We start from the raw sequence: 57,671 nt of genomic DNA on the forward strand, positions 1-57,671 counted from the left end.
TCTCCTTCATAGTGTGGTGAAGTATTCGCATTGCTATCGCACAAGAAGATCGCACTAGAGATCGCAGTGGAGATTGCTGAATTTTGCTCACTATGTGAAGAAAAAGCTAGTCTCAGCAGCGCTAGCTGCAAAGTAAGGTACCATAATGCCCATGGCTCAACACTCTACTTTTACTATTCACCGTTCTCCCCATCCGCATAGCGATGAGGAACGTGCAGCAATTCTTGCCAATCCTGGCTTCGGCTCTCATTTCACTGACCACATGGTGGTTATTGATTATGAGGAGGGTAAAGGCTGGCACAATCACCGTGTCGTCCCCTATGCTCCCTTCTCTGTGGAACCCGCCTCCATGGTGTTGCACTATGGACAAGCCATTTTCGAGGGGCTGAAGGCGTACCGTCATGCTGATGGCGAAATTGTCACGTTCCGTCCCACCGCTAACGCCGCCCGTTTCCAGTCCTCTGCTGACCGTATGGCCATGCCAAGACTCTCCGAAGAAGATTTCATCGATTCCATCAAGGAACTTGTCACTATCGACCAGGAATGGGTTCCGCAGCCGGGTGGCGAGGAATGCCTCTACCTGCGTCCCTTCATGTTTGCTACAGAGAATGGACTGGGAGTTCATCCTGCGAAGAAGTTCACCTATGTTCTTATTGCGTCTCCAGCTGGCGCATATTTCTCCGAGGGAGGCATAAAGCCGGTAACGGTGTGGGTTTCCCACGAGTATGTGCGTGCCTGCCCGGGGGGTACCGGTGCTGCTAAATTCGCCGGTAACTATGCTGCTTCATTGGCTGCGCAGGATGCCGCATCCAAACAAGGCTGTGATCAAGTTTTGTGGCTGGATGCTATTAAGCGCGAAAATATTGAAGAGATGGGCGGTATGAACGCTATGTTCGTGGCCCAGGACGGTGATGATGTTACCGTCATTACGCCTGCTCTATCAGGTTCTCTTCTTCCCGGTATTACGCGAGATTCATTGAAGACTGTGGTCAGCGATTTGGGCTACACCATGGAAGAACGCGTTATTACGTTCACCGAACTCACTGATCGAGTAGCAAAGGGAGAAATTACGGAGGCCTTTGCCTGTGGAACAGCCGCCGTTATTAACCCCATTGGTTCCTTCAAATCCCGCGATGGTGAATTTACTGTTAATGACGGTCAGTCCGGTGCTATTACCATGCAGCTGCGCGAAACTCTCACAGGTATTCAGCGTGGTGAACGTCCCGATAGCCATCACTGGTTGTACAAATTGGTCTAGTGACGGACCACAACAATTACACATGCAATAAATTATTGTGACGAGCCATAAGCACTGTTACGAGAATATTATCGCCCCCGCTATACCCAGCGGGGGCGATAATTATTGTGTGCGAAGTAATCTAGAGAAGCGCCGTTACTGCACAAACTGCCATAACAGCACCGCAGGACTGGAGCAACTCTACATTTGCCCCAAGCACATCGCCGTCTACACACCCAAGTATGCGGACGCACTGCTGGCGGTAGAATACCGTGACACCCACTGCTATGGCGCTATACAGTAGCGCGATGACGACGGATACATCCGGCATCTGTCCACACAGTGCTGACGTTACTGCTGCTGCCCCGGTAAACAGTAAAGCTCCCATGCTAGACATTATCCAGCCGAAAAGGGGGCGCTGTGTGCTCACCATGAGGAAGCCGAAACCGTCACGCGGTACTGGTGAAGCCCCCGACGCACACATAAGTGGTGTACTCCATTGGGCCACGGCAATAACGGTACCCGTCATAATATGACCGTTATGGATACTCAATAAGCCAAATGCAAGGCTTTCCGCAATAAGAGCTAAGACAACGGCGGTTAGGCCAGGAGATCCCACTTGCCCATCATGCATAATTCGACGGGCTTCTTTCGGCTCCCGGTAGGACGTCAATCCATCAAAAGTGTTGGCTAAACCGTCCACATGTATACCGCGGGTAAGAATAACGAGCAGTACGGTAAGAATGATGCCGGTAATGGGCCATGGTATAGCAGCGGCGGAGAGTCCCCACGATACCAGTCCGCACAGTAACCCCAGTACAACACCAACCAGGGGAGTGGCTTTCACAACACGAGCTCCTACGTGTCGGTTAACGTCGTCCGGGGCCTTCACTGGGAAGATAGTCAACCATGAGAGAGCTGTACGGAATCCAATCATTACCGCCATACCTCCGAACTCGTATCGATACACTTAGCCATGCTGGGAAATATGTTCCAGTGGAGTACAAGTAGGTACTCGTTAAACGTGAGTGTATCTTTTTTACAGCTCCGTCCGAAGGATTTTCGCTCGTTAACTAGTCAGTATTCTTCTTCCGTGAGGGTTTTTCTTCTTCAGATGCAGGAGCGGAAGTATCAGTTTCTTCCCCGTCAGTGGACTTTGACCAGGGAAAAACGGGTGCAGTTTGCGGAACTGGATTACGCCAATGGCGTGGCTGAGTAGCACGCATGAAGGCATACCATCCCAGACGGAACCCGGTTTCTTTCTTCCCCTTATTCGGAAACTCCTTCTCTGCCCGGTGGGAAACCGTAATGCAAATGCGGAATGTTTCCACAAGAAGCACAATGAAGCAGAAATACATAAGGTATTGCACAAAGCGCTGAATCGAATAATTCGGAATCATTGTGAAAATAAGCAGGAAAAGAACGACGGGGAACAGCCACGAAATAGGCGTCCAGTTGGAGTCCACCCAGTCGCGTGCAAACCGGCGAACAGGGCCTTTATCGCGTGGCAGAACGTAATCGTCGTCACCAGCAGCCATCCGCTCACGACGATATTCCTGTTGCATACGGCGCTCTTCGCGTTCGCGTGCCTTGGCGGCTTTTTTCTCTTCTTTCGTCATGCCGGCGTAGCGGGCATCTTCGCGTGCGCGAGCTTCTTTACGCGTCATAGGAGCCGGGGCGACGGGTCCACGCTGAATACCGCGAGCACGTTCAACATCACGGCGGCGGGGGGTAGCGTAACCCTTCTTCGGAGTGTAAGCAGAGTTCTTCTTCGGAGGAGCTACTGGCTCAGTCTTTTCCTCAACTGAGGGTTCCACTTCTGGCGAAACAGCGTTGTTAGAGTCACAGTTTTTAGAGTCACGACGAAAGAGTTTCACCCCCTTAGGCTAAAGGAAAAAGTGTGTTGAATCTAACTCATGCTGCAGAGGTGGCATAGAGCTGGTGGGGTAGCTGCCGCTATAAACGGTGGAAGGAATGGTGTCGTTGAAGGTGTGGTGGGAATAGTTTCTTGGGTGGAATCGTTCTACACTCGTAGAGATTAAGTGGATCGTAACTAATCGTTTGTGAGGAGTAGTTCATGGCTGACACTAAGGATTTTCTTGCCGGTGTAACCCTAACCGACGCAGCCGCCGCTAAAGCTAAAGCCCTTATCGATGCGGAAGGCCGGGATGACCTTGTATTGCGTCTAGCCGTTGCCCCCGGCGGGTGTGCTGGCCTGCGCTATCAGCTTTTCTTTGATGACCGTGAACTTGATGGGGATGTCCGCAACGAGTTCGGTGGCGTCACCCTCGTCGTGGATCGTCTCTCTATGCCCTACCTGATGGGTGCCACTATTGATTATGCGGATACTATTCAGAAGCAGGGCTTCACGATTGATAATCCCAATGCTAAGGGAACGTGCGCGTGTGGAGATTCCTTCAACTAACAAGGATGTTCAACCACTAAGAGCGTCATAGTTCACTAAACGGTGCTGCTATCGAGAAAATAGCAGCACCGTTGTGTATCTATATAACAGTTTCTACACAGTAACTGGGTAGTGTGGCTCAGGGATCTCCGGGTGGATGCGGTCTTCAACGAAAATACCGTGCCAAATAATGAAGCAGAGTATCGTCCAGATTCTGCGGGAATGGTCCATCACACCGTTCTTATGTTCATCGAGCATGGTGAGCGTGGCGCTCTTGTCGAAGAGAGCATCGGCTTCGGACTCGAGAATGAGCGACCGGGCCCAGTCATACATTTCTGGTCCTGCCAGCCAGTGGCGGATGGGGACAGGGAATCCAAGCTTCCGGCGGTGGAGGACATGCTCGGGAACAATTGTTTTGAGTGCTTCTCGTAGTGCCCACTTAGAAGTGCCGTGGGCGATCTTCATATCGTAGGGGAGCTTCTGCGCTGCATCCCATACCACTTTGTCCAGGAAGGGGACGCGCAGCTCAAGAGAATTCGCCATGGTGATACGGTCGGCTTTTACCAAAATATCGCCACGCAGCCAGGTGAACATGTCAATATGCTGCATACGGGCCACCGGATCCCAGCCTTGCGACTTGGCGTAAATACTATCGGTGACATCTTGGTGATCCCACTCCGGGGTGGTCCACGGCATAAGGTTATGCATCTGCTCAAAAGTGAACGAACGAGCATTACCGTAGTAGCGGTCTTCTAGAGTCATGGAACCGCGTTTCAGTAAACTCTTCCCGCGCATACCCTCCGGGAGAATATCGGAGAAAGCTCCTAGGCCGCGCCGCAGTGGTCCCGGAATCTTCTCAAAGGGGGCAAGAGAAAGCGGTTCTTTGTAGATGGTGTAGCCGCCGAAAAGTTCATCAGCGCCCTCACCGGAGAGAACAACCTTGACATGCTTGCGAGCCTCACGAGCCACAAAATAGAGGGGGACGAGTGCCGGATCGGCAACGGGGTCGTCAAGGTACCAGATAATGCGGGGGACGGCCTCAATAAATTCTTCCGGTGTTACCGGTTTAACAATGTGTTCTACCCCAATGGCTTTAGCGGACCCGGCAGCAACATCAATCTCGGAGTAACCCGCGCGGTGAAAACCAGTGGTGAAGGTCAGCAGATTATCATTGTGCCGCTTCGCAAGTGCGGCAATAGCAGTGGAGTCAATTCCACCAGAGAGGAAAGAGCCCACAGTAACATCGGCACGCATGTGCTTAGCAACGGAGTCTTCCAGCGCTGCCGTAATACCGTCGATAAGAGCCTGCTCATGGTCGTGGGCACTTTTATCAACAGGGAAGGTGGGGTCAAAGTAGCGGCGGATATGAAGTTCTCCACCAGGGGTTAGCGTGGCGCAGCAACCGGATTCAAGACGTCTAATAGCAGTGTGAAGACTCTCCGGCTCGGGAACATACTGGAAGGCCACATAGTGTTCAAGGGCTCGTTTATCGAGGTCAAGGGGAAGACCAATAGTATCGGCAAGAGAAAGCAGACACTTCTTCTCCGAACCGAAAACTGCTCCCTTATCTGTCTGGCAGTAATAGAGAGGCTTAATGCCGAAGGGATCTCGACCCATAAAAAGTGTGTGGGTTTTGGTGTCCCAAATGAGGAACGCGAACATGCCGCGCAGACGTGTAATAACGTCTTCACCCCAGTAGTGGAAGCCCACGACGATGGGTTCACCGTCACCCGTGGTATGAAATTCTGCGTTGAACTCGCGCTGTAGTTCTTCCCGCAGTTCAACATAGTTATAGATTTCACCGTTGAACGCCAGAATGTAACGATCGGGGTCCTCTGCTGGTCCCCACGCCATTGGCTGGTGAGCATTTTCAATATCAATGATGGAAAGACGCGTGAAACCAAAGACAACATCATCATTGTGCCAGGTGAGGTGTTCATCGGGACCGCGGTGACGCATATAGGGAAGAGCTGCAGTTACCGTATCCGCGTATTGGGCAGCGGTGCCGTCTGCCGACAGGAATCCGAGAAGGCCACACATAACTATTTCGTCCTTCCTAAAAACTAGGAGTATTCCTAGCCGAGAAGTGAAGTATTGTTCCCTCGATAAGTGAGGTAAAGGGTTCGCTTAAGTATGCCACTAAATAGGCAATGACTGACATAGCCCATGATCAAAAGCATGATCAAACGCATGATGACGGCGTTCGTACGTCAGCGTCCTACTCTTTAGGGAGACGCGCACGCTCCGCCCAGTCAAGATAGCGTCCGGCGGAGGTCAGATCTTCTGCCCACGGGAAATACATACTGACAAGCCGCACATGCCCGCTACTGAGATAGCGGTAAAGAAGGTGGCGCTCTTCAAGAGAATCCACCAGCGGCGTTTCCTCCGCCGGGAGGATAGTTTGTGCACTGGCATGCAAATGGTCAATAGCGGTGCGGTAGTTTTCCCCGCGAAGGCAGTGCACTGTTCCGGCAAACACACCATAGCGAATGGCTGTAAAAAACCAGCCGCCGCGGCCATCAGATTCCGCCACAATAATTTCGTCCTGTTGGCGTAACTGTTGGCACTGGTAGAGGGACGTGAGTGCGGGGATAGCTGTGGCAGTAATGTCACGGAGGACAGCTGCCTGTTCGTAAAGGTGCTGTTGAGAAAACTCTTCTAGGCGATGCAGAGACCTTTCTATAAGAGGTGTAGAAATTCCCTGTGACAGTTCCGCTATAGCGTGTACGCAGGCCTCCTTTTCGCTATCGGTAAGAGGCTCAGTGGGAGCAATACCGGAGCGTATGTCATTGTGAATAAGCTGGCCGATGGCAGTGGCCGTGGAACGCTTACGGAATGGCCCCAGCGCGGGGGAACCAGTGGACGGGGCAGTGCGCGTACACGAATACAGAGTGGATGCTGAAGAACGGGGAGGAATAAGCCACCAATGCCCTTTTTGGTCCCGGGAACGACGATTATAAGGGGGCTGATGGGCATGAATAAGGCGAAGTTCACGAATACTGGCCTCACAGGGCGTAAGGCACTCAACATAATCAATATGGTCAGCTAGAAGCACCATCTCCGACATGCGGCGTCGAGTCTCCGAACCATTGAAGTAGCTCATAACGCGGCGATGTAAATCAGTCGCAGTTCCCACATAAAGGGGAACGTTATGGGAATCCTTGAAAATATAGACACCCGGAAGATGAGGAAGATCAGTAGCCATAGTGCGCTTGGCATAAACAGCAGCATTGTGGATACCGCGATAATTGTGAAGATCCGTAATCGTCGTAATATCTTGGCTACCAACACGATCAATAAGCCCATGCAGTACCTCAACTGTGGTACGAGCATCGTCAAGTGCACGGTGCGTTGGACGTGTTGTGGTGTGAAAAAGATGAGCTAAAGCGGAGAGTTTGACGGACGGGGCCTCATTTCTGTCAAGGACGCGCCGGGCTAATTTAACGGTGCAAAGGGAGGGATTATCTGGCCAGCAGTAGTCCAATTGTTGGGCTGTTGCTTTCAGGAAAGAGAGGTCAAAGGACGCGTTGTGGGCAACGAGCGTGCTGCCGTAAATAAACTCAAGCAGTGCGGGGAATACAGCGTCAATAGTGGGGGCGTCGCGCACATCCTGGTTAGTGATGCCAGTGAGGTTTTCAATAAAGGGGGGAATGGGGCGTTGAGGGTTAACGAGGGTGGAAAATTCCTTGTCAACAACTCCGCCAGTGACACGGACGGCTCCTATTTCGGTAATGGCATCTATCCCGGGAGTCATACCGGTGGTTTCCAGGTCAAGAACGACGAAGGTGACATCACATAAGGGAGTTGTGTCAATGTAGTGTCGAGTATTTTTGTGCGCGGGATCGGATGCGGACCACGGTGCCGACCATGGTGCTGACCACAGTGGGGTAGGGGCGGGTGAAGGTAGGGTTTGGCGGGCCGGTTTTTGTGGTGGATACGCGCGTTCAGTAGTCACGCTATATACGATAACGATTCGGTGTAAGAGAACCCGAGTGGATCGGATTTATGCAGGCAAGAACGATCCAGAAGCGATTATTTTTAAATTTTTTTAAAAAATATTTTTAATTGTGTTCAGATAGTCTTTAACCTGCTGTTTTAACGAAGTTTGTAGAAAATTTATGGATTTTATCGACGTATTTTGGTGTCTATACGGTAATGAAAAGTGGACAAATACGGTTATCTTTTCGTAATCTTTTTGAGACCAAAGCGAATTCTGTCGGGATTCATCCGTACTGCGATTTACACAGTGATCCACGCTGCAATTCACACAATGGTTTGCATAGCGGCTCGTGTGAGTGGCTTATGCGTCGGTTCGTAGTACGGACAGTCTAACTAGTGACGTTGAGAAAGTTGTTCACTAGGCAGAAATGATGAATGGAGAAAGCTCATGGCAAAGCACCGTGCGGTGGCAAAGAATGCGTCGGCCCCACAGGCCCTCGCAGCTAGCGTTGTATCCGCTGGCATCCTGGGGGGCATTGCAGGACCTGCTATGGCGGCTGAGCTTGGTACTCCGGTAGTTCCGCAGGTCTCAATTGAAATTCCGGAGCTTACACAGGTAAAGCGTGCTCATGCAGATGCTACTGCTGCCCGGAATGCGAAAGTTGAGAAGACTGCGCACGAAGTTTCAGAAAAAGCTCTTCCTACTGCTGAAAAGATCAATAAGAAGTACGCTCCCAAAACTCGGAAAATCCGCGAGGATGCTAAGCCTGTTACGTCGCAGCTAGAAAAGAAAGCGGAGCCGTTTGCCGAGGAATTAAAGCCTGTTAAAAAGGCAGTTCAGCCGTATATCGATAAAATTCTTGAAGATAAAACTGTAGCAACCTTAGTCGACACAGTTATCCCTGTGGAGAAGCTTGTTACGCCTAAACCTGCTCCTCAGCCCAAGCCGAAGCCAAAGAGCAAGGCGGATATTAAGCGGGAACGCGGCGCTAAAATCGTTCGTGCCGCACGTAGTAGGATCGGAGATCCCTATGTGTGGGGTGGCACCGGTCCGCACTCTTTCGACTGCTCCGGTCTTGTCGTATGGGCACACCAGCAGCTTGGTATTAACATTCCGAGGACGTCCCAGGATCAGATTGCGGGTGGACATGCTGTTGCTCGTAAGAATCTGCAGCCGGGAGATATTGTTGCTTTCTATGGTGACGCTAGCCATGTTGGTGTCTATTCTGGCCATAACAAGGTGATACACGCACCGTATGAGGGACAGACTGTACGCGAGGTTGCTCTTAGTTCCATGCCGTATTATGGAGCTACTCGCTACTACTAAACAATGGCCTGATAAGTGCTATATGAGCCTCGCCTGGTCGGTGTGACGTACTGGGCGAGGCTTTTAATATGTAACTCTTGTTACTGATGTTATTAGAGTGAATAAATGCCTGATAATCAGCATTTTCATAGCAGAATCAGATGGACAAGAATCTATCGTGGACGTAAATTGGAAACCGAAACGAGACGTAACTGAGATCAAGTAGAGATTTACTGGTAACGATTAGTTAGCCCACTTGTTCCTGGAAAGATAGGTAAAGATGCGTAACATGCATGGATCACGTCCTGTACGGGCGACGGCAGCACTTGTGATGTCTACTGCCCTCATGACGGGTCTTGGAACAGTCTCCAATGCTGCTCCCGCTCCTTTAAATCAGTTACGCAAATTAGCTCGTGAAGCAGAGCGCACATCAGAAAAAATTCATCACGCTAACGACGATCTTCAAAAAGCAAAGCGGGATGAAGCTGCTGCGAAAAAAGCTATCGCGAAAGCAAGCAAAGACGCTGCTATTGCTGAGCACAAACGAGAGGGTATGCAAGAACCCCTCAACAAGATTGCCTCTATTAATCTTCGTAATGGCCAAACTGCGGGGGTAGTGCGAGTTCTTATGGCGGATTCTCCGCAGGAGATCCTTGACCAGTCTCGCAGCGAAGCCGCGATGACGCAGACCACCCTTAATATCCTGGTTGATTACGAAAAAGTAGTAAATTCAGCACATCAGGCACAACGGACTGCTGCGGAAAACCGCGAGAAAGCTGTCAAAGCGCAAGCACAGGCACGCAAAGCTCAACGGGACCTCAACAAAGAACGCATTACCATGCGCAAGCGTATCGCAGCTGTGCGCAGTGAATTCGCATCGCTACCACCTAGCCAGCGAGATTCTTGGAAGAGGGTTAAACTTCCGGCTGGATTCGATCCCAAGATCGCTTTCGGTAATAACATTCTTGGTAATAAAGCCTTACAGATCGCGATGACGCGTATCGGCTCACCGTATGTATGGGGAGCAACTGGACCAAATGCTTTTGACTGCTCCGGTCTTGTTTACTGGGCGTACCGTCAGCTTGGCGTCACCTTGCCACGGTCTAGCCAGGGTATGGCAGTTGGTGGACTTGCCGTTCCCGCAAAGGATATCCAGCCTGGAGATCTCGTTATCTACTACTCCGATGCTAGCCATGTCGGTCTTTATGCAGGTAATGGGCAGGTGCTGCACGCTCCTACGTTTGGGCAGACTGTTCAACTTGCACCGCTTCACCACGCACCTATTAAAACGATTCGTCGTTACTAGGCGCTGTGCGGATCACTGATACTGGTGTTCTTTAGTGCTGTTCTCTACCCCAAAATACGAGGTAGAGAACAGTATCAGTTGCTATTGTTACCCACCTGTACAGTAGGGTAAAAATATGCGAAAAACGCTCCTTGTAACAAATGACTATCCACCGCGACCAGGTGGAATCCAGTCATATCTCTACAGATTTGTACAGGAGCTTCCCGCAGAGGATATTGCCGTCTACTGCTCCACGTGGCATCCTGCGCGATGCGCCGAGTTTGACGCTGCACAGCCCTACCGCATTATTCGTAACCCCACGAAAGTATTACTTCCCACACTGCGAGTACGCCGTGAAGTAGCAAGCATAATACGCCAAGGCGATTATGAAACTGTATGGTTCGGAGCTGCTGCTCCGCTTGCTCTAATGTCCCACTATTTGCGGCGGCACACTAATGTACAGCGCATAGTGGCATCAACGCATGGGCATGAAGTGGGGTGGGCCATGTTACCTTGCACACATGCCGCGCTGCGGATTATTGGGAATGGGTGCGATGTTATCACCTATGTTTCCCATTACACGCAGCATCGTATTGGTCGGGCTCTCGGTTCACATCCGCAATTGCAGTGGCTACCATCGGGTGTCGATACTGCCCGTTTCCATCCTGATAAAGGTGGTCGACAGCGTATTCGGCAGCGTCATCATATTGCTTCCGATACTCCTGTCATAGTGTGTATTTCTCGTTTAGTGCCGCGTAAAGGACAGGACACACTTATCAAAGCTCTTCCGCGCGTTCTCCGAGATATTCCCGATGCACTTCTTGTTATTGTCGGTGGCGGTCCCAGTGCAAAGCGGCTTCATACATTAGCGCACCGCTATGGAGTGAGTGATCATGTCCTCTTCACGCATCTTGTTCCCGATGATGATTTGCCGCTTTACTACGCGGCCGCAGACGTTTTTGCAATGCCATGTCGTACAAGAGGTCAGGGGCTAGATGTAGAAGGCCTGGGAATTGTCTTTCTCGAGGCAAGCGCAACCGGTATTCCTGTCATAGCAGGTAATTCCGGAGGTGCTCCAGAAACTGTCGACAATGGCGTTACTGGTGTTGTGGTAGACGGCCGCGATAGTAATGCGGTGGCTACCGAGCTTCTCCGATTTTTGTCATCAGAACGGCGTCGTACTAGTTTTGGGAGCAATGGCCGCGAGTGGATGCTGTCGCAGTGGCAGTGGAGTACTCTTGGTCAGAAACTGTCCCACGTCCTCAATGGTGCTGATAGTGATGCAGCAGGAGACGACCCACTCCTATGAAGAATGACATATCCACGAACCCAGAGATTATGTGAGGAGCACCCGCACTATGACTAACACCATTGGTATCGATGTAGGCGGTACTAGCTTGCGGGCATCAGTTGTTGACGATCACGGACGTATCCTTGATCGTGAACGTGTTCCCACCCCACATTCTGTCCATGCTCTAGAAGATGCGCTTGCTGCTGTTGTGGAGCGCTTAGCGAAACGCCAGAACGTGGAGGCAGTAGGGCTTGCTGTAGCGGGTTTCCTTAATGCAGATCGATCCATCGTGCGGTTTGCTCCCCATCTTCCATGGCGCAATGCGCCGGTTCGTGAACGCATGGAAAGGCGTCTTGAGATGCCCGTTGTGGTGGAGCATGATTGCAACTCTGCAGCTTGGGGTGAATACAACTATGGGGCTTCTGTAGGAGGTAATTACGTTGTCACCTTTGCTATAGGGACAGGTATTGGGGGAGCTCTTATTCACAACAATGAACTATTCCGGGGTGCCTATGGGATCGCTCCAGAGTTTGGACATCTGCAAGTTGTTCCCAATGGGCGTCCGTGTCCTTGTGGCAAAATAGGGTGTCTTGAGCGTTATTGCTCGGGAACTGCATTGGTGGATACCGCATTAGAGCTTATGGTGGCACACCCAGATATTCCCACAATGTTGGGTAAAGACGTGACACCAGAATCTGAACTAACAGGTAGACGAGTTATGGAAGCGGCGCGTCAGAACGATCGCATAGCGGAAATGGCTGTGGAAGATTTGGGCTACTGGTTGGGTATTGGTTTAGCGACTGTAGCGGACGTTTTTGACCCCGATCTTATTGTCGTGGGGGGAGGAGTTGGTTCTGCGGGGGATCTTTTCCTAAGCCATGCACGAGAAGTTTACGCACAACACGTAACTGGTGGTGGATATCGTCCACTTGCCACAATTAAGCAAGCCGAGTTAGGTGATGATGCTGGACAAGTTGGTGCAGCAGATTTAGCTCGGCGTTATCTTTTAGAGCAGTGTGGGAATTAGAACATGCGCTTCTTCTACGATTGTGAATTCATTGAGGATGGCCGTACTATCGATCTTCTTTCCCTGGGTATGGTGACGGAGACCGGAGAAGAACTCTATGTCGTATCCACCGAATGTGATATTAGCCGTGCGAACCCCTGGGTACAGCGCAATGTGTTACCTAAACTACCTAACCCCAGCGACAATGCGTGGTGCGATAGGCGGGGTATGCGTAATCGTATTACGTCTTTCTGGAAGCAACACAATGACGGTAACCCGATGGAACTGTGGGCATGGGTTGCTGCCTATGACCATGTGGCACTCTGCCAACTTTGGGGTGATATGGCAGCTTTACCGCATGGGGTACCTCGATTTACTTATGAGATGAAGCAGTATTGGATGCATGCGGGGCAACCTGGAATACCGGGGAAACCGGCGGGAGCGCATGATGCGCTTGTGGACGCGCGTTGGGATCGTGCACGATTTTTAGCCATTCAACGCGCATTGGATGCTGTATAAGACTACTAGTAACACTAAATATTTAGCATGTGAGATTCTATTCGCGTGTTCATTCAGTCCTCCACTATCCTGGAAAGATGAACTGGACTGTTGATATACCTCTTGAAGAACTCCCTGACCTGCCACCTCTCCCCGGTAACTTGAATGAGGATTTTTATGCTGCCCTGGATAAGCCAGCAGCTCAACAGCCATCGTGGGATCCTGCCCAGGCGAAGGCAATGCGGCGGGTATTGGAGTCTGTTCCCCCGATAGTCGTTCCCGCTGAAGTCGACAAACTGCAGAAGGATCTTACGCAGGTTGCTTTAGGCAAAGCGTTTATCGTACAAGGCGGAGATTGTGCGGAAACTTTTGAAACCAATACTGAACCGCATATTACTGCGAACATTCGTACGCTCCTGCAGATGGCAGTAGTACTTACCTATGGTGCTTCTATGCCAGTGGTGAAGATTGCTCGTATTGCTGGTCAGTACGGTAAACCACGTTCACAAGACACTGATGAGAACGGCCTGAAAAATTACCGTGGGGATATGATCAACGGCTACGCCGCTACTGAAGAGAGTCGCCGGCATGATGCCTCCCGTCTGGTGCGAGCATACGCAAACTCAGCTGCAGCCATGAACCTTGTGAGGGCTCTGGCAGAGTCTGGAACAGCTGATCTGCACCGTCTCCATGAATGGAACCGAGAGTTTGTTGCACATTCTCCGGCAGGCGCGAGGTACGAAGAACTAGCAAGCGAGATCGACTTTGGTTTACGGTTCATGGATGCCTGCGGCGTAAAAGATGATGGTCTGGAGCGGGCTGATATTTATTGCTCCCATGAAGCGCTTGTCATGGATTACGAGCGCGCCTTCGTCCATCTTGCTGAAAAAGAAGGGGAGCAGCGTCTTTACGACTTGTCGGGCCATTACCTGTGGATTGGTGAGCGTACTCGGCAGATGGACGGTGCACACATTGCGTTCGCATCCCTTATTGAAAACCCCATAGGTCTTAAAATTGGTGCCAACGTTACCCCGCGTGAGGCTGTGGAATATGTGGAACGTCTCGATCCGCATAATATTCCGGGGCGTCTTACTTTGGTGACGCGGATGGGGTCGGACAAGATCCGCGATATTTTGCCTCCTATTGTGGAGGCAGTGGAAGCTACTGGACACAAAGTTATTTGGCAGACTGATCCTATGCACGGGAATACGCATCCTACCGACAGCGGTGTGAAGACACGTCACTTCGATGCTGTGATTGATGAGCTGCAGGGATTTTTTGAGGTCCACCACGCGCTGGGGACCCATCCGGGCGGTATTCATGTTGAGCTTACCGGCGAAGATGTTACTGAATGCACTGGTGGAGCGCAGGATATTTCTGATGGGGATTTAGGGCGTCGCTATGAAACTGCATGCGATCCGCGCCTTAATACGCAGCAATCGTTGGAGATGTCCTATCTTGTGGCGGAGATGCTACGCCGCTAGAGTTAATTGGCTCAGAAAACGTCTAGCTTAGATAACTCGTGGGTGCGGGCTTTTCGTCTGTATAGTTGCGTGCAGCTGCGGCAGACGGAAATAGCTCGTGCCCAAGTGACCGCATAGCAATACCCGCTCCCCCCATAATGAGGACCAGGACAATAAGCCAAATAATGACTGGCCATATACGGGGGTGTGACGCTAACTTCCAGGCGCGAATTTCTGCGGCGTCAAGATCCTCGTCATCATCTATGTCGTCATCGGCATCAGGAGCAGGATTACCCCCGAGGCTATTCGGGGATCCTGCCGACGGTGTTGCTGGATCATCGCTAGATGGCAAGCACGATGTTAATAAGGCAGTGTGTGCGGTGGCATGGGGATGCGGTTGTTCTTCGGGAGGTGCATCTATGACCTCTGTTTTCTCGCCGCTAATCGGGATAGTTGCGGCTTCACTGTCAGAATGATCCTCAGAATTATTAATAGCTAGTGTCGACAGTGCTGTTTGTGCCGCAGTCTGTTCGGCAGATTCTTGCGGAGTAGGAACAGTGTAATGCGGAAGATGGAGCTTGTCTCTCACACGGTTCAATGCACTGCACATTTCTTGTGCATCGGCATAACGCTCTTCTGGGTTACGGGCGGTAGCAGTAGAGATAATCGCATCAAAATCTGTGGGAATACCGGGTCGCTGTGAAGATGCCGGGGGAACATCATGAGAAAGACGCTGTTCAGCAACATCACGTGTGGCCGACATTCCAAAGGGGGGAGTTCCCACAAGTAGTTCGTAAAGAACTAAACCCGCAGAATAGACGTCACACTGTGGAGTAATGGGGTCCCCCGTTACCTGTTCGGGAGCAAGATAGGCTGCTGTTCCGGCCAGGTGTCCTTCCTTATCATCACAGTTCACTGCCCGCACAAGGCCGAAGTCGACAACTTTAATAGTTCCATCGGGACCAATAAGAATATTTTCCGGTTTGATATCGCAGTGGACAAAACCAGAACTGTGGGCAACTGCAAGAGCTTCTAGTGTGGGACGCAATACTGCTACTGCCGCATAGGGGGGCATGGGGCCGCGTTCGTTAAGTAACTCGCGGACAGTTCCCCCTGCGACGAGGTCCATAACAAGGAATGCTTCCCCCTGCCACATGCCTTGGTCTGACACTGTGACAATGCCAGGGCCATGTAGACTAGCGACAGTTTTCGCTTCGGCAACAAAATCTTGGCGGAATTCATCGCGGGCAGAAAGATCAGAGCGTAGTACTTTAAGGGCAACAGGCCTATCAAGCCGTGTATCGATCGCTCGATACACCACGGACATGCCGCCGCGCGCAATATATCCGTCAATAAGATAGCGGCCATCTACTTTATCGCCAGGGCAAAAAGGAGACCTGGAGTCCGTGTCGCGGGTACTCTGTTGCGACCACAAATGCTGCGACCGCAAACGGGAAACCTCAGCCATCCTGTTTCTCCTTGTGAGGATATGGACATCCTCTACGTATCTGAGTTTGTCGTAAAGCTCTTCTCAATGGTGTCTATGCTACCGAATGAGGAGGGAGAGTTACCGATGTTCGTCAAAGACCAGTACTCTCATAGTATGAGTTCTCTTCCCACTGCTGATGATGTGTTGAGCCCTACAGACGAGATTTGGCCCCTTCCGAAAGTCGCGCAACTACTGAATGTTCCCGTGACTCGCGTCCACCAACTACTGCGTCAACAACAGCTAATAGCAGTTGAGCGTGATGGGATTGTGGGTGTTCCCGCACTCTTCTTTGACGAGCACGGCATTGCCAAACACGTTACTGGACTTATCTCAGTTCTGGCAGATGGGGGATACTCCGCTACCGAGATTTTACGGTTCATGTACACCGATGATGGTTCTCTTCCCGGACGTCCTATTGATGCTTTACATGGACATTTAGCTCGTGAAGTTATGCGGCGTGCGCAAGCAATGGCGTTCTAAATCAGCGGAACTTGTTGTCTCTTCTTTTCCTAGATAGCGGTAGACAATGACTCCTATAACAATGGCAGCTATTACCCAGAAGTAGTTGTAGAGCGCAATAACCCCATTCGGTAATACGGTGAAGCAATTCCATGAGCACAGGGCTGCGATAATACGCAAGGATGTGCGATTGAGGGCAAGTGCTCCCACGAAGACAAGAATCCATGAGTAGTACCAGGGGAAAGCTAGCGAGTTGAAGAGGCACAGCACGAGGAAGCTAAGAGCGAGTCCACGGAGTGCAGCTAGGGGAGTCTTGCGGTAGTGAATCCAGATAGGAATAATGAGGATTCCCATAATAAGACTGCAAATATGACGTGCCCCAACGAGTGCAGAAGCGAAACTGGGACCGTCAATATTCGCACCCATAGCATGGATGAAGTGGGCTAAAACGGTGGGAATTGTTAGCCAGTTAATAACTTTTCCCGATCCTTCCAGTGCCTCTATAAATCCCAATCCTGTACCGGTGGCCAATGAGAGTACTGCAAAAATAGCGATACTAAGAACGGCTCCTCCGCAGGCGGTAGCAATAAAGTAGCCAACGATTTTGCCGTAGCTTTCAGAAGTATTCTCTACTGTGCTGTCATCCTCTTGTTCTTGCGGGGTGGCTTTCTGGAGAGTTTTACCATCCTGGCGAATATGCGCAAGCCAGATCCAGATGACGAAGGGAAGAGCAATAAAAGCAGTTGCCTTAATAGCAGCCCCCAACGTGATCACGGCAATTCCCAGCACATGCTTCCGGCGCAGCACCAACGCAAGGCCAATTGCCATGAGAGCGACCATAAGAGCTTCATTATGCATACCACCAATAAGGTGCAGCAGCATAAGGGGATTAGCTCCGGCACACCAGAGTGCCCACAATGATGATGTTTTTAAACTTTTCGCTATGTCTTGACTAGCCCAGATAATGCCCACCATGCAGAGCATGCACAGTAGTTTTACAAGGAAAACACCGGCGTGAATGTGGTCTTGGGTTATGAAGACAATAAGCTCCATTAGCCCAAGATGTAATGGCCCATAGGGGGTGGTGGTATTGCGCCAATCGCCGGAAACATCAAGATAAAGAGGAGTGATATGGCCGGGTGAGTTGAGGACATTGGGGCCTACATCGTAGGCAGAAGCTCCACTTCGCTGAATGGATCCCTGGGCGAGATACGAAAAAACATCTCGGGAAAGAATGGGGTTAGCGATAAGGAAGGGAACCATCCAGATAAGAGAGAGAAGAACAAGTGCGGAGACTGTACGTGTGTTGTCTTCATAGTGGTGTGTCAGGAGATGGCGGCCGAGGCGTGCCCAATTGCCAATGAGGAGGAGTACTCCACCCCAAAAGAGGAATTGGCACAGGAGTTGTCCGTGTCCGTAGCACAACCAGTCAAGATGTAGTGGGGCAAGCCATGAGTCGACCGCATATCCTGCACCTGCGCCCCAGGAAGCAAGGGAGATAAACAATGAACCTGCCATTCCCCACCACACGAGGGGTAGTAGGTTTAAGCGACGTAGTTCAGAGTAGGCAGTACTTGCTGAATGAGCCACACGAAATCTCCTTCGCCACATGATGTTCTGCTTGATATTGTCGCATGTTCTGGAGATTTCACGAACATGGGGGATAGGACACAAGTGTGTGTTAAAAGTCTCTCTTTGTGACTGCTTCGATCATTTCACCTAGGGCGGTGACGGCAGGGGGATAAATTTCTGTCGTTTCAAGAAGTTTTGTAAGAGTGTGGCGTGCTTTATCAGCGAGCATTGCAATATGTTGTTCACTGCGGGTGACTGCGCCGCATTCGGTAAGGAGAGTGCGTGCACGATCTAATTCGCTCTCGGATAGAGGCTTCCCAATAAGGGACCAGAGTTCTTTGTGCTCGGAGGGGCGAAGGTGTTCTAGTGCGTCAGCGAGGAGTTGTGTGCGTTTGCCTTCGCGTAGATCTTCTCCGGAGGGTTTACCGGTTTTAGTGGAGTCTCCAAAAACTCCTAATAGGTCATCGCGTAGTTGGAAGGCAATGCCAAGGTTGACGCCGTAGTCGCTTAGTCCTTGGAGAAGTTCAGGTGAGGCGTTTGCGCAGGCTGCACCAATATGAAGAGGGCGTTCAATGGTGTAGGCGGCTGTTTTGAAGCGGTTTACTTTTTGGGCGTTATCTGCATCGCAGTAGGGGAGAGTTTCCCCCGTCATATCGAGGTACTGTCCCGTCAACATTTCTGTGCGCATGCTGGTCCAGTAAGGGAGAGCATGGTGTAGTGGGGGGAATGCGGAAACTGTTCGGAAGAACATGTCATCGGCCCAGGTGAGAGCAATATCTCCCAAGAGAAGAGCGGAGGACTGGCCGATAGTTCTACTGTTGCCGCATGCGTGGGAGGAGGCTACGGCGTGGGCGTGTTCTGCGGCGAACTGTTCATGGAGGGAGGGATTTCCTCGGCGTGTGGCGGAGTCGTCAATAATGTCGTCGTGGATAAGGGCGCCCGCTTGTACAAATTCCAGAGAGGCCGCGATGGTACACAGTGCTTCTGTTAGTTCGGTGTGACGGTGTCCGCCTGCGGCTGACCATCCTAGCCAGACGAATGTGGGGCGTATTCGTTTGCCGCCGTCACAGACAAAATGTTCGAGGGATGCGAGCCATGTGTCAGCGGTGGGTCCCATGGGGGTGCATGCACTACGCCGTTCTTGGCAATATGAGCGGAGTAGGTTTGTGATGTGCTCCTGCCAATTATCGGGCAGTAGTGGGGGTGTTGCTGGCGACGGTGAAGGCACTGTTTCTCGATTCCCATACAGCACTTTACGGTGAGTGCTAGTAACTAGAGGCCGGTACGAATAAGAATACCGAAAGGACGTGAATCACCCGGAAAAGTAAAATTGCGGAGGAGATCGTTAAAACCCATATGACGGTAAAGTCTCCAAGCAGCATTATTTTCACCAGGTACTTCTGGTGTGGAGAGAAGAACATGGTGCTCTTGGCAATCTTGCAGAATGCTATCGAGCAACCGTGTTCCTAAACCGTGTCCTTGGTAGGATGGCAGAACATGAAGTTCGGAGAGCTCAAAATAGTTGTCCATAATGGAGGTGATGGTCGTGGCCTGGTATCCCGCAGACCTCATACCTGCTGCGATTCTGCTACTCCACCACGAGTGTGGATTGCCGCGGTAGCCAAAAGTGATGCCAATAAGCGGGTCATGGTTGGTGCTAAGTGATGCAAGAGGGGTTGTAAACGCGCCATAGCTATTCCATGTCGGATAGTATGTTGCTTCTTCCCAAGGATCACGGCGTAATGAACGCCATTCTGGGCGATAGTGCATGGCAGCAAGATAGACATCCATAGCATCGTCTATACGCTCCCGCATAAGGTCGGGGCTAAGGCGAATAACCGAGTGAATGGCCGGAGTGCTTGGAGAGAAAGCCATACCTCAATTCCACCACGTGAACAGTTTTTGTTACACCTTTTCGTTACTGTCAAGACATTCTTTGTGAAAGAGTTGCTCTCCTTAGAGTCCTCATAGGGAATCCCTCATACGAAGGCCTCATAAGGATGCAACGACGTGTGGTAAAGGAGACGGTAGGAATGACTCCCCAACAAGCTAAAGATAGTGCTGAGTATTTCTATTCCTGCGCGGCGGCGGAAAATCCGTGTGAGAGTGTGCGGTGTAGTTATTTAGCTGCAGTAAAAGGTGCTGGAATTCTTATCGCCAGGCATCCGCGTCTCGCGCGTACTCGTCCTTTGACACGTGATGTGTGGACGTTGTTGGCGCGGCTTTCCCCTGAATGGGATGACGATATTGCATATTTCCGTCAATTAGCGAAGTTGCGACGTGATATTGAAATGGGGTTGCCGGTGGCAATATCTGCCAACACAGCAAATGAGGTATTCCATCGAGTGGGTATTTTCCTTGATCGTGTTGATGCGTCATGCGAAGAAACCCAAGTGGCCTAGAATTTCTATGTGCTACTTTCATGGTGAGAAGAGAAAACTACACGTACACTAGAGATGTTGAATCCCAGGTGAACCTGTTACTGGAGGAGTTGAATAGCGATGGCACTCTCGGATCGTGAGCAACAAATGCTCGATGAGATTGAGAGCGCACTCAATGAGGATGCTGAATTCACAAAGTCGGTGCGCGAGGTAAGTAATCCGTCTCAGAAACATGCACATCACACACAGCATGCAACGGCCTGGGGATGGACTCTTATTGCCGTTGGTGTAGTGCTTCTTTTTGCTGGCTTTTTTGTGAAAATTGCTGGATTCCCCCTGCTGTCATTGGTCGGTTTCGTGATGATGTTTTTAGGCAGCATCATGCTGATCCAGCATTCTGATCGTGGCCCCCAAGAGGTGACAAGAAAACCTGCGAGGAAACAAAAGAAATCCGCGCAGAAAGGTCTTGCAGATGACGCGCGTCAGCAGCCTCGCCGACATGGTTCTGGGAGTGGGTTAGCTGATAGCTTCCGTCATCGTTTTGATGACTAGCATGGTGTGATGTCACGTCGCAGTGTCGCTACGAAAGTCGCTACGAAGCTAGCCAGTGTGTTAGGGCGTGAACGCGTCGTATAGTCGTTTAACTTCTTCAAGGAAACCCCCGCATACGTGCGGGGGTTTCCTTTATTTCTTTTTATCTCGTTTGTTTAGTTTTCCGGTATTGGAATTTCCCCACTTTTCCCCACCAAATATTTTTATGGCGCCAATGCGACGCTAAAGAAGCGCATACATGATGTAAAAAATTGCATGGTGTTTATCTTTTAGCAGGTAAAAGGATTTTTAAAATTCTTTAGTGAGGTAAGTGAAATAAATTGTTGATGTTATCCATAATACGTATGTGAAAAAAGTTAATAAAGTGATTATTGAGTGGATTAGTAGAGATATTTTTAGAGATAGGATCCCCACAAGAAAAATCGAGAGTAATGACTATTTTTATGAAAATAAAATTAGTCATATATGAATATTCCATTGATACGTGGGTGTTAGTGGGGTAAAGTGGGGCTAGTAAGGGAGAAGTGGTCAATAATCGGGAAGATGACAGGCAGAAAGCGAAAGGCAGTGGTCCGATGTTCCTCGGTACTTATACGCCCAAGCTTGATGACAAAGGTCGTCTTACGCTCCCCGCAAAGTTTCGCGAAGAGCTTGCCGGTGGAGTCATGGTGACCAAAGGACAGGATCACTGTCTGGCGGTATACCCCCGAGAAGAGTTTGTTCAACTTGCCCGTCGTGCAGCGAAAGCCCCACGAACGAAACCTGAGGCGCGTGCCTTTCTTCGTAGTCTCGCTGCTGGCACGGATGAACAATTTCCCGACTCACAGGGTCGGGTCACTCTTTCCATGGATCACCGCCGTTACGCAGAACTTCATAAAGAATGCGTCGTTATTGGCGCCGTCGACTATGTAGAAATATGGAATGCCGATGCTTGGGCAGAGTATGAGGCCGCTAATGAGCAGGCCTTCTCCGATGCTCAAGATGATTCTCTTCAGGACATCCTTTAGAGGAGATCCTGCCGTGACACTTCAATAGCGGTTTATGCGGAGATGCCACCAGGCCTCTGACCGGCTGGCCCTGACGTACTTCCCCAACGCCAGGTTCCGTTCGGCCAGAGACCCGATGGCATCTCTTTATGTATTCAGAAACATTCTCATACCTCTCGTAGAAAGGAGTTCAACATGGCACAACGACACATTCCAGTAATGCTTGACCGTATTGTTGAGCTTCTTTCTCCCGCCTGCGATCCTCGGTACACGAAACGACCCATCATCATCGATGGAACACTTGGACTTGGAGGGCACAGCGAAGCCCTTTTGCAGCGTATTCCCAACGTTTGCGTCATTGGTTTAGATCGTGATCCACAAGCTCTTGAGCTCGCTAGTGAGCGGCTAGCACCATTCGGCGATCGTTTCCTTCCCATCCATACCGAATACCACCGTGTCGCTGACGTCATTGGGTCTATTGATCATCCTTTCTGCGAACAAATACGTCAGGTTGGTGTCAATGGTGCTCTCTATGACCTGGGGGTATCTTCGATGCAACTTGATGATGTCGAACGAGGATTTTCCTATAGTCGTAATGCTCCCCTCGACATGCGTATGGACACCACCACTGGCATTACCGCGGCCGATGTTCTTAATACATACGACGTTAAAGACCTCGCTCATGTGCTCCGCACGTATGGTGATGAAAAGTTTGCCACCAAGATTGCTCGTGCAATTGTCCATGAGCGAGAAAAAACACCATTCGTCGAATCTCACCAGCTTGTTGAGTTGCTGTATCGGGTAATCCCGGCGGCAGCTCGTCGTACGGGTGGGCATCCTGCGAAGCGTACGTTCCAGGCGCTTCGTGTGGAAGTGAACCATGAACTCGACAGTCTTAAGGCTGCTCTTCCCGCAGTACTCGACCTTCTCGCAGTGGGAGGCCGAGCGGTGTTTATGGCCTATCAAAGTCATGAAGACAAACTGGTCAAACATGAATTTGCCAAGGCATGTACATCCCGTACCCCGGTAGATCTCCCTATAGAACTACCAGGCAGTCAAGCTTCCTATGCGCTTGTTACACGTCGTGCCGAAAAAGCCGACGAGACCGAAATTAATCGCAATCCCCGTTCTGCCTCCGTGCGTGTACGGGCTATTGAACGCTTAGAGAGGGACGCAGCATGATCGAGACTTCAGCTCGGCCGCGTAGTCGTACTCACCGTGCCGATTCTCCTCATCGGCACCGTACTGTTTCCGCTCAGCGAGCTATAGATCGCAGGAATCGCCGTTTGGCGCGAACTATGCAGATTGCCACAGGTGCAGCTGTCCGCAATGGTGGGGCTACTGTTTCTGCAACAGAAACACGAGGTCGTAGTCGTGCATCCATTAAAGCGCGCCTTAATAAGCAGAGCGTGATACGACGTCTGCGTGTTGGCAAACTCTCTTTTGTTGCAACAGTGCTTCTTGTTTGCCTTATTGGTGTAGGTGTCACCCTCGTCCTCTCCAGCTATGTGGCAAGCCAATCAGAATCAGTGGTGGCTCTACAACAGACAAATAAAGGTTTGAAAGAACACGATGCACAGTTAACGAAGCAGCTACAAGAATCAATGTCGGCTGCACAGTTAGCGGAAAAAGCGACCGCTATGGGAATGGTCCCCAGTGGGGATGTCCCCACTCTCCATAAGGAGGGTAAGAAAGTAGTGGTTGTGGGAACACCGCAGGCAGCTAATGGGCGTGTTCTTCAAAATATTAACCCTCCACTGCCGCAAAGAACTGAGCTGAAAGTTAAAAAGGTCAGTGAGCCACCTAGTGAACCTCCTGCTGAAAAAGTAAAATTTGAAAAGCGTCGTCCCTCGGATACTCTCCAGCAATTAGCAGAGCATCGCTAATTCTTCACTACACTGTGAGAGAGCCTCTGTCTGTGTGAAGAGGCTATGGGAGAGGACTTATTCAAAGGAGCGCTCATGCAAGGAGGACGGCCTGCCCCGCGACGTTCATCTGGCCCTCGCTATACGCAAACTGGGCCAGTGGGTCGTACTCCTCACCACGACTATTCCCGATCCTCGCAGCCGCAAAACGGGCACTCTCCCTTTCCAGCTCTTGAACAGCGCCTTTCCACAGTTTCTATGGATAAGCGATTTCGGTATGGTCGAGTGATACTCATTGTGGTGTTGGTGCTCTTTATTCCAGCCCTTATCTATGCGCAGATTATTGAGCGCCCTCGTCTTCTTAAAGAAGCACAGAGCCAACGAGCTGTCACACAAATCCTGTATGCGCCGCGTGGGGAAATTCGTGATGTGCATGGTACTCGTCTGGCCTATTCACGTGATGCCCGTAATCTGACGTTCCAGCCTTCTGTGGTGCGTAAGCAGATGCAGGCTGCGCATGATGCAGATTCCACGGCTCCAACATTTTCAGAATATATTGCCGGTATTGCTGATATGTTAGCTGCACAGATACCGGGAATTGATGCGGAAGACATGATGACTCGTATGTCATCGAATGAATCGTTTACCTATCTTGCTAAAAATGTTGACCCGGCAGTTGCTACGCGCATTGTTGATAAGTATCCACAGGTTGGTCAGGAGTATCAGCAGATTCGTGAGTATCCAGGGGGAAGTCTAGGGGCTAACGTTATTGGCGCTGTGGGAGTCGATAACGCGGGAATTCTTGGTCTTGAATCTTCAAAAAATACAGTACTTGCTGGAAGAAATGGGGAGAGGACATACGATCAGGCTACTGACGGAGCCTTCATCCCGGGGTCTGAGCGAAATAATGTCGATCCTTTACCCGGCAGTACTATTACGCTCACGCTAGATGCAGATGTGCAGTATTTTGTGCAATCGGCAGTGGAGTCTGCGAAGATTCATTCCGGTGCACAGCATGCTGAAGTAGTGGTGCTCGATTCAAAAACTGGGCATGTTGTTGCTATGGCTAACGCCAATACTTTTAACCCCAGTGCGAATCTCCTCCGTCAATCCGATTTCGATATGGGCAATCCTGCTATTACGAGCCCGTTCGAGCCCGGTTCTGTTAATAAGGTTGTGGCTGCTACCGCCGCTATTCAATACAATGTGGCAAAACCTACAGAAGTTTTTCAAGTTCCTGGCCAGATCCAGATGGATTCGGTGACAGTGCGTGATGCATGGGAGCACGGGGTAGTTCCCTATACAATGACGGGTATTTTTGGTAAGTCGTCAAACGTGGGAACACTGATGATTGCACAACGAGTGGGGAAAGATCGCTATGCAGACATGTTGCAGAAGTTTGGCCTTGGGCATGCTACTGGCATTGAGCTAGCGGGGGAGAGTCCAGGCTTAGTTCCAGCACGTCGTCAATGGCAGGGCGGTACTTTCGCAAACCTCCCTATTGGCCAGGGTCTTTCCATGACACTGCTGCAAATGGCGTCGGTGTATCAGACCATCGCTAATGATGGTGTGCGTATCCCGCCGCGCATTATTGCCTCAATAACGAAATCTAATGGGCAGGTTATTCACCAGGATGAGCCTTCCGCTGTGCGTGTTGTTTCTACTGAAACAGCCCGTACAGTGCGTAATATGTTTCGCGCAGTAGTTCAGGACGATACGGGCTATCAACAAGGTACGGGTCCGCAAGCTGCAGTTGAGGGCTACCAGATTTCTGGAAAGACGGGAACGGCGCAGCAAGTAGATCCCGGGTGTAATTGCTACTCCAACAGTATGTATTGGATTACCTTTGCTGGTATAGCTCCCGCGGATAATCCCCGTTATGTTATTGCCATCATGCTGGATAACCCCGTACGTGGCGTGCATGGGGAAGGTGGTCAGTCGGCTGCTCCACTTTTCCACGATATTGCGCAGTGGCTTCTTACCCGTGATAACGTGCCACTTTCCCCACCTGCTCCACGCTTGATTCTGCAGGCTGGCTGAAACCGGTAGTCTGGTAAGCGCTGGCATTAAACTACTGGAATTACTATTAGCATCTTCTACTAACATCGTTGGAAAGAACTACTCATTATGCAGACTCTTAAAGACCTTGCTGTCTTGTGTACTAGCACGTGTACCAGCAAGGATGGTAGTACCGAGATTTCTGGAATCACGCTTCAATCCGCTGCAGTACAGCCGGGGGACATGTTTGCGGCTTTGCCAGGATTGCATGTTCATGGAGCTCATTTTGTTGAGGATGCCTGTCAGCGCGGTGCTTCTGCCGTTCTGACTGATCCAGAGGGAGCCCGTATTGTCGCTTCCACCGGAGTGAATAACATACCTCTACTGGTCGTTGATGATATTCGCGCTGTACTTGGCAGAGTTAGCGCAGCGATCTATGGGAATCCTTCTTACGATGTTCCGGTTATTGGTATTACTGGTACCTCCGGGAAAACGACAACGTCCTATCTGATTGAATCGGCTTTTCGTACTGCGGGCCATTCTGTTGGCATGATTGGTACTACTGGTTCGCGTATTAATGGTGTACGTGTTCCCAGTTCGCTGACTACTCCGGAAGCACCGGATCTGCAACGTCTTTTCGCTACCATGAGGGATGACGGTGTGCACCGTATTGTCATGGAGGTCTCTAGCCATTCGTTACTGCTGGGACGAGTGGGCGGTACGCGATTCCGTATTGGTGCGTTTCTCAACCTTTCGCAGGATCATCTGGACTTTCATCACACTATGGAGGAGTACTTCCAGGCTAAAGCACGGCTATTTACGAAGGACTCAGGAACTTGTTGTGATCGTGCCGTCATTTGTATAGATGATAGCTGGGGTCTTCGCATGCGCGATATAGCGGAGGCTTCTGGATGTACTCCGGTCACGGTGTCTACTACCGGTAATGCTGATTACAGTGCAGGTCCTTCTAGTATTGCTGATGATGGTACGCAACAGTGTGTTATCACTGATCCGCAGGGGAATGAGCACAAGCTTGTTTTACCTATGCCGGGGCGTTTTAATGTTGCTAATGCGCTTGTTGCTCTTGCTGTTTCGGAACTTGCTGGGCTACCCATTGAGGATGCTCTTGCTGGTATTGCTCATGTTGTCGTTCCGGGCCGTTTACAGCGTATTGATGAAGGTCAGGATTATTTAGCAATTGTTGATTACGCGCATAAGCCTGCCGCGGTAGCTGCTGTTATCGCTACTCTTCGTAGTGAGATTAAGGGAAGGCTATGTGTTGTTCTCGGCGCTGGTGGGGATCGTGATGCTAGTAAGCGTGCCATTATGGGTCGGGAGGCAGCACGTGGATCTGACTTATTTATTGTTACCGATGACAATCCTCGTTCGGAGGATCCAGCAGTAATTCGTGCAGCTGTAGAGGCTGGGGCTTATGAACTTCCCACAGAAGAGCGTGGGGAAGTACGTAATATAGGCGATCGAGCAGCTGCTATTCGTGCTGCTATTGCATGGGCAGAACCAGGAGATGCAGTTCTCGTTGCTGGCAAAGGGCATGAGACAGGCCAGAATGTGAATGGGGTCATCCACCATTTTGATGATCGGGAAGAGGTTCGCGCTGCTCTACAGGAGCGCCGGACTGGTAGTCTTTGAACAGGTTATTTCAGCGATAGCGAAGAGAAGAAAGCTAAAGCGGAAGAAGGAAACGAGTGATCCCTCTCTCATTGGATCAAATTGCCACGATTGTTGGTGGCACCCTTAACGAGGCTGCCGATCCTCATACTGTTGTGAACGGTACTGTCGAGTTTGATAGTCGTAAGGTGACTCCAGGGGGGCTTTTTCTATGTATCCCAGGGGCACGAGTCGATGGGCATGATTTTGCTGCGGCAGCTATTGCTGATGGGGCAGTGGCAGTAATAGCAACTCGTCCTGTTGAGGTGCCCGCTATTATGGTGCAGCCTCTGGGGAAAGTAGATTCTCGCGCTACAGCTCTAGAGAATGATGAGAATGGTTGCACTGCAGCTATTCTACAGGCACTCGCTAAATTGGCTCGCTATGTGGTGAAAACGCTGATCGATGAAGAGTCATTAACTGTTGTCGGTATTACCGGTTCTTCCGGGAAAACCACAACAAAGGATCTTGTCACACAAGTATTGTCCACAGCAGGTGCAGTAGTATCTCCACCTGGATCGTTCAACAATGAATTAGGTTTCCCCTGGACCGCTCTCCGCGCTGACCGAAATACACGTTTCTTAGTACTGGAAATGTCTGCCCGAGGAATTGGTCATATTCACGATCTCACCGAGATTGTTGCCCCAACAATAGGTGTCGTTCTTAATGTAGGACATGCGCATTTGGGTGAATTTGGTTCACAGGAAGCTATTGCCCAAGCAAAAGGGGAATTAGTAGAAGCACTTCCTGCAGCAGCCTATGGAGGCATTGCTATCCTCAATGCTGATGATGATCGTGTTTCGCAAATGTCGCAGCGTACAAAAGCGCGTGTTATTACCTTCGGAACTCGCCCCAGTGCAGATTTCACTGCAGTAGATATCCGCATGGACAGATTGTCACGTGCAAGCTATACATTATCGGCGTTAGGGCATGAATACCCTGTCCAACTAGCTGTTTCTGGCGAGCATAATGTACTGAACTCACTTGCGGCATTAATTGTGGTACACGCGTGTGATATTCCTCTGCAACAAGCAATTACAGCCTTGAGTCAAGCAACTATTGTCTCTGGTCGGCGGATGGATGTGAAGGAACTTTCCAACAGCACCATCGTTATTAACGATTCCTATAACGCCAATCCGGACTCTATGCGAGCAGCTATTGCTGCGCTAAGTAATATGGCGCGTACCTCTACAGAAATGAAGAGAGAAAGTTGGGCAATCCTAGGTTTAATGGGAGAGCTGGGGAAAGAGTCCATCTCCCAGCATGTTGCTCTTGCGAAGACTCTCGCCGACTGCGGAATTGATCATGTCCTTACTGTGGGTAGTAACCCGGAGATGAATTCTCTTTGTGACGCTGCACATGAAATGGGAGTTTCAGCAGTGAGCATAGATAATAAGGAGGACGCTGCCGCATACCTCTCTGAGCATTATCACCCGGGTGATGTGATCTTGGTGAAGGCATCGCAAGCCGTCGGACTCTGGACTATTGCGGACACCATTATCTCTGCCGCTAATGGAGCAGCTGAGTAAAGGATCAAACTAGTGGCTCAAATTATTGTTGCACTGTGTGTATCAGTGTTAGTTTCCATACTGCTGACACCAGTGCTCATTAAAAAATTTCGACAACGCGATATTCGTCAAGAGATTCGTGAAGATGGACCGCAAACTCACTTAGTGAAGGCCGGAACACCCACCATGGGTGGTTTGGCAATCCTTGCTGGTATTTGGGCGGGGTACTTTTCCGGCGTCCTAGTGGGTGCCTTAACAGATGGGGGAGGGCCAGCTGCATCTGGACTCCTTGTCCTCATGCTGACGACGTGCCTTGGACTAGTCGGTTTCGCAGATGATGCGATTAAAGTTTTCAAGAAACGTAACCTGGGGCTTACCCCAAAGGCGAAATTCCTAGGACAGTTTGTTGCCGCTATTCTCTTTGCTGTTCTTGCTATTTTCTTCCCCAATGAGCATGGTCTGACACCAGCATCGAAATTTTTCTCCATAACTCGCGATATTCCGGTAATGAGTATGGCAGCAGGCGGTGGCATCGTCTTCATCATATTTGCCTATTTTGTTATTACCGCTTGGTCCAATGCTGTCAATATCACTGATGGTCTGGATGGCTTAGCTGCTGGTTCTATGGCGTTAGTCATGGGTGCCTACACCATTATTACTTTCTGGCAATTCCGCAATGCATGCTCAACTACTGGTAATGCAGTGGGATGCTATCAGGTAAGAGACCCACTAGATATCTCTATCTTGTGTGCGGCTGCACTAGGTGCGTGTATAGGTTTTCTCTGGTGGAACTGTAACCCCGCCAAAATATTTATGGGTGACACTGGCTCGCTAGCGTTGGGTGGTTTAGTTGCGGGTATCTCTATTGTGAGTAGAACAGAGCTCCTCATGGTTGTTATTGGTGCTCTTTTCGTTATTGAAATTTTCTCTGTTGTACTGCAGGTAGGGTTCTTTAAAGCGACAGGACGACGTATTCTGCGTATGGCACCTTTCCATCATCACTTTGAGTTGGGTGGATGGAAAGAAACGACTGTTATTGTACGATTCTGGCTGATTGCTGGATTGTCTGCAGGACTCGGTATGGCCGTTTTCTATGCAGACTGGCTATCAAAGGTGGCGGTATAAATGCCTGCAATGCCCATAGATCTTACTGATCAAAAAGTATTTGTTTTGGGTGCAGGAGTCTCTGGCCTCGCGGCGGCGCGTCTACTGCGTCATATTGGGGCTATCCCCATTGTGGTGGAGGATGAGGATGCTGCGCGTGCCAAAGCCAGCGACATAGCCGACAGTGTTCTCACAATGGCAGAAGCAGAAGATGCCCTCAGTGAGGCCGCACTTGTTGTGACAAGCCCAGGTATCCCTCCGCATCATCCTTTTTTTACTGCTACTACCGCAGCTAATGTGCCGGTATGGGGGGATGTAGAACTATGCTGGCACGTCGATAAGGCTAGTTTGTGTGGACCTTCTCGTGTATGGCTCGCCGTTACCGGGACGAATGGTAAAACCACCACAGTGGGTATGACGACTGCCATCTGCCAACAAGCGGGAATGTCCGCGGTAGCCTGCGGTAATATCGGCTACCCCATTGAAGAAGCCCTTCTGGATCCGAATCACCCCGATGTTCTTGTCTGTGAACTCTCTAGTTTCCAACTGCATTGGGCTCCCAGTGTGAAACCGCTGGCCGGAGCATTACTAAACATTGATGAAGACCATCTCGATTGGCATGGCTCAGTAGAGGCATACGCAGCGGATAAGGCGCGAGTGTTGAATGGTCTCTATGCCATTGTGGGTCTTGATGACCCGCGTGCTGCCGCAGCTGGCGATGAGTGTTCTGCACAGTTTGTTATTGGGTTCCGTGCCGGAGAACCAGTACGTGGCCAGATTGGAGTCCACGAAAATGGACTTTTCGATAATGCATTTGGGCCTAATGACGCAGCTCGTTTTCTTATAGAGTGCGCCGATATTCACCCAGCAGGTCCCGCTGGTGTTCTCGATGCAGGGGCAGCCGCAGCACTTGCAATGGCAGCAGGAGCGATGCCGCAGGACGTCAACGATGCACTTAAAGATTTTGTTGTGGCCCCACATCGTAATGCTGTCGTTACTACTATTGACGGCATCACCTATGTTGATGATTCAAAAGCCACGAATCCGCATGCCGCACGTAGCTCTATGCTGGGCTATAGCTCTATTGTGTGGATCGCCGGTGGACAGCTCAAGGGAGCTGATATTACTCCACTTATTGATGAGGTAGGTGCCCGTCTACGTGGCGCTGTCATTATCGGAAAAGATGGGGATCTTATTGTCAATGCTCTCCACACAGCACGTCCTGAGATACCAGTAGTTCGTATTCGCACTGGTGATGATGGAACAGATACGCCACCGCCAGCAGAAGAGACAGAGCAGGCTATGGTAGAAGCTGTCGCTGCTGCACAAGAAATGGCACAATCTGGCGACACGGTACTTTTAGCACCTGCCGCTGCTAGCTATGACATGTTTACTGGATATGGACAACGCGGTGATCTTTTCGCCACGACCATACTGAAGCATTAAGAGGACAACACCACTCCGTCACGGGAGAAGGGAGGACAGTATGGCGACTGAGTCTATCAAGAACGTCGGTAATGCTGCATCCACTCACGCTACGGAGACGAACCACGAAGATACCAGTAAAAAGCAGAAGATCGGTAGTCCTGTTAAAGCAGAACTGCAGAAGTTTGTGGCAGGTTTCCGGAATTACTACACCGGTCCTCTCGCTGATGTTCACCTTATAGTGACAATCTGCATTATTCTCTCAATTCTTGGCGTGGTGATGGTGCTCGATGCATCAGGCCCGGCCTCGTTGCGAGATTACGGAAACTATTACACAGTATTCATCCGTCAATGTATCTTCATGCTTATTGGGTGGCTAGGCTTTTACGTCGCTTTGCGAATACCTTTTTCAGCATTGCGTAAATTAGCCTTCCCCCTCTATATATTCTCCTTCCTCTTACTTATTCTTGTGGCGATTCCTGGCGTTGGACAGGAACGTAATGGTGCGCGTTCATGGTTCGTTTTTGGACCGGTAGCATTCCAACCTTCGGAACTTGCCAAAGTTATCATCATTGTGGTGGTGGCGCTTTATCTGGGACAATTAACGCCAATGTCAAAGATTGGCGATACTCTTCGCCCCATTGGCCTTTTTATTCCCATTATTGCGTTAGTTATTGTGCAACGAGATTTGGGTATGGCAGTTACGTTTGGTGTTGTTCTCGTTGCCTTTCTCTTTTTTAGTAGACTCCCCAACAAAGTTATTTGGATAACTATTGGTGGTGCTGTCGCTCTCTTCCTTATTCTCACGCTCACTACTGGATTCCGTACTGATCGTCTTATTGCCTACTGGCATCAACTTAAAGGTGGCACATATGATGCGCAGGGGGCAGGTTATCAGTCTTATCAATCACGGTTGGCGCTGGCTGATGGTGGTTTTAGCGGAGTTGGATTAGGGCAGTCACGGGCGAAGTATTTTTATCTTCCAGAAGCTCCTAACGACTTCGTTTTTGCCATTATTGGAGAAGAACTTGGGCTTATTGGTTCTGTGATTGTGACATTGCTATACACCGCATTAGGTCTGATAGGTCTGCGTATAGCACGGCGCGTGCTAGATCCTTCTATGCGTCTTATCGCTAGTGTTGGAACAACGTCAATAGTGGTTCAAGCGTTTATTAACATGGGCTATGTTGCGGGCGCTCTTCCGGTAACAGGTCTGCAGCTTCCTCTTATTTCCGCAGGTGGTTCCGCTACGGTAACAACACTTTTCCTATTGGGGCTTATTACCAGTACCGCACGTCATGAGAGAGCCGCTGTAGCAGCTATTAGTACGGGAAGCGGACGCATTGGTAAAGCGCTGCATCTTTCCACCCCGCATGTTTATTCTCCAGATGACGTTCTTAATTTCGGTCGATATACAGGGATTGCACAATGGATGGTCGGAAAGACCCCTGTTTCTGTAAAAGCCTCTCGCAGTACAGATCCTCGTCGCGCAGATCCGCGCCCAGGACCGCCTAGAGCGCAGCAGCAACGACCAAAGCCGCGTCCTGGACAATCATCATCCGCCGGGGGAAGACGAAAAGCCCCTACTTCACGCGGAAATTCTACTGGTTCGCGCACGCTTCCTCCGCTTGATCGTCCACAAGGCCGTCGGTGGAATCCTCCACCACGCGGAAGCTATGGCGATAACTTTGGCCCCAATGGGCCAAGATCACGACGCTAATTGAGCTAATCCACACTAATGAGGACATAACAGATGACGAGAAAATCTCTTTCCGTAGTACTTGCTGGCGGAGGTACTGCGGGGCATATTGAACCAGCAATGGCGGTAGCTGATGCATTAACGCACCTCGACCCCTCAATTCGTGTGACAGCGCTAGGAACTGAACGTGGTTTAGAAAAAGATCTTGTACCCGCGCGTGGGTATGACCTCCGCATGATTGAGGCAGTACCATTGCCGCGTCATCTTACGAAAGAACTGTTTCGTGTTCCGGGACGGTTACACACCTCGGTGAAACAGGCTCGTGATGTTATGGATGATGTCGCAGCGGATGTCCTTATTGGTTTTGGCGGGTATGTATCCATGTCTGCCTACTTAGCAGCTCGAAAAGGTTCTCGACATATTCCCTACATTGTGCATGAGGCTAATGCGCGAGCTGGGATTGCCAATAAAATTGGAGCTCGACACGCATGTCGAGTTCTTGGAGCAGTACCTGGGTGCGGTTTCCCCATTGACGTTGTGGGAATCCCTGTACGTCCCACTATTAGCCAACTGGATCGCTCTGCATTGCGTGCAGAAGCACGTGAATTTTTTGGACTTGATCCCCAGGCTCCCGTTCTTTTGGAATTTGGTGGTTCACAAGGGGCGCAGTCTCTTAACCGAGTGATGAATGAAGCAGTTTCTGGGTTGGCTGAAAAAAACATTGGTGTTCTGCAAGCGGTAGGACCCAAAAATTATGATTGTGGTGATCCTACACGCGGGGGTGCACCTGCTGGTGCGAAGGATCTTTCACTGCCATCGGGAATTACTGCTCGAAATGTTGCCCCAGACAATGCACCAGCCCAGATACAAGTTCCCTATATTAACACTATGAACTTGGCATATGCTGCTGCTGATTGTGTTATCTGTCGTTCTGGAGCAATGACAGTCGCGGAGATTTCCGCTGTGGGACTTCCCGCTTTATATGTTCCACTTCCTATCGGTAATGGCGAACAGGCACTTAATGCGCAGCCAGTTATAGAAGCAGGTGGGGGAACTCTTATTAACGACCATGATCTTACAGGTCAGCAGGTTATAGACTGGGCAGAGAATCTTCTTACTACCCCTGGGAAATATCAGACGGCCGTTGCTGGGGCGTTACGCTCTGGCTCTCGTAATGCTGCAGAAGATGTAGCACGCGCCGCTTGTGATCTTGTTGGTTATTCGCTTCCCGCGTCACAACACTAGACACTACTAGGAGAAAACAGCATGATAACGGCTACTCTTCCCCCAGAACTCCAACGCGTTCACATGATTGGTATTGGTGGCGCGGGAATGTCCGGTGTTGCGCGTATTCTGCTTGCCCGTGGAGGAGAAGTAAGTGGGTCTGATGTCCGCGATTCTCGCGCACTCGTATCACTTAGCGCGCGGGGAGCAAAAGTGGCAGTTGGGCATGACATTAAGAATCTTGAATTGCTCTCCGAACAGCCTTCCTGCGTTATTGTCTCGTATGCAGCAATCCCGGACACTAATCCAGAATTGCGTGAAGCGCGCCGTCTCGGTATTCCTATCCGTACTCGGTCGCAGGTTCTTGCCCAGTTGATGCAGGGATACAAGACTCTGCTAGTGGCAGGTACTCACGGCAAAACCTCTACGACATCAATGGCGGTTGTTTCCTTCCAATCTTTAGGCTGTGATCCGTCTTTTGCTGTCGGTGGTGCCCTCCACGAAACCGGAACTAACGCCCATCATGGTTCGGGGGATCTTTTTATCGCGGAGGCTGATGAATCTGATGCATCGTTGCTGCAGTATCGCGCGAGCATGGCAATTGTCACAAACGTAGAACCGGACCATCTTAATTTCTTCGGTACCCCAGAAGCCTACTGTCAGGTCTTTGCAGATTTTCTCGATTGTATTGATCCTGCGGGCTCATTAATTGTGTGCGTGGATGATCCAGGATCGCACACATTAGCGCTTTATGCTGTACAAAAGGGAATTCGGGTCCTTGGATATGGAACAGCAGCTGCGGCAGCACAGGCACAACGCGATGGAATTCCCATGGCGGGGGTGTTGGAGGCGTGGGAGCCTACTTTAGATGGGCTAGTGGCTCGTATTCATCTTGCAGGAGACGATAGTCCACGTGAACTAGTACTTCCCGTTCCCGGAGAGCACATGGCGTTGAATGCGCTTGCCGCCTTGATCGCTGTTCGTGACTATGGCGGAGATGTCAGTGAAGCCTTGGAGGCGCTTACCCATTTTGGGGGAGTGAATCGACGTTTTCAGTATCACGGCCATGTAGGGGGAATTCGTGTTTATGACGATTACGCCCATCATCCTACGGAGGCACGGGCAGTACTTACTGCGGCACGTGAAGTAGCTGACGCGGACGCACAAGGCCTAGGTCATCCAGGGCGTGTCATTGTCTGTTTCCAGCCGCATTTGTTCTCCCGTACAGAGCAGTTCGCAGAAGAATTCGCGAAGGCCCTTGACCTTGCCGATTATGCTATTGTCCTGGATATTTATGGGGCGAGGGAGAAGCCTATCCCGGGTGTCACAAGCGAACTTATTACTACTCAGCTCACCATCCCGCATAAGTATCAACCGGACTTTTCTAAAGTGCCTTACGATGTTGCTGCCATTGCGGAGCCAGGAGATATTGTCCTGACGATGGGTGCCGGCAACGTTACTATGGAAGCCGATGCCGTCATCGCTCTCTTGAAAGGCTAGGACTGTGGCTGAAGAACGCCGTGCTGTGTCTTCTTCTGTGCGGATAGGACTACAGACAGTGCTCGGTGTTGTTATTGTTGCTATTCTCGCAGCTGCTGTTGTGCTCTTTGCGACACCTCTTTTCCTTGTCACAGATACGTCAGTGGAGGGAATTCGGGTCCTTACAAAGGAGCAAGTTCTGCAGCAGGCTCAAATTCCTATGAATACGCGTATGGCTGAGTTGGATACTCATGATGTTGCTGTGCGAATTGCGGAGCTTCCGCGAGTAAAACATGTGCGTGTGGAAAAGAGCTATCCGCATCTTGTTACGGTGGAAGTGACGGAGCGTACCCCTCTTGTTTATTGCGAGTTTGAGGGGAAGATGTACGAGTTGGACGCGAGTGGAGTAGCGATGCATGTGCGGCGCCCTACGCGTCGCATTCCTGAGATTGTGGTGCCTCAGCCGCTTCACAATACGTTGCAGCGGGAGGCTGCGTTAACAACTGCCCAGCATTTGCCCAAGGACATTCTTACACGAGTGCGGACAATTACTGTAGATTCTGCAGCAATGGTCGTTTTGCGGATGCGTAGTGGGAGAACTGTGGAGCTAGGGTCTCCCACGCGGTTAGATGAAAAAGTGGAATCGATGCGTATTGTGCTTACGCAGCCGGGCGCTACCTGGAATGTTTCTAACCCAGAACTTCCCACTAGGCGCTAGTAAAAGATAGAGTCCCTCATTAATTTTGGTTCTTCCGGTGTGTCTATTTTGGGCACTCTGTGACGGTCTTTATTCTTTATCCGCACTGAAGGACTCTCTAAACCTTCAACCTCAGCTTTAGACGGGAGAGGCTATTCCAATGACTACGCCACAACATAATCTGGCTGTAATCAAAGTAGTCGGTATTGGTGGCGGCGGTACCAACGCTATCAAACGAATGATCGGCGAGGGCATGACCGGCGTCGATTTCATTGCACTTAATACTGATGAACAAGATCTGCTGGACTGCGATGCCCCCACCAAACTTGATATTGGCCAGTCCACAACACGCGGCTTGGGTGCGGGAGCTGATCCCGCAGTAGGTGAGCGTGCTGCCCGGGACAATTCGCAGGATATTGAGGATGTTCTTACGGGCGCCGATATGGTTTTTGTTACTGCTGGTGAAGGCGGCGGAACCGGAACTGGTGGAGCTCCTATTGTTGCGGGGATCGCCCGTGGTTTAGGTGCGCTTACGGTTGCTGTTGTTACCAAGCCTTTCTCCTTTGAGGGCAAACGTCGTGCCGACAATGCGGAGCATGGTATTGAGAAGCTACGGGATGCGTGTGACACTCTCATCACTATTCCCAACGATCGGCTTCTACAACAGGAAGATAAGACTATCTCCATTAATGAGGCCTTCTCTAAAGCCGATGAGGTTCTTTTCAATGGCGTACAAGGCATTACCGACCTCATCTCCACTCCGGGACTCATTAACGTTGACTTTGCCGATGTGAAGTCAGTATTGGCTGACTCTGGTGCTGCACTAATGGGTATTGGGCGAGCTTCTGGTAACGATCGTGCTAGTAAAGCTACGGATGCCGCCATTAACTCTCCTCTGCTGGAATACAGCATGGAAGGCGCCAAAGGTGTACTGCTCTCCATTGCTGGTGGATCAGATCTTGGCCTTTTTGAAGCTAATGAGGCCGCCAGTATTGTTCGTGAGAAGGCTCATCCAGATGCCAACATTATTTTTGGTACGGTGATTGATGATTCACTTGGTGACGAAGTTCGCGTCACCGTGGTGGCAGCAGGTTTTGAAGGTGGAGAACCGCCGGCACGCGTCTTTGAGAATGAGACTGACGCATCTGAAGAGGATATCGAGGAAGTCGCAGAGAAAAGCTCTGCTATGAGTATTCGTCAGCGCACTACTCGAGTTTCTGATGAGGATGACATCGATATTCCTCCATTTATGCGTTAACGTACAGGTTTTTGTACGGAGTGACTGGTATGACGACGAAAGCTGTGCACTCGCAGACTACTGATAATTCCGCTGCAGTGGTGGGATCACGTTCTCTGCGGGTGAGGCGCGTCATTACTACTCGTGCGGGAGGATTCTCGACGGGCCGTTACCATGGGTTAAATCTTTCCTTGGACGTGGGCGATAATCCCGTCACTGTTGCCCACAATAGGGAGAGGCTTGCCGAAAAACTCCACCTTCCTCTGGAACGCTTTGTTTATATGGAGCAATTACAGAGCCCTCATGTCAGTGTTATCGAGGCAACTGCAGATACTCGTTTTACTGCCCCTATTCCAGCTACAGATGCAGTAGTCACTACTGCTCCAGAGTTAGCTCTTGTAGTACTTACTGCTGATGCCGTTCCAGTTCTATTAGGTGATGATGAAGCTGGCGTTATAGCAGCGTTGCATGGTTCCCTTTTCGGTATTCGTGCTGGACTTATTGCCAATACAGTGGATGCCATGCAACAGCTGGATGCCGATCCGCATCGCATGCATGCTCTTCTTGGCCCCTCTGCAACTGGTAGAAACATGCGAGTATCGGAAGCTGTAGCAGCGGATATGGAAAACAGAGTTCCGCATACACGATCGAAAACGCCACAAGGGCAGCCTTCTGTGGATTTACGTCGTGGTATTGCTTATCAGCTGGTACAAGCAGGTCTGGCCGGTGTCACTATAGATCCTCGCTGTACCATTGAAGATCCCGCATTCTTCAGTACATATAGAGAAGGAAAAACTGGCTGTCAAGCAGGCGTGATCTGGAGGAGTAATGACTGAAAATAGTATTGCAAGTCGTTATCAGGAAACATGTGATCGTATTGCTGCTGCATGCAAGAAAGCTGGCCGTTCCTGCGATGATGTCACACTCATGGTGGTCACTAAATTTCATCCCCTCAGTGATGTTCTTGAATTAGTGCGTCTTGGAGTACGTAACTTTGGGGAGAATCGTGAGCAAGAAGCCCGACAGAAAATACATGATCTTCACCACCGTGATGCTGAAGAGAACATATTAAGTGGTATTCCTGCGGAATGGTCTATGATTGGCCAACTGCAACGCAATAAGTGTAATTCTGTGGCGCGGTGGGCAAGTAGCGTTCATTCAGTTGATTCAGCGCGTCTTGTCACTGGGTTGTCTCGAGGGATGCAGCGAGCTCTCGATGAAGGCGAACGGGTGGAGGAAACACTAGGTGTTTTTCTTCAGGTCAGTTTGGATGGAGATACTGCCCGTGGAGGTGCTAAGGAGGAAGAGATTTTCTCTTTGGCAGACTATGTAGATGATGCAGATCATTTACTTTTGCGCGGTCTTATGGCTGTTCCACCGCTTCACTCAGACGCAGATTGGGCTTTTTCCCAGTTGTATAACCTAAGCCAGAAGCTTCAAGTAGATCATCCTCATGCAGCAGAAATTTCGGCAGGGATGAGTGGCGATATGGAAAAAGCTATTGCGCATGGTTCCACGTGTGTGCGTATTGGGACTGCTATTCTAGGTCCGCGACCAACGCATTCGGTATGGCTTCGCCAACGGAGCAACCTGATTATGCCGAGGACTATGTTGAGTCTGAGGACTTTAGCGACAAATATAATGACAGCTATGGTTATGGTGATTCTTACCAGGATGACTATGACGCTTCTGCCCACCCCGGTAGTACGCCACTACCTCCACTAGATCGTGGTCGTTACGGGGATCGACGTTCTGGGGAAGATCGCTACACATCTCCTCGACGGTCTACCCAGATTACGACGGTAAGTCCTAAAAATTATGCGGAAGCTGAACTTATTGGTCAGCGCTTCCGTGAGGGAAACCCCGTCGTCATGGACCTTTCGAAACTGGATAGTGACCTCGGACAGCGTCTTGTAGATTTCGCTTCGGGTCTCGTTTTTGCCTTAAACGGTACTGTAGAGCGTATCGCGAAGAAAGTTTTTCTTCTTTCTCCAGCTGAGACAACTGTTGATGCTAGTGAGCGGCGTCGCCTAGAGCACAATTATGGTGTGTAAGGTTAAGTACCGTACAGGGAGCTTTTTCAGTAGTTTAGTAGTATTTCACCAGTAGCACAGTGGTGTTTTCATCCATAGGGTGAGAGTAAAAAATCTTGGTAGGGTAGGCCTGTGACAATTTTCGCAACCGTGTTGTATTACCTGTTACGCATTCTGTGGTTGCTTCTTATCGTGTGTATAACGGTGGAGATGATCCATTCTTTCGGTCGTTCGTGGTCTCCTGGATCTCGATTAGCAGCAGTGTTAGAGATTGTTTTCCGTGCTACTGATTGGTGTCTTCTGCCGCTGAGAAAAGTGATGCACCCGGTAAGAATGGGGGGAGTGGGAATTGATTTTTCCCCCATTATCGTGTTCTTCATCGTTAGTATCTTGGTGTCTATTACCTTTACCCTAGGGGCAACACCAGTTACTTTGGGAAGCCTTGTGCCCTAATAAAACTAGGTTTTGATACTTTTAAAATAAGGATATTTCCTACGAGGAATAGGAGTTAAAAGGAAAAGTCCGCTAGGCTTTTCCATGAACTGCGGTTTTTCGTAGAGAATACGGCCGCTATGGCAGTATTATGTATGTAAACTCATGTGACTCGTGAGAGACAAGAGAGGGAGAGTTCCCATGCCTACGCTGACTCCAGCAGATGTTCACAATGTAGCCTTTAGCCGTCCGCCGATTGGTAAGCGTGGTTACAACGAGGAAGAAGTTGATCAGTTCCTCGACCTTATTGAGGACGAGTTAAGCCGTCTGATTGAGGAAAATTCAAATCTGCAGCAGCGCATCGATGAGCTCACTACCGAATTGAGTGAGGCTCAGGATTCTGTAGAGGTTGCGCAGAAGGAAGCAGATTCTGCGCGTAGCGAAGCCCAGAATGCACGTGAGGCAGCTGCAGCTGAGCCTGTCGTTGTCCAGCAGGCTGCACCAGCACCGGTTGCTAACGAGTCGGAAACTAATCTCAAGGCTGCTCATATTTTGGGTATGGCTCAGGATATGGCTGATCGTCTCACTAGCGATGCACGTCGTGAAGCTGACGAAATGGTGTCCTCTGCTCGTTCTGAAGCTGATCGTATGGTAACCGAGGCCAATGACACTGCAGATCGTCGTATGCATGAAACCGAGTCAGCTATTGCAGAGATGGAAGCAGAAGCTGAGCGTAAGCACACCGAGATGATGGCTACTATCAATCAGCAGCGTTCTGTTCTGGAAGGCCGTATTGATCAGTTGCGTACTTTCGAGCGTCAGTACCGTACCCGCTTGCAGGATCTACTCGAAGGACAGCTAGCCGACCTACGCGGTTCTAATATTGGAGATAGCTTCTCCAGCAAGTAGTTTAGTCTTCCCCTCTGAAGAAACTTTGAAGAAAGCGTGAGTCACAGCTTAACAGCAGCAGTGACGTCTACAATCTGGCTCTTGTATGCACTGTTATTGGACTTGCTCTGCTCATAGCTGCTCTTGCCACAGGCATGCTGTCTCTTGCATGGGTGTGTATCGGTGTCTGTGTTCTGGGATTCATCTTTCTCATCATTGATATTGCGAAAAATCATCAGAAAAAAGACAACAAAAAAGAACTCTCTGATGCTGATGCACCTGCCGACAGTATCGATGGCACCGATAACTCTAGTAACTCTAGTGGGTTTAGTACCTCCGGTGATGCAGAAGCCACTGCAGGCACTGTAGGAAACAGTACAAACTCTTAAAACTACGTCACATCACGCTATATCTTTGTTACAGTTTTATTACCGCGGTTTATTATTGTGACAATTGTTGCTGTAACAAGAACAATCGTTACAATAAAAATCTGGCATTGATCCGTTATCAGCGGGGAGCCTTCGGAAGAACAGTTATTGATATAAAAGCTGCATGAAGAACTACTTCTGCACTATTTGGTAACTCAGTAGAACCGGACGGGAGAGCCCGATATAGCTCTAATGAAGCGGATTGCGGATTCTGCAATCAAGCGGGGTGGTACCGCGAAGCACATGCCTCGTCCCCGTGACCAACACATATTGATGTTAGGCACGAGGAGTTTCGCCCATATGAGTACCGATTCTCACAGTACTAAAACCAGTGTTGGTGCCGCCTACCCAAAAAGCGATATGACGAATGGGCGCGGCACTACTAGTCCCTCTTTCCCAGAATTAGAGCAAGAAGTTCTGAAGTACTGGGAAGAACATGAGACGTTTAAAAAATCTGTTGCGCAGCGTGAGGATGCGGAAGAATACGTCTTCTATGATGGTCCTCCGTTTGCTAACGGTCTTCCGCACTACGGTCACTTGTTGACGGGGTACGTCAAGGACATTGTGCCGCGGTTCCGAACGATGATGGGCTACAAAGTTGATCGTCGCTTTGGGTGGGATACACACGGTTTGCCTGCAGAACTAGAAGCAGAAAAACAGTTGGGTATTAAGAACCATACCGAGATCGATGACATGGGTCTGGCAGAGTTTAATGCCTACTGCAAAAAGTCTGTTCTGAAATACACACAGGAGTGGAAAGACTACGTCACGCGGCAGGGACGCTGGGTAGATTTCGACAATGGTTATAAGACTCTTGATATCGGTTATATGGAGTCTGTGCTGTGGGCCTTTAAAACTCTTTATGATAAGGGACTTATCTATAAAGGATTCCGGGTACTGCCGTACTCCTGGGCGGAACACACACCACTATCTAACCAGGAAACTCACCTGGATGATTCCTACAAGATGCGGCAGGATCCTGCGCTAACAGTAGCTATGCCGCTTTGTATCCCCGCAGATCATCCTCTGTCTGGTACACCCTTTGATGGTGCAGCTGCCCTCATCTGGACGACGACGCCGTGGACGCTTCCCTCTAACCTGGCTATCGCCGTGCATCCCAATGAGACTTATGTGGTGGTGGAAGTAGCAGGGGAGAAGGCACCAGCACAGTTTGCGGGAAGCCGAGTTGTTCTTGCGGAAGCACGTCTATCTGCTTATTCTCGTGAGCTCGGTAAAAAGCCAAAGGTTATGGCACGGGTTACCGGTAGCGAATTGGCGGGGCTTTCCTACACTCCGGTTTTCAACTACTTTGCCGATAACGCCAATTCTTTCCAGATTCTGCTTGCTGATTACGTCACAATGGATTCTGGTACTGGTGTTGTCCACCAGGCTCCTGCTTTCGGCGAAGACGATATGAATACGTGCAATAAGTACGATATTCCGCTGGTTATTCCCGTTGATATGGACGGTAAATTCATTTCTGAAGTACCAGAGTATGAGGGGCTTTTAGTCTTTGACGCCAATCCTCGCATCATTAAGGACATTAAGGGATTGGGGCGAGTTTTCCGGCAGGAAACTATTGACCATTCCTATCCGCACTCGTGGCGTTCGGGAGAGCCTCTTATCTATATGGCATTGCCGAGCTGGTTTGTGGCTGTCACGAAATTCCGAGACCGTATGGTGGAGCTCAACCACGATGACATTACGTGGATTCCCAGCCATATTCGCGACGGACAATTCGGGAAGTGGCTCTCTAATGCGCGTGACTGGAATATCAGCCGTAACCGCTACTGGGGTGCTCCTATTCCTGTGTGGGAGTCTGATGATCCGAATTATCCGCGTACGGACGTTTACGGTTCTCTCGATGAACTAGAACGCGATTTTGGTGTGCGTCCCACCAACCTGCATCGCCCCGATATTGACCAGCTGGTACGTCCTAACCCGGATGATCCGACGGGTAAATCAATGATGCGCCGCGTCCCCGAAGTATTGGACTGCTGGTTTGAGTCAGGTTCCATGCCCTATGCGCAAGTACATTATCCGTTTGAGAATAAGGAATGGTTCGAGTCCCACTACCCGGGCGATTTCATTGTTGAATACATTGGGCAAACTCGTGGATGGTTCTATACCCTGCATGTTTTAGCGACGGCACTTTTTGATAAGCCTTCCTACAAAGCGGTTGTCGCGCACGGTATTGTGTTGGGCAATGATGGCCTCAAGATGTCCAAGTCGAAGGGCAACTATCCTAACGTCAACGAGGTTTTCGATCGTGATGGATCCGACGCCATGCGGTGGTTCCTCATGTCTTCCCCAATTCTGCGCGGCGGCAACTTGGTCGTAACAGAGCAGGGCATTCGTGACGGTGTGCGGCAGGCACTTCTACCACTGTGGAATACGTACAGTTTCTTCCAAATGTATGCGTCTGAGGAAGCAACATTCCGCACTGATAGTGCAAATGTTCTTGACCGCTACATTCTCGCCAAGTTGGCGGAAACACGTGATGTTCTCACTGAGCAGATGATGACAACGGACATCGCCAATGCCTGTGAAACGCTTCGTCTTTTCATCGACGCTCTTACGAACTGGTATGTGCGTCGGTCCCGTGCTCGTTTCTGGGAGGGGGAGGAGTCTAGTCAGGATGCTAAAGACGCCTTCGATACTCTCTACACGGTGCTCGAGGTAACGTGCCGATTGGCTGCGCCACTGCTACCGTTCGCGTCGGAGGTTATCTGGCGGGGCCTTACTGGTGGTGAATCAGTACACCTTACGGATTGGCCAGAGTCTGATCTCCTGCCGCATGATGCGGAGCTGGTAGCTGCGATGGACCGTGTGCGGGTAGTGTGCTCTACAATCTCCTCTATTCGTAAAGCGCATAAGCTACGCGTTCGCTTGCCACTACTGTCGGCGACTGTCGCGGCCCCGCACGTGGATGCACTAGCACCTTTCACCGACATCATTGCGGAAGAAATGAATTTGCGGGAGGTAAAACTTACCGATGACGTTGCGTCCTACGGTGAATTCCAACTACAAGTGAACGCTAAGGTTGCGGCGCCACGTCTGCGTGGGGATGTCCAGAAGGCTATTAAAGCCGCTAAGGCTGGCGACTATGAGGTTCATGCAGACGGTACTGCCACAGTAGGCGGTATTGAGTTGAAGGATACAGAGTATACGCAGCGTCTAGTCGCGCAGAATCCCGATTCCACCGCTGCTCTTCCAGACGGTAAGGGACTCGTCATCTTGGATATGACTCTTAATGATGATCTGGAGTCTGAAGGATGGGCCAAGGACCGCATTCGTGAAATACAGGATGCTCGGCGCGCGGCTGGACTGGAAGTCTCCGACCGCATCAGCCTTACCATGGGTGTGCCCGAGAAACTACGTACCTGGGCGGAGCGGCACCGCGATCTTATCTCTGGTGAAGTCCTGGCAGTTGACCTTACTATTACTACTCCAGAACAGGGTGGAGAGCTCGATCTGGGTGATGGTGTAACAGGCAGTCTTCATAAAGTTGCACAGTAGAAACAGTAGAGGCAGTAGAGAATAATCGAAGGCTCCTCCCCATAGCTCACAGAATGAGGTGAGTGGGGGAGGAGCCTTTTATCTACCGTTTGTAGATAGTAATAGTCGTAGGGCTAGCCCATCAGGCTATTAACCCATGAAGGAGACGTTTTCGCCATTCTTTGCAAGAGTTTGGCGGATAACAATAGCGGATACCAGCATAGAAATACCCAGCAGAATGGCCATGACTCCCAGCGCCCACGCAATACCGATGAGTGAGGTGAAGGGAGAAATGATAAGTAATAAGCCAATAATTACTTGTGCAACACCACTGGTAATAACTGGCCAGCCAACACCTGCTACTGCAGTGACGCTGCCGGCACCAATATTGCCAATACCAGAAACAAGAGCAACAATACCGAAGATCAAGGCGAGAACAACACTGAAGGTGTCCGGGTTAATTGCTGCCGCAATGCCGACGATAATGCCCACTACTGAGAAAAAGACCCCCAGACCCCAGAGTGGGGAAATTTCTTTTGTTGAGACGGACAATGCACCAAGTGCAAGAGAACCAACAATAATTCCCACAGCGCAGATAATAGTGACAACCTTGACGGTACTATCGGGCCACGCCACTGCAACAATTCCAATCAGGAGGGCAAAAACACCTACTATTAGCCATGTACGCCACAAATCGCGGGCTGCCTTTTCCATGAATTCCATTTCTTCTCCAAGCTATGGTGGTCGGTGCGGCACAAAAGTACCTAACTCTCTGCTTCCAGCATATCGGTCAGTATTCCTGCTGTCCTCGAATATCCTTCGCCACTTCTTCTTTCTCTTTATGGGCAGAGTGTGACATACACTGGCACTGTGGACAGCAGTGCATACCATCTTTCTTCTAAGGATCTGGCGTGTCGCCAGAATAGATGGGTATTGCACTGTGACATGGATGCCTTCTTTAGCTCTGTTGAGCAGCTCACCCGCCCTACCTTGCAGGGGCGTCCTGTCCTAGTAGGGGGACGTTCAGGTCGTGGGGTAGTAGCGGGGGCATCGTATGAAGCACGTGCATTGGGATGTCATTCGGCTATGCCTATGCATCAGGCAGCCCGGCTTATTGAACCACGTGGTGTTGTTGTACCAACTCGTGGAGTGGTGTACCGCACTGTCAGCCGCCGTATATTCCGGCTACTACGAACGTATGTCCCGGTTATAGAACAGCTTTCCGTCGATGAAGCATTCCTCGAACCCGCAGAATTACATGGGTGCACGGGGGCTGACGTTCTTGAGTATTGTGAAATGCTGCGCAGCGTTGTGCGAGAAGAGATTGGGTTATCTCTTTCTTTTGGGGCGGGAAGTGGGAAGCAATACGCCAAAATTGGGTCAGGAATGGCGAAACCGGATGGTGTGCAGATTATTCCAGCATCCCTTATGAATAAAATTCTGCGTCCGCTGTCAGTACGAAAATTGTGGGGAGTGGGCCCCGTCAGCGAAAAAAAGCTGCAGAAAGAAAACATTCTTACCATTGGTGATCTAGCAGATCTCTCAGAGAAGGACGCGAAAGCATTACTAGGGTCTGCAGTGGGCCGACAATTACAAGGGCTAGCACGTGGCTTTGATAATCGCCCAGTATGCGAGCGGGCCATCGCTAAACAAATCAGTTCCGAGTCTACTTATCGGACAGATATTACTGATAAGGCCGGCATTATAGCGGCTATTGACGATAATGGTGACGATGCCCACCGGCGTCTTCTCCACGATGGGCGTGCCGCCAGAACCGTTACGGTTAAACAAAAACTGTCAGATATGACCATCATCTCACGGTCCGCAACATTGCCCTATGCCACTACCGATATACGGACTTTACTGGCCCTCGCACACCGGCTTGCCCTTGATCCTGCCACGGTGGGAGCATGTCGTCTTGTGGGAGTTGGGTTTTCTGGGCTTACTACTGTTCAGCAGGAATCTCTTTTCCCTGGACTGGACTGGGAAGTCAATATTGAGGAAGAACGCGACAATAGTGACGCTCAAACAGTAACTATCCCCGGTACAACGGGACAGGGAGTATATGGCTCTGAGCGTGCCTTATTACACATGCCGGACTGCCCACGCTGGCAATCCGGCATGGACGTTATGCATCCTACGTATGGGTTTGGCTGGATACAGGGGGCGGGCCAGGGGAAAGTATCCGTCCGATTTGAAACGCGTACTAGTGGCCCGGGGCGAGTGATGACGTTTACAGAGGAAACTGCCGACCTTACTCCGGCAGATCCACTACTCTGCCTCGACTGGCCAGAAGAAGAATTACACCGACTACATGCAGATTAATTATGCACTGGTTCTATGCGGGTTCTAGGCATGTTTTATGCGTGGAGAATGTTCTTAATTTGCGCAGTGGAGTAGCCCGCTTGGAGTAGTGCAAGCAAAAGTATGCGGCACTGTGGAGCCCGTAAATTTTTGATTAAGGGGATACCTGCTGCGGCCAAATCCGCACCACCGCCAGTGCAGCCGTACAGTGCTGATACTGGCCCTAACGGTACCCGGGAGGTCACCACGAAAATAATCTCAGGATACGTTGTGCGTAACTCATGAAGAACGGTAGCAGTGGCAGCGGGAAGATTACCGCTGCCCAACGCTTCAATAATGATGGCGCGTACAGGAACAGCACCGGATGGTTCACACGCAAGACGTAAGAGGGACCCATCATCCCCGAAATCGACTGTCACAATACGCACAAGGGGAGTATTGACGGAAAGACGAGGGATCGGATGTATAGGCATGTCAACGAGCAACTCAGTTAACCCAGTGCTTGTCGCGTTTGCCGGGCAGACGGAGGCAAATGCGGTGCGCTGGTCTGTCGCTAGTTTTAACGCTCCCCACGCAGGAAGGATAGCGCCGCCAAATACTATTTTTACAGTTGACTCTGCCTGTGGATTAGTGACGTAACTCAGTGCATCAGCAAGATTCTGAGGGCCATCTGGAGTGCTGCTATCTGCGGCAAAAGTAGCCCCAGTTATGGCGAGTGGACAATGATAGTGCGCCAGTGGACATACAAGCTGTAGCCAGAGCGCTGTCGATTCTAGTGTGTCGGTGCCATGTACCACCACGATACCCGTTGCACCAGCGTCTAAAGCTGTAAGGACCGCATCGGTCAAACGGTCAATATCTGTGGGGAGAAGCTGGGAGGAGTCTTTGTGATAGACGTTATTCACGTGAATAGTGGCGTTTTTCTGTACAACGAAGGGATGGTCGGAGGGCAGCGTTCGTAACAAATCCTCGCCGCTAAGAGATGGCGAGAGACCATTATTCGTGTGTTCGTGAGAAGTAGTAGAAGCAGTACTGGAGATCGTTCCACCAGTAGCTAGCACAACAATATTCGCGGTAGTCACCCTTTAAGAGTGTGGGTTTTGGGAGTAAAGGTCAATAGCGACGTGCCGGCAAGTGACAACACTCCATGCGGAGAGATGACTTAAAAACGAGTAGTGTGACTGTAGAACACTAGTTGACCTTCTAGGAGCCCTATGACTGCACGACGCATCGGTGCGACCCTTATCGCTGTTACAGCGGTAATGGCGTTAACTGCATGTACTACCTCAGTACCACCTGAAGTAGAGGCAAGCCGTAGTGCTGCTATGAGCTCATTAAAACGGCCGGCGATCCCCGAGCCTACCTTGCAGCAGCTACAAGCACTGTTGGACCGTGCTCTTGATCCGAAAGTACCAACAAAAGACAAACTTGACACTGTTGAAGATGGTGAAAAATCACCAGAGCTTTTCGAGAAAATTACGCAGGCCAAGCAAGAGTCCAACGCCACTATTAAACTTTCTGGACAGATTATCCCCACTGACCCCACTACTCGCACTGTGCATGTTGAGATGTCTATTCCCGGCCAGCCTCCCCAGGGCAGTGAAGTGAAGTTTATCTACGACAAGAAGAAGTGGAAAATCTCTAAGTCGTACATGTGCAACACCATTTCTTTGCTCATGCCAGATAGCGTGCCGGCAGTGTGCAACACGTAATATCATTCCGTCACCCCGCCAATAGCCTCAATAATGCCCTGTAAGGAGATCTAGCGAAGAGTGCCCGTACCACAGAAAAAACAGTCGTCATACGATGCGTCCGCTGCTATTGCTGCACGTCGGGCTGCATATAAGCGGCGCACTCTTTTCTTTGCTCTCGCTGGCATTATTCTGGTTATTGATTACCTCACAAAAGCATGGGTAGTAGCGACTATCCCGGTAGGGGAAACACATGCATCCTGGGGAAATATTCGGATTACGCATGTACTGAATTCCGGTGCGGCATTTGGATTAGGGGAAAAGTTCACAGTTTTCATCACTATTTTCAGCATGGTGATTATCTCTGCTGTTGCTTCTGCGCTGTGGCGTACCACAAGTAATGCGTGGGCTACTGGGCTGGCATTAATACTAGGTGGGGCTTTTGGGAATCTCTATGATCGGCTTTTCCGTCCACCTGCAGCATTTTCTGGGCACGTCATTGACTTTATTTCAGTGGGACAATTCCCTGTTTTTAATGTTGCTGACAGTGCCGTCACTATTGGTGTCGTTATTGTTCTTATCTGCTTATTGGTGGGTAAAAAGTTAACAGTGTCCCCGGCTGCAGAGAAAACCGATGCGTCGTCGCAGGTGTCTCACTTATGAGTGATTATCGCGCAATGTCAGTGCCCGACGGCTTAGTTAATCTTCGTGCCGATGTCGCATTGTCCCGTCTTTTGGGTGTATCGCGGAGTGCTGCTGCAAATCTTGCAGAAGAAGGCCATGTGATGCTCGATGGGGTTGCTATTGGCAAGTCATTCAAAATGGTGGAGGGGTTTCTGGAAGTGACATTGCCAGATCCGCCACAGCCTCTTACTGTTGTGGCGGAACCAGTTCCCGGGATGCATGTTGTTTATGCTGATAACGATATTGTGGTCGTGGACAAACCAGCTGGCGTAGCTGCCCATCCTTCTTTGGGGTGGACTGGCCCCACTGTTGTGGGAGGTCTTGCCGCTGCCGGATACCGGGTTACTACTTCTGGACCGCCGGAGCGAAAAGGCATTGTGCACCGTCTTGATGCGGGTACCTCAGGTCTTATGGTGGTGGCTACGTCAGAACACGCCTATAGCGTGCTGAAGCAGGCTTTTAGAGACCGGACTGTGGAAAAAACCTATCATGCCATCGTGCAGGGGTACCCGGATCCGTTGTCAGGAACAATTGATGCTCCTATTGGCCGACACACCGGTAATGATTGGCGTTTTTGTGTACGCCCAGATGGGAAACCCTCCATCACTCACTATGACACCGTGGAAGTTTTCCGGCGGGCAACACTTCTTGACGTGCATCTAGAAACGGGGCGTACCCACCAAATACGTGTTCACTTTTCAGCTCTTCATCATCCTTGTGTGGGGGACCCTACCTATGGTGCAGACCCCACATTGTCTGCACGGTTAGGCCTTGAGCGACAATGGCTGCATGCTAAAAAGCTAGGTTTTGTCCATCCTGCAGATGGCCGATGGGTGGAATTTGAGAGTGATTATCCAGCTGATTTAGCGCGCGCCCTGTCCATTCTTCGAGAAGAAAGCTAAAAGCGTTAGCTCGTCCACCCGGGTACTGGCGATGTTGGACACGTCTACTAAACTAGTCACGTACTGACAGAGTAATAGCATTCTTACAACGGTAGTTGCCAGTAAATATGTAGTTAGCTGTTAAATCCTAGATAGAGAGAGGGGATGGCAGTGGGCAAGTCATCATTTGTCCATCTCCATAACCATACTGAGTTTTCCATGCTGGACGGTATGGCAAAGATCGATAAGCTCATGGAAGAGTGCAATCGTCTAGGTATGCCAGCAGTGGGAATGACCGACCACGGCAATATGTATGGGGCATCCGATTTTTATAAAGCAGCAATCGCTGCAGGTGTAAAACCCATTATCGGTGTGGAAGCATATATTGCCCCCGGATCCCGTTTTGATAAGACCCGCCAGCGTTGGGGTGATCCGTCGCAACGCGGCGATGATGTTTCCGGTTCAGGCGCCTATACCCACATGACATTGTGGTCAGAAAATGAAGAGGGATTGCATAATCTCTTCCGCCTGTCCTCCCTTGCATCCTATGAAGGACAATTGGGTAAATGGCCTCGTATGGATGCTGACCTTATCTCTCAATATTCAAAAGGTGTCATTGCTTCTTCTGGTTGCCCCTCCGGCGAAATTCAGACTCGTTTACGCCTTGGCCAGATAAAGGAAGCCTACGAGTCCGCGGAGAAGTGGCAGAGTATTTTCGGCAAAGAAAATTTCTTGCTGGAGCTTATGGACCATGGCATTGATATTGAACGGCGAGTCCGTGAAGATCTTCTCAAATTGGGAAAAGATCTTGGCATGCGTCCCGTCATTACCAATGACTGTCACTACGTCACACAAGATCAGGCGAAGGCACACGAAGCTATGTTATGTGTGCAGACGGGAAAAACGCTCTCTGATCCCTCACGCTTTAAATTTGATGGTGACGGCTATTACCTTATTCCACCAGAAGAAATTCGTGCTCGCTGGGATAAGGAAGTTCCAGGGGCATGTGATACCACACTATGGATAGCTGAGCGCGTTGGCGACTATTCCAACGTGTGGAAATATCATGACCGGATGCCCAACTTCGATACTCCACCGGGCTACGATGCAGAAGCCTGGCTTCGTCATGAAGTGAAGGAAGGCCTTGAATGGCGTTTCCCTGATGGAGTGCCGCAAAACTATATTGAACGTGCCAATTACGAGATTGACGTTATTATCCAGAAGGGGTACCCAACCTACTTCCTGGTGGTGGCCGACCTGGTCAGCCATGCACGTGAAGTCGGCATTAAAGTTGGTCCGGGGCGTGGCTCCGCCGCAGGCGCTCTTATTGCCTACGCCTTGGGTATTACTAATATCGACCCGGTCAAGCACGGTCTTCTGTTCGAGCGCTTCCTTAACCCAGAACGTCCTTCCGCTCCTGATATCGATATGGACTTCGATGATCGTCGTCGCGGGGAAATGATCCGCTACGCATCTGAGCGATGGGGTGCAGATAAAGTAGCACAGGTTATTACCTTCGGCACTATTAAAACTAAGGCTGCTATTAAAGACTCGGCACGTGTCCAATTCGGGCAGCCTGGGTATGCGATCGCAGATCGTATGACGAAGGCACTGCCGCCAGCGCAAGGTGCGAAGGATATTCCACTTTCCGGCATTATGGATCCTAACCATCCCCGGTATGGTGAGGCTTCCGAGATTCGCGCCCTCATCGAAACCGACCCGGACGTACAGCGTATTTATGAAACAGCCCGTGGTCTGGAAGGTATGGTTCGCCAGGCGGGTGTACACGCGTGTGCTGTCATTATGTCCAGTGAGCCACTGTTGGACTGTATCCCTATGTGGAAGCGTACCCAAGACGGTGCTCTTATTACCGGATGGGACTATCCTTCGTGTGAGGCTATTGGCCTGTTGAAGATGGACTTCCTAGGGCTACGAAACCTCACTGTTATTGGCGATGCGCTGGAAAACATTAAGCGCAATCGCGATGGGGAAATACTTGATCTTGATCGTCTTCAGCTAACGGATGAAAAATCGTATGAGTTACTCCGCCACGGGGATACGCTGGGCGTTTTCCAGCTTGATAGTGGCGGTATGCGTGAGTTGCTGAAAAAGATGGAGCCAACAGGCTTCAACGATATTGTTGCCTCGCTGGCACTGTACCGACCAGGGCCGATGGGGGTGGGTGCACACTGGGCGTATGCGGATCGTAAGAATGGGCGTGCCCCGGTAGAGCCCATTCATCCCGAGCTTGATGAGCCGCTGAAAGATATTCTCGCGGAAACATACGGCCTTATTGTTTACCAAGAGCAGATTATGCAAATTGCTCAGAAGGTAGCGGGCTATTCTCTTGGCCAAGCAGATTTGCTCCGTCGTGCCATGGGTAAAAAGAAGCCGGAAGTATTGGCGAAAGAGTTCGACAACTTCCAGGCCGGTATGCGCGAGCGTAACTATTCTGACGAGGCTATCAAAGTTTTGTGGGAGACGATTCTGCCCTTCGCCGGATACGCGTTCAACAAGTCGCACGCGGCAGGATATGGACTGGTCAGCTACTGGACTGCCTATTTGAAGGCAAATTACCCGGCTGAATATATGGCAGCACTGCTCACTTCTGTGGGTGATGATAAAGATAAGACAGCACTGTATTTGTCGGATTGTCGCCGTATGGGTATTCAAGTCCTACAACCGGATGTGAACGAATCTATTTGGAACTTTGCACCAGTGGGACAAGATATTCGTTTCGGTTTGGGCGCTGTACGTAATGTTGGTGAACAGGCCGTGGATGAGATTGTTGATGCGCGTACTGTACAGGGCGCATTTACAAACTTCACTGACTATCTCAACAAGATAGGGCAGACAGCTTGTACGAAGAAGGTTACGGAATCTCTTATTAAGGCAGGAGCTTTCGACTCTCTGGGACATTCTCGAAAAGGACTTTTCGAGGTGCATTCAGATGCTATTGATGCCGTTATGGGGACGAAGAAAGCCGCTGCAGCTGGACAGTTCGACCTTTTTGCAGGCTTCGGAGCAGAAGAAGATAACTCTGTGAGTAACGCTTTTGAAGTGCAGGTGCCGGATGATGAATGGGATAAAAAACAACGTCTTACTTTAGAACGAGAAATGTTGGGACTCTATGTTTCTGGACATCCACTGGATGGTTTGGAAACAGCGTTACAAGAACGTACAGATACGTCCATTACCACTATTCTGGAGGGCGAACTTCCCAACGGTAAAACGGTCGTCATCGGTGGCATCATCGCGGCAGTTGATCGACGCGTCAACAAGAAGGGTGAGCCGTGGGCCATTGTTCGCATCGAGGATCTGCAAGGTGGAGTGGAGGTGCTCTTCTTCCCGCGTCTTTACCAAAAGATCGGTATGCACATTATCGAAGATGCAGTTGTTATTGTCCGAGCGCATGTCAATATCCGCGATGACCGCATGAGTATCTTTGGTGACGATCTTACTGTGCCTGATTTTAGCCAGGATGGTATTGCACCAGTCTTTAATTTACGGCTTAAGACACAAATGTGTACGCCCGAGAGGCTAGCTAAGCTACGTGATATTCTGCAACGGCATGCAGGACCATCGCCTGTTGTAGTAACACTGGAAGCAGAGGGAAGAGTGGAACGACTTGCTTTGTCGGAGGCTCTCCGAGTGAGACAAAGCAGTGAGTTGATCTCTGATCTAAAAGCTAGTTTCAACAGTCACTGTGTGTAGTGGGCTAGTATAAATACTGTGAATAAAAATCCTCTAGAACCCCAGGTTATTATGCCCACAGCTGCCGATGTTGAAAAAGCTGCGGAAATTATTAGTGGAGTTGTGGAGCGTACTCCGCTGTATTACTCTCCACGTCTTTCGGAAATGACGGGCGCTAAGATTTACCTGAAGCGAGAGGATTTGCAAGGTGTCCGCTCATACAAGATTCGTGGTGCCTATAACGTTATTGCGCAGCTTAACGACGAACAGCGTAGGGCCGGCGTTGTAGCGGCATCTGCTGGTAACCATGCGCAGGGGGTAGCGTACGCGTGTCGCACCTTGGGAGTACAGGGACGTATTTATGTTCCCTCTAATACTCCTAAACAAAAGCGTGATCGCATTATGTATCACGGTGGAGATGCAATAGAGCTGGTAGTAACAGGTAATTCTTTTGACGACGCCGCTGCCGCCGCTATGCAGAATGCGCAGGACTCGGGGGCTACATGGGTGGCACCGTTTGATAATCCCAGCACTATTGCAGGACAGGGGACTGTTGCCCGAGAAATCGTTGAGCAACTTGCTGATATTGGGGAGCAACCCAGTATGGTTATTGTTCCAGTGGGGGGTGGTGGTCTCCTTTCTGGCGTTGTCACCTATCTTGCCGAGACGAGTCCCGAGACAGAAGTCATTGGAGTGGAGCCGGCGGGAGCGGCATCTGTAGCGGCAGCTCTGGATATGGGAGGTCCTGTTACTCTGGGGGATACTGACCCGTTTGTGGATGGGGCAGCCGTCAAGCGTTGTGGCGATGTTACCTATGCAATACTTGATGCCCATCGTAAGATGATTGATCTTCTCACTGTCTCCGAAGGCTCTGTCTGCACAGAGATGTTGGATCTTTACCAAAATGAGGGGATTATCGCCGAACCAGCTGGTGCTCTTTCTGTGACGGCCCTGCAACAGTTGCGCTTTGCTCCAGGAAGCTCAGTTGTGTGTATTATCTCCGGCGGTAACAATGATGTTTCTCGCTATAGCGAGATTATTGAACGTTCTTTAGTTGACCGAGGTCTTAAGCATTATTTCTTAGTCAACTTTACGCAGAAACCAGGTCAACTACGTGAGTTTCTCGACCGCGTGCTTGGCCCGGATGACGATATCACCCTGTTCGAGTATGTGAAGCGGAACAATCGTGAAACTGGTGCCGCATTGGTTGGTATCCAATTAGGAACCGCTACTGGGTTGCATGCTCTGCTCCATCGTATGGAAGAAAGCGGTATCGAGTGTGAGCGATTACTCCCAGGTACTCCAGCGTATGAATACCTGACGTAGTGGTTGAAAAGTTGTCTGTAGACATCCCTCAGTTTTGTAGTCTAAGTACTGGATCTTCGGTTACCGCAGAAATTGAGATTAAGCGGTCGCAGTTTATTTGTTATCTGCAACGTGTAGAAAATGAGCAGGATGCCCGTGCTTTTATCGAGGAGATTCGGCGTCTGCACCCGACAGCCCGCCACCATTGCACGGCTTTTCGGTTAGGTGGTGGAAGTGGTGACGTACAAGAGCGTTCGAGTGATGATAGAGAGCCCTCCGGGACTGCTGGTAAACCGATGCTTGCCGCTTTGCGTGGTGCAGATCTTGTTAATGTGTGTGCTGTTGTGGTGCGCTATTTCGGCGGTATTTTGTTGGGCACGGGGGGATTGGTGCGTGCCTACACCGATGCTGTAAATAAGGGGATTACTGCGGCACGCCAGTCGAAACGTCTTGCCGTTTGCCGACTAGTAGATCTGTGGTCGGTACAGGCCCCCATTATTGATGTGGGACGGTGGGAAGCCGATTTACGGGGGAGAGGTCTTGAAGTAGTTGATGTCTTTTATGGTGAAGGTTTACTCCCCGTAGACGCAGTAGACACTGCATGCTCTGGAGAGTCTGCACAAACTAGTTCAGCGATCGCTGATGACGTGGAAGCGGCACGGCATCCTGATCCTATGGCTTCCGTAATAGTGGTGGCTGTAATGAAACCTGCTGATGCTGCAGTGTTCTGTGAACACACATCCGCCCTGTCGGCGGGTTCTCAAAAACCTTACCGAACAGGGCGGATGATGTATGAATCTCAACTGATGTAAAACATCTTAATGTTTTACATCAGTGTTTTTGTGGATAGAGACAAACAACAATTAAGGAATTATCGTCTATCTCTTGAGTCTTACTGGTAGTAAGGAGGTACGAACTTGCAGTCGACCTGCTTGTAGTCACGGCCAGTGAGCATGTTCTCAACAACCTGGTAGGTAACCGGGTCGTAGGTCATGCCGAAGTGGTCAGTGAAGTCCTTCTTGCAGAGGTCCTGGATGATGACGTTGTTGACGCCCGGTTCCTCGATCATATCGTGGGTGTAGGGGGTAACAACATCGTCGTACCGGGTGGTGATAACGGTGTACTTAACGCCAGGCTTGGTGATGCCGCCGGCTTCGAGTTCCTTCACGAAGTCAGAACCAACAGTCTGCTGACCATCAGCGGTGACGTTGGCGTAATCCCACATCTTCTGCCACTTGTCGTTGAGGCCAGCAGCCTTGATGAGAGAACCAACACCGTAGAGGGTGGAGCCGTGGTTAGAAGCAACTAGGCCGATGGTGTGGCGAACAGTCTTATCGCCGCCGTACCACTTGATGTAGGCGTTCGGGAGAGCGCCGCCACCCTGGGAGTGACCAACGAAGTCGACTTTCTTGGCGCCAGTGCGCTTCATGACGTACTTCACGAAAACGCCGAGGAACTGAGCGGAAGCCTTGATATCACCGTTGAACGGCATAGCTTCGTTGATGTCATTAGGATGAATGAGTGCCTTCATGACATCCGGGCCCGGGTTGTAGTTGAAGGTGTAGGCGCACAGTCCGGCCTTGGCCAGCATAGGACCGTAGTATGCCCACGTTGCGTAAGCATCTTCACTGGTACCGGGGATCAGAATGATCGGTAGAGCGTGCTTGTACTTGGGCTTGCAAGAGAAATCGTTCACGCCCGTGGGAGCAGTTCCGTTGTGCTCCTTGGAGTACTTAGAAGCAGCAGGGAAGTTGTTTTGAATGGGGCCGACACCCTGGTTCGGCATACCCCACTCATCAGAAGTCTTGTTACGAATACCGCCGAATTCATCGCGAGGGTAACCGGGGACGTCCGTGCTAGCGTTCGCCAAAGCGGGAGTGGCACTGAGCGCCATTGCGGAGGCGCAAAGTGCAGCAGTGAAGCGGCGACTGAGGGTGGTCATGGAAAGCTCCTATTGACAGTATATATGGGGAGATAGGAGGGGATTGGCTCACGTTCAAGCGGGTCAATCCGGCTCTGAGAGTTAATCTATGACGCTAAAAACAGAGCTGCAAGGTAGTTG

The 57,671-nt window shown here is 50.4% G+C and carries 49 protein-coding genes; 38 read left to right on the forward strand and 11 right to left on the reverse strand.

Features of this window, described 5'->3' with window-relative positions; all coding sequences use genetic code 11:
- Positions 1-151: 151 nt before the first annotated feature.
- The gene (locus tag DI579_RS02900) at positions 152-1,258 is read left to right on the forward strand and encodes a branched-chain amino acid aminotransferase (RefSeq protein ID WP_290598382.1); all 1,107 of its coding nucleotides are present in this window, start codon (positions 152-154) and stop codon (positions 1,256-1,258) included.
- A gap of 121 nt (positions 1,259-1,379) precedes the next feature.
- Here the strand turns inward: DI579_RS02900 and DI579_RS02905 are convergent, their stop codons facing one another.
- Both DI579_RS02905 and DI579_RS02910 read right to left on the reverse strand, forming a co-directional pair.
- A complete protein-coding gene (locus tag DI579_RS02905) occupies positions 1,380-2,183 on the reverse strand; it encodes an adenosylcobinamide-GDP ribazoletransferase (RefSeq protein ID WP_290598383.1) in 804 nt (267 codons plus the stop codon).
- 127 nt (positions 2,184-2,310) lie between these two features.
- Positions 2,311-3,114 carry a DUF3043 domain-containing protein gene (locus tag DI579_RS02910; protein WP_303678658.1) on the reverse strand — a complete coding sequence of 268 codons (804 nt, stop codon included), beginning with the start codon at positions 3,112-3,114 and terminating at the stop codon, positions 2,311-2,313.
- Positions 3,115-3,314: 200 nt separating this feature from the next.
- On the opposite strand from DI579_RS02910, the gene DI579_RS02915 reads away from it, so the two are divergent.
- Entirely contained in the window at positions 3,315-3,662 is a 348-nt protein-coding gene (locus DI579_RS02915) for an iron-sulfur cluster assembly accessory protein (protein WP_290598385.1), read from the forward strand.
- Between the two features lie 93 nt (positions 3,663-3,755).
- Here DI579_RS02915 and asnB read toward each other — a convergent pair whose 3' ends face one another.
- Both asnB and DI579_RS02925 read right to left on the reverse strand, forming a co-directional pair.
- Entirely contained in the window at positions 3,756-5,681 is a 1,926-nt protein-coding gene (gene asnB, locus DI579_RS02920) for an asparagine synthase (glutamine-hydrolyzing) (protein ID WP_290598386.1), read from the reverse strand.
- 178 nt (positions 5,682-5,859) lie between these two features.
- Positions 5,860-7,596, reverse strand: a complete 1,737-nt coding sequence (locus DI579_RS02925; RefSeq protein WP_303678659.1) for a DEDD exonuclease domain-containing protein — start codon at positions 7,594-7,596, stop codon at positions 5,860-5,862.
- Between the two features lie 432 nt (positions 7,597-8,028).
- Here DI579_RS02925 and DI579_RS02930 point away from each other — a divergent pair, with 432 nt between their 5' ends.
- The 6 genes from DI579_RS02930 (at position 8,029) to DI579_RS02955 (ending at position 14,450) form a co-directional block, all read left to right on the forward strand.
- Entirely contained in the window at positions 8,029-8,907 is an 879-nt protein-coding gene (locus tag DI579_RS02930; protein ID WP_303678660.1) for a C40 family peptidase, read from the forward strand.
- A 259-nt stretch (positions 8,908-9,166) separates the two neighbouring features.
- Positions 9,167-10,192 (forward strand): C40 family peptidase, encoded by a 1,026-nt coding sequence (locus DI579_RS02935; protein WP_290598389.1) that lies wholly within the window; start codon positions 9,167-9,169, stop codon positions 10,190-10,192.
- 115 nt (positions 10,193-10,307) lie between these two features.
- Positions 10,308-11,480, forward strand: coding sequence for a glycosyltransferase family 4 protein (locus DI579_RS02940; protein ID WP_290598390.1), 1,173 nt, complete (start codon positions 10,308-10,310; stop codon positions 11,478-11,480).
- A 49-nt stretch (positions 11,481-11,529) separates the two neighbouring features.
- A complete protein-coding gene (locus DI579_RS02945) occupies positions 11,530-12,489 on the forward strand; it encodes an ROK family glucokinase (RefSeq protein ID WP_290598391.1) in 960 nt (319 codons plus the stop codon).
- A gap of 3 nt (positions 12,490-12,492) precedes the next feature.
- Positions 12,493-12,987, forward strand: coding sequence for a polyadenylate-specific 3'-exoribonuclease AS (locus DI579_RS02950; protein WP_303678661.1), 495 nt, complete (start codon positions 12,493-12,495; stop codon positions 12,985-12,987).
- 77 nt (positions 12,988-13,064) lie between these two features.
- Positions 13,065-14,450 carry a class II 3-deoxy-7-phosphoheptulonate synthase gene (locus DI579_RS02955; protein ID WP_290598393.1) on the forward strand — a complete coding sequence of 462 codons (1,386 nt, stop codon included), beginning with the start codon at positions 13,065-13,067 and terminating at the stop codon, positions 14,448-14,450.
- Positions 14,451-14,472: 22 nt separating this feature from the next.
- Here DI579_RS02955 and DI579_RS02960 read toward each other — a convergent pair whose 3' ends face one another.
- Positions 14,473-15,897: a serine/threonine-protein kinase gene (locus tag DI579_RS02960; protein WP_290598394.1), complete on the reverse strand. Its 1,425-nt coding sequence runs from the start codon at positions 15,895-15,897 to the stop codon at positions 14,473-14,475.
- A 135-nt stretch (positions 15,898-16,032) separates the two neighbouring features.
- On the opposite strand from DI579_RS02960, the gene DI579_RS02965 reads away from it, so the two are divergent.
- Positions 16,033-16,398 (forward strand): Rv2175c family DNA-binding protein, encoded by a 366-nt coding sequence (locus DI579_RS02965; protein WP_303678662.1) that lies wholly within the window; start codon positions 16,033-16,035, stop codon positions 16,396-16,398.
- Here the strand turns inward: DI579_RS02965 and mptB are convergent.
- From mptB to DI579_RS02980, 3 genes are all read right to left on the reverse strand, one after another.
- Positions 16,354-17,967, reverse strand: a complete 1,614-nt coding sequence (gene mptB / locus DI579_RS02970) for a polyprenol phosphomannose-dependent alpha 1,6 mannosyltransferase MptB (RefSeq protein WP_303678663.1) — start codon at positions 17,965-17,967, stop codon at positions 16,354-16,356. The genes DI579_RS02965 and mptB overlap by 45 nt on opposite strands.
- A gap of 91 nt (positions 17,968-18,058) precedes the next feature.
- A complete protein-coding gene (locus DI579_RS02975; protein WP_303678664.1) occupies positions 18,059-19,177 on the reverse strand; it encodes a polyprenyl synthetase family protein in 1,119 nt (372 codons plus the stop codon).
- Between the two features lie 44 nt (positions 19,178-19,221).
- A complete protein-coding gene (locus tag DI579_RS02980) occupies positions 19,222-19,824 on the reverse strand; it encodes an N-acetyltransferase (protein WP_303678665.1) in 603 nt (200 codons plus the stop codon).
- A gap of 158 nt (positions 19,825-19,982) precedes the next feature.
- Between DI579_RS02980 and DI579_RS02985 the strand changes: the two genes are divergently transcribed.
- The 22 genes from DI579_RS02985 (at position 19,983) to ileS (ending at position 45,072) form a co-directional block, all read left to right on the forward strand.
- Positions 19,983-20,351, forward strand: a complete 369-nt coding sequence (locus DI579_RS02985; protein WP_290598398.1) for an SAV_6107 family HEPN domain-containing protein — start codon at positions 19,983-19,985, stop codon at positions 20,349-20,351.
- 99 nt (positions 20,352-20,450) lie between these two features.
- Positions 20,451-20,882 carry a DUF3040 domain-containing protein gene (locus DI579_RS02990; protein ID WP_303678666.1) on the forward strand — a complete coding sequence of 144 codons (432 nt, stop codon included), beginning with the start codon at positions 20,451-20,453 and terminating at the stop codon, positions 20,880-20,882.
- A gap of 575 nt (positions 20,883-21,457) precedes the next feature.
- On the forward strand, positions 21,458-21,889 hold the full coding sequence (gene mraZ / locus DI579_RS02995; RefSeq protein ID WP_290598400.1) for a division/cell wall cluster transcriptional repressor MraZ: 432 nt from the start codon (positions 21,458-21,460) through the stop codon (positions 21,887-21,889).
- 174 nt (positions 21,890-22,063) lie between these two features.
- Positions 22,064-23,050, forward strand: coding sequence for a 16S rRNA (cytosine(1402)-N(4))-methyltransferase RsmH (gene rsmH, locus DI579_RS03000; protein ID WP_290598401.1), 987 nt, complete (start codon positions 22,064-22,066; stop codon positions 23,048-23,050).
- Positions 23,047-23,754, forward strand: a complete 708-nt coding sequence (locus tag DI579_RS03005) for a hypothetical protein (RefSeq protein WP_303678667.1) — start codon at positions 23,047-23,049, stop codon at positions 23,752-23,754. Before rsmH ends, DI579_RS03005 begins: the two co-directional genes overlap by 4 nt.
- 75 nt (positions 23,755-23,829) lie before the next feature.
- Positions 23,830-25,773 (forward strand): penicillin-binding protein 2, encoded by a 1,944-nt coding sequence (locus tag DI579_RS03010; protein ID WP_303678668.1) that lies wholly within the window; start codon positions 23,830-23,832, stop codon positions 25,771-25,773.
- A gap of 87 nt (positions 25,774-25,860) precedes the next feature.
- Positions 25,861-27,381, forward strand: a complete 1,521-nt coding sequence (locus DI579_RS03015) for a UDP-N-acetylmuramoyl-L-alanyl-D-glutamate--2,6-diaminopimelate ligase (RefSeq protein ID WP_290598406.1) — start codon at positions 25,861-25,863, stop codon at positions 27,379-27,381.
- 56 nt (positions 27,382-27,437) lie between these two features.
- The gene (murF, locus tag DI579_RS03020; RefSeq protein ID WP_303678669.1) at positions 27,438-28,928 is read left to right on the forward strand and encodes a UDP-N-acetylmuramoyl-tripeptide--D-alanyl-D-alanine ligase; all 1,491 of its coding nucleotides are present in this window, start codon (positions 27,438-27,440) and stop codon (positions 28,926-28,928) included.
- 12 nt (positions 28,929-28,940) lie between these two features.
- Positions 28,941-30,032, forward strand: coding sequence for a phospho-N-acetylmuramoyl-pentapeptide-transferase (gene mraY, locus DI579_RS03025; protein ID WP_303678670.1), 1,092 nt, complete (start codon positions 28,941-28,943; stop codon positions 30,030-30,032).
- Positions 30,033-31,457: a UDP-N-acetylmuramoyl-L-alanine--D-glutamate ligase gene (gene murD / locus DI579_RS03030; protein ID WP_290598409.1), complete on the forward strand. Its 1,425-nt coding sequence runs from the start codon at positions 30,033-30,035 to the stop codon at positions 31,455-31,457.
- A 40-nt stretch (positions 31,458-31,497) separates the two neighbouring features.
- Positions 31,498-33,156, forward strand: coding sequence for an FtsW/RodA/SpoVE family cell cycle protein (locus DI579_RS03035; RefSeq protein WP_290598410.1), 1,659 nt, complete (start codon positions 31,498-31,500; stop codon positions 33,154-33,156).
- A gap of 33 nt (positions 33,157-33,189) precedes the next feature.
- Entirely contained in the window at positions 33,190-34,380 is a 1,191-nt protein-coding gene (locus DI579_RS03040) for a glycosyltransferase (RefSeq protein WP_303678671.1), read from the forward strand.
- 21 nt (positions 34,381-34,401) lie between these two features.
- On the forward strand, positions 34,402-35,859 hold the full coding sequence (gene murC / locus DI579_RS03045) for a UDP-N-acetylmuramate--L-alanine ligase (RefSeq protein WP_290598412.1): 1,458 nt from the start codon (positions 34,402-34,404) through the stop codon (positions 35,857-35,859).
- 4 nt (positions 35,860-35,863) lie between these two features.
- On the forward strand, positions 35,864-36,556 hold the full coding sequence (locus DI579_RS03050) for a cell division protein FtsQ/DivIB (protein ID WP_290598413.1): 693 nt from the start codon (positions 35,864-35,866) through the stop codon (positions 36,554-36,556).
- 139 nt (positions 36,557-36,695) lie between these two features.
- On the forward strand, positions 36,696-37,793 hold the full coding sequence (gene ftsZ / locus DI579_RS03055; protein WP_306558933.1) for a cell division protein FtsZ: 1,098 nt from the start codon (positions 36,696-36,698) through the stop codon (positions 37,791-37,793).
- Positions 37,794-37,822: 29 nt separating this feature from the next.
- Positions 37,823-38,608, forward strand: coding sequence for a polyphenol oxidase family protein (locus DI579_RS03060; RefSeq protein WP_303678672.1), 786 nt, complete (start codon positions 37,823-37,825; stop codon positions 38,606-38,608).
- Positions 38,601-39,497, forward strand: a complete 897-nt coding sequence (locus DI579_RS03065) for a YggS family pyridoxal phosphate-dependent enzyme (protein WP_303678673.1) — start codon at positions 38,601-38,603, stop codon at positions 39,495-39,497. The genes DI579_RS03060 and DI579_RS03065 overlap by 8 nt, the downstream gene beginning before the upstream one ends.
- 68 nt (positions 39,498-39,565) lie before the next feature.
- Positions 39,566-39,826 (forward strand): cell division protein SepF, encoded by a 261-nt coding sequence (locus DI579_RS03070; protein ID WP_303678687.1) that lies wholly within the window; start codon positions 39,566-39,568, stop codon positions 39,824-39,826.
- 111 nt (positions 39,827-39,937) lie between these two features.
- The gene (locus tag DI579_RS03075) at positions 39,938-40,258 is read left to right on the forward strand and encodes a YggT family protein (RefSeq protein ID WP_290598417.1); all 321 of its coding nucleotides are present in this window, start codon (positions 39,938-39,940) and stop codon (positions 40,256-40,258) included.
- 180 nt (positions 40,259-40,438) lie between these two features.
- Positions 40,439-41,146: a DivIVA domain-containing protein gene (locus DI579_RS03080; RefSeq protein ID WP_290598418.1), complete on the forward strand. Its 708-nt coding sequence runs from the start codon at positions 40,439-40,441 to the stop codon at positions 41,144-41,146.
- A 134-nt stretch (positions 41,147-41,280) separates the two neighbouring features.
- A complete protein-coding gene (locus DI579_RS03085; protein WP_303678674.1) occupies positions 41,281-41,514 on the forward strand; it encodes a hypothetical protein in 234 nt (77 codons plus the stop codon).
- Positions 41,515-41,853: 339 nt separating this feature from the next.
- Entirely contained in the window at positions 41,854-45,072 is a 3,219-nt protein-coding gene (gene ileS / locus DI579_RS03090) for an isoleucine--tRNA ligase (RefSeq protein ID WP_303678675.1), read from the forward strand.
- A gap of 129 nt (positions 45,073-45,201) precedes the next feature.
- Here ileS and DI579_RS03095 read toward each other — a convergent pair whose 3' ends face one another.
- A complete protein-coding gene (locus DI579_RS03095; protein ID WP_290598421.1) occupies positions 45,202-45,774 on the reverse strand; it encodes an HdeD family acid-resistance protein in 573 nt (190 codons plus the stop codon).
- Between the two features lie 147 nt (positions 45,775-45,921).
- Between DI579_RS03095 and DI579_RS03100 the strand changes: the two genes are divergently transcribed.
- A complete protein-coding gene (locus tag DI579_RS03100; RefSeq protein WP_303678676.1) occupies positions 45,922-47,376 on the forward strand; it encodes a DNA polymerase IV in 1,455 nt (484 codons plus the stop codon).
- 35 nt (positions 47,377-47,411) lie between these two features.
- On the opposite strand, the gene DI579_RS03105 is transcribed toward DI579_RS03100, so the two are convergent.
- The gene (locus DI579_RS03105) at positions 47,412-48,437 is read right to left on the reverse strand and encodes an asparaginase domain-containing protein (RefSeq protein ID WP_290598422.1); all 1,026 of its coding nucleotides are present in this window, start codon (positions 48,435-48,437) and stop codon (positions 47,412-47,414) included.
- A 132-nt stretch (positions 48,438-48,569) separates the two neighbouring features.
- On the opposite strand from DI579_RS03105, the gene DI579_RS03110 reads away from it, so the two are divergent.
- From DI579_RS03110 to DI579_RS03135, 6 genes are all read left to right on the forward strand, one after another.
- Positions 48,570-49,067, forward strand: coding sequence for a hypothetical protein (locus DI579_RS03110; protein WP_290598423.1), 498 nt, complete (start codon positions 48,570-48,572; stop codon positions 49,065-49,067).
- A gap of 60 nt (positions 49,068-49,127) precedes the next feature.
- Positions 49,128-49,709 carry a signal peptidase II gene (lspA, locus tag DI579_RS03115; RefSeq protein ID WP_303678677.1) on the forward strand — a complete coding sequence of 194 codons (582 nt, stop codon included), beginning with the start codon at positions 49,128-49,130 and terminating at the stop codon, positions 49,707-49,709.
- On the forward strand, positions 49,706-50,632 hold the full coding sequence (locus DI579_RS03120) for an RluA family pseudouridine synthase (protein ID WP_303678678.1): 927 nt from the start codon (positions 49,706-49,708) through the stop codon (positions 50,630-50,632). The genes lspA and DI579_RS03120 overlap by 4 nt, the downstream gene beginning before the upstream one ends.
- Positions 50,633-50,776: 144 nt before the next feature.
- Entirely contained in the window at positions 50,777-54,325 is a 3,549-nt protein-coding gene (dnaE, locus tag DI579_RS03125) for a DNA polymerase III subunit alpha (RefSeq protein WP_290598426.1), read from the forward strand.
- A gap of 51 nt (positions 54,326-54,376) precedes the next feature.
- Positions 54,377-55,630: a threonine ammonia-lyase IlvA gene (gene ilvA / locus DI579_RS03130; RefSeq protein ID WP_290598455.1), complete on the forward strand. Its 1,254-nt coding sequence runs from the start codon at positions 54,377-54,379 to the stop codon at positions 55,628-55,630.
- Positions 55,630-56,421 carry a YigZ family protein gene (locus tag DI579_RS03135; protein WP_303678679.1) on the forward strand — a complete coding sequence of 264 codons (792 nt, stop codon included), beginning with the start codon at positions 55,630-55,632 and terminating at the stop codon, positions 56,419-56,421. Before ilvA ends, DI579_RS03135 begins: the two co-directional genes overlap by 1 nt.
- Positions 56,422-56,501: 80 nt before the next feature.
- Here the strand turns inward: DI579_RS03135 and DI579_RS03140 are convergent, their stop codons facing one another.
- On the reverse strand, positions 56,502-57,551 hold the full coding sequence (locus DI579_RS03140; RefSeq protein WP_290598428.1) for a triacylglycerol lipase: 1,050 nt from the start codon (positions 57,549-57,551) through the stop codon (positions 56,502-56,504).
- Positions 57,552-57,671: the final 120 nt, after the last annotated feature.

The organism is Lawsonella clevelandensis, assembly GCF_003241315.1.
Classification (GTDB): Bacteria; Actinomycetota; Actinomycetes; order Mycobacteriales; family Mycobacteriaceae; genus Lawsonella; species Lawsonella clevelandensis_A.

Bases quoted from the DNA above. Each gene is read 5' to 3' on its own strand.
- DI579_RS02900 (WP_290598382.1), top strand. From the start codon at position 152: ATGGCTCAACACTCTACTTTTACTATTCACCGTTCTCCCCATCCGCAT.
- DI579_RS02905 (WP_290598383.1), bottom strand. From the start codon at position 2,183: ATGGCGGTAATGATTGGATTCCGTACAGCTCTCTCATGGTTGACTATC.
- DI579_RS02915 (WP_290598385.1), top strand. From the start codon at position 3,315: ATGGCTGACACTAAGGATTTTCTTGCCGGTGTAACCCTAACCGACGCA.
- asnB (WP_290598386.1), bottom strand. From the start codon at position 5,681: ATGTGTGGCCTTCTCGGATTCCTGTCGGCAGACGGCACCGCTGCCCAA.
- DI579_RS02930 (WP_303678660.1), top strand. From the start codon at position 8,029: ATGGCAAAGCACCGTGCGGTGGCAAAGAATGCGTCGGCCCCACAGGCC.
- DI579_RS02935 (WP_290598389.1), top strand. From the start codon at position 9,167: ATGCGTAACATGCATGGATCACGTCCTGTACGGGCGACGGCAGCACTT.
- DI579_RS02940 (WP_290598390.1), top strand. From the start codon at position 10,308: ATGCGAAAAACGCTCCTTGTAACAAATGACTATCCACCGCGACCAGGT.
- DI579_RS02945 (WP_290598391.1), top strand. From the start codon at position 11,530: ATGACTAACACCATTGGTATCGATGTAGGCGGTACTAGCTTGCGGGCA.
- DI579_RS02950 (WP_303678661.1), top strand. From the start codon at position 12,493: ATGCGCTTCTTCTACGATTGTGAATTCATTGAGGATGGCCGTACTATC.
- DI579_RS02955 (WP_290598393.1), top strand. From the start codon at position 13,065: ATGAACTGGACTGTTGATATACCTCTTGAAGAACTCCCTGACCTGCCA.
- DI579_RS02960 (WP_290598394.1), bottom strand. From the start codon at position 15,897: ATGGCTGAGGTTTCCCGTTTGCGGTCGCAGCATTTGTGGTCGCAACAG.
- DI579_RS02965 (WP_303678662.1), top strand. From the start codon at position 16,033: ATGAGTTCTCTTCCCACTGCTGATGATGTGTTGAGCCCTACAGACGAG.
- DI579_RS02980 (WP_303678665.1), bottom strand. From the start codon at position 19,824: ATGGCTTTCTCTCCAAGCACTCCGGCCATTCACTCGGTTATTCGCCTT.
- DI579_RS02985 (WP_290598398.1), top strand. From the start codon at position 19,983: ATGACTCCCCAACAAGCTAAAGATAGTGCTGAGTATTTCTATTCCTGC.
- DI579_RS02990 (WP_303678666.1), top strand. From the start codon at position 20,451: ATGGCACTCTCGGATCGTGAGCAACAAATGCTCGATGAGATTGAGAGC.
- mraZ (WP_290598400.1), top strand. From the start codon at position 21,458: ATGTTCCTCGGTACTTATACGCCCAAGCTTGATGACAAAGGTCGTCTT.
- rsmH (WP_290598401.1), top strand. From the start codon at position 22,064: ATGGCACAACGACACATTCCAGTAATGCTTGACCGTATTGTTGAGCTT.
- DI579_RS03005 (WP_303678667.1), top strand. From the start codon at position 23,047: ATGATCGAGACTTCAGCTCGGCCGCGTAGTCGTACTCACCGTGCCGAT.
- DI579_RS03010 (WP_303678668.1), top strand. From the start codon at position 23,830: ATGCAAGGAGGACGGCCTGCCCCGCGACGTTCATCTGGCCCTCGCTAT.
- DI579_RS03015 (WP_290598406.1), top strand. From the start codon at position 25,861: ATGCAGACTCTTAAAGACCTTGCTGTCTTGTGTACTAGCACGTGTACC.
- murD (WP_290598409.1), top strand. From the start codon at position 30,033: ATGCCTGCAATGCCCATAGATCTTACTGATCAAAAAGTATTTGTTTTG.
- DI579_RS03035 (WP_290598410.1), top strand. From the start codon at position 31,498: ATGGCGACTGAGTCTATCAAGAACGTCGGTAATGCTGCATCCACTCAC.
- DI579_RS03040 (WP_303678671.1), top strand. From the start codon at position 33,190: ATGACGAGAAAATCTCTTTCCGTAGTACTTGCTGGCGGAGGTACTGCG.
- murC (WP_290598412.1), top strand. From the start codon at position 34,402: ATGATAACGGCTACTCTTCCCCCAGAACTCCAACGCGTTCACATGATT.
- ftsZ (WP_306558933.1), top strand. From the start codon at position 36,696: ATGACTACGCCACAACATAATCTGGCTGTAATCAAAGTAGTCGGTATT.
- DI579_RS03060 (WP_303678672.1), top strand. From the start codon at position 37,823: ATGACGACGAAAGCTGTGCACTCGCAGACTACTGATAATTCCGCTGCA.
- DI579_RS03065 (WP_303678673.1), top strand. From the start codon at position 38,601: ATGACTGAAAATAGTATTGCAAGTCGTTATCAGGAAACATGTGATCGT.
- DI579_RS03080 (WP_290598418.1), top strand. From the start codon at position 40,439: ATGCCTACGCTGACTCCAGCAGATGTTCACAATGTAGCCTTTAGCCGT.
- DI579_RS03085 (WP_303678674.1), top strand. From the start codon at position 41,281: ATGCTGTCTCTTGCATGGGTGTGTATCGGTGTCTGTGTTCTGGGATTC.
- ileS (WP_303678675.1), top strand. From the start codon at position 41,854: ATGAGTACCGATTCTCACAGTACTAAAACCAGTGTTGGTGCCGCCTAC.
- DI579_RS03095 (WP_290598421.1), bottom strand. From the start codon at position 45,774: ATGGAATTCATGGAAAAGGCAGCCCGCGATTTGTGGCGTACATGGCTA.
- DI579_RS03110 (WP_290598423.1), top strand. From the start codon at position 48,570: ATGACTGCACGACGCATCGGTGCGACCCTTATCGCTGTTACAGCGGTA.
- DI579_RS03120 (WP_303678678.1), top strand. From the start codon at position 49,706: ATGAGTGATTATCGCGCAATGTCAGTGCCCGACGGCTTAGTTAATCTT.
- dnaE (WP_290598426.1), top strand. From the start codon at position 50,777: ATGGCAGTGGGCAAGTCATCATTTGTCCATCTCCATAACCATACTGAG.
- ilvA (WP_290598455.1), top strand. From the start codon at position 54,377: ATGCCCACAGCTGCCGATGTTGAAAAAGCTGCGGAAATTATTAGTGGA.
- DI579_RS03140 (WP_290598428.1), bottom strand. From the start codon at position 57,551: ATGACCACCCTCAGTCGCCGCTTCACTGCTGCACTTTGCGCCTCCGCA.